The 56,975-nt window shown below is 63.9% G+C and carries 51 protein-coding genes (1 of these 51 running past the window's edge); 17 read left to right on the top strand and 34 right to left on the bottom strand.

Annotated features, from left to right (window positions below):
* The 3 genes from DM807_RS01385 to DM807_RS01375 form a co-directional block, all read left to right on the top strand.
* Positions 1–801, top strand: partial view of a cytochrome C assembly family protein gene (locus tag DM807_RS01385; protein WP_012270757.1) — the 3' portion only. Its footprint begins 9 nt before the window's first position; only the last 801 of its 810 coding nucleotides appear in the window; the start codon falls outside the window, past its left edge; it ends in the stop codon at positions 799–801.
* Between the two features lie 9 nt (positions 802–810).
* Complete coding sequence (locus DM807_RS01380) at positions 811–2,016, top strand: transporter associated domain-containing protein (RefSeq protein ID WP_179026975.1); 1,206 nt, start codon at positions 811–813, stop codon at positions 2,014–2,016.
* Between the two features lie 274 nt (positions 2,017–2,290).
* Complete coding sequence (locus tag DM807_RS01375; RefSeq protein WP_012270755.1) at positions 2,291–3,589, top strand: MFS transporter; 1,299 nt, start codon at positions 2,291–2,293, stop codon at positions 3,587–3,589.
* 32 nt (positions 3,590–3,621) lie between these two features.
* Here DM807_RS01375 and purT read toward each other — a convergent pair whose 3' ends face one another.
* The 5 genes from purT to DM807_RS01350 all read right to left on the bottom strand — a co-directional run bounded on the left by purT (position 3,622) and on the right by DM807_RS01350 (position 6,767).
* Positions 3,622–4,803 carry a formate-dependent phosphoribosylglycinamide formyltransferase gene (gene purT, locus DM807_RS01370; protein ID WP_012270754.1) on the bottom strand — a complete coding sequence of 394 codons (1,182 nt, stop codon included), beginning with the start codon at positions 4,801–4,803 and terminating at the stop codon, positions 3,622–3,624.
* 76 nt (positions 4,804–4,879) lie between these two features.
* Complete coding sequence (locus tag DM807_RS01365) at positions 4,880–5,347, bottom strand: 7-cyano-7-deazaguanine/7-aminomethyl-7-deazaguanine transporter (protein ID WP_060492700.1); 468 nt, start codon at positions 5,345–5,347, stop codon at positions 4,880–4,882.
* A 64-nt stretch (positions 5,348–5,411) separates the two neighbouring features.
* Complete coding sequence (locus tag DM807_RS01360; RefSeq protein ID WP_060515678.1) at positions 5,412–5,609, bottom strand: DUF1289 domain-containing protein; 198 nt, start codon at positions 5,607–5,609, stop codon at positions 5,412–5,414.
* Positions 5,599–6,123: a gamma carbonic anhydrase family protein gene (locus DM807_RS01355; RefSeq protein WP_060515679.1), complete on the bottom strand. Its 525-nt coding sequence runs from the start codon at positions 6,121–6,123 to the stop codon at positions 5,599–5,601. The genes DM807_RS01360 and DM807_RS01355 overlap by 11 nt, the downstream gene beginning before the upstream one ends.
* Positions 6,124–6,167: 44 nt before the next feature.
* Positions 6,168–6,767, bottom strand: a complete 600-nt coding sequence (locus DM807_RS01350) for a CoA pyrophosphatase (protein WP_012270750.1) — start codon at positions 6,765–6,767, stop codon at positions 6,168–6,170.
* A 123-nt stretch (positions 6,768–6,890) separates the two neighbouring features.
* Between DM807_RS01350 and DM807_RS01345 the strand changes: the two genes are divergently transcribed.
* The 4 genes from DM807_RS01345 to DM807_RS01330 all read left to right on the top strand — a co-directional run bounded on the left by DM807_RS01345 (position 6,891) and on the right by DM807_RS01330 (position 14,425).
* On the top strand, positions 6,891–7,448 hold the full coding sequence (locus DM807_RS01345) for an NUDIX hydrolase (protein ID WP_012270749.1): 558 nt from the start codon (positions 6,891–6,893) through the stop codon (positions 7,446–7,448).
* Between the two features lie 25 nt (positions 7,449–7,473).
* A complete protein-coding gene (locus DM807_RS01340; RefSeq protein ID WP_012270748.1) occupies positions 7,474–8,028 on the top strand; it encodes a L,D-transpeptidase family protein in 555 nt (184 codons plus the stop codon).
* Positions 8,029–8,188: 160 nt separating this feature from the next.
* Positions 8,189–9,871, top strand: a complete 1,683-nt coding sequence (locus DM807_RS01335) for a ShlB/FhaC/HecB family hemolysin secretion/activation protein (RefSeq protein WP_179026974.1) — start codon at positions 8,189–8,191, stop codon at positions 9,869–9,871.
* Positions 9,872–9,898: 27 nt separating this feature from the next.
* Positions 9,899–14,425 (top strand): hemagglutinin repeat-containing protein, encoded by a 4,527-nt coding sequence (locus DM807_RS01330; RefSeq protein WP_179026973.1) that lies wholly within the window; start codon positions 9,899–9,901, stop codon positions 14,423–14,425.
* Between the two features lie 70 nt (positions 14,426–14,495).
* Here the strand turns inward: DM807_RS01330 and gspN are convergent, their stop codons facing one another.
* Genes gspN through DM807_RS01270 form a run of 12 tightly spaced genes read right to left on the bottom strand, consistent with a single transcriptional unit; the run spans position 14,496 to position 24,918 of the window.
* Positions 14,496–15,155 (bottom strand): type II secretion system protein N, encoded by a 660-nt coding sequence (gene gspN / locus DM807_RS01325; RefSeq protein ID WP_012270746.1) that lies wholly within the window; start codon positions 15,153–15,155, stop codon positions 14,496–14,498.
* Positions 15,152–15,538, bottom strand: a complete 387-nt coding sequence (gspM, locus tag DM807_RS01320) for a type II secretion system protein GspM (protein ID WP_012270745.1) — start codon at positions 15,536–15,538, stop codon at positions 15,152–15,154. The genes gspN and gspM overlap by 4 nt, the downstream gene beginning before the upstream one ends.
* Complete coding sequence (gspL, locus tag DM807_RS01315) at positions 15,535–16,608, bottom strand: type II secretion system protein GspL (protein WP_244964996.1); 1,074 nt, start codon at positions 16,606–16,608, stop codon at positions 15,535–15,537. Before gspL ends, gspM begins: the two co-directional genes overlap by 4 nt.
* Positions 16,605–17,195 carry a prepilin-type N-terminal cleavage/methylation domain-containing protein gene (locus DM807_RS01310; RefSeq protein WP_012270743.1) on the bottom strand — a complete coding sequence of 197 codons (591 nt, stop codon included), beginning with the start codon at positions 17,193–17,195 and terminating at the stop codon, positions 16,605–16,607. Before DM807_RS01310 ends, gspL begins: the two co-directional genes overlap by 4 nt.
* Positions 17,192–17,560 (bottom strand): type II secretion system protein GspI, encoded by a 369-nt coding sequence (locus DM807_RS01305; RefSeq protein ID WP_060492706.1) that lies wholly within the window; start codon positions 17,558–17,560, stop codon positions 17,192–17,194. The genes DM807_RS01310 and DM807_RS01305 overlap by 4 nt, the downstream gene beginning before the upstream one ends.
* Positions 17,557–17,988, bottom strand: coding sequence for a type II secretion system minor pseudopilin GspH (gspH, locus tag DM807_RS01300; RefSeq protein ID WP_060492707.1), 432 nt, complete (start codon positions 17,986–17,988; stop codon positions 17,557–17,559). The genes DM807_RS01305 and gspH overlap by 4 nt, the downstream gene beginning before the upstream one ends.
* A 3-nt stretch (positions 17,989–17,991) precedes the next feature.
* Complete coding sequence (gene gspG, locus DM807_RS01295; RefSeq protein WP_012270740.1) at positions 17,992–18,426, bottom strand: type II secretion system major pseudopilin GspG; 435 nt, start codon at positions 18,424–18,426, stop codon at positions 17,992–17,994.
* A gap of 17 nt (positions 18,427–18,443) precedes the next feature.
* Positions 18,444–19,646 (bottom strand): type II secretion system inner membrane protein GspF, encoded by a 1,203-nt coding sequence (gspF, locus tag DM807_RS01290; RefSeq protein WP_012270739.1) that lies wholly within the window; start codon positions 19,644–19,646, stop codon positions 18,444–18,446.
* 3 nt (positions 19,647–19,649) lie between these two features.
* A complete protein-coding gene (locus DM807_RS01285) occupies positions 19,650–21,098 on the bottom strand; it encodes a GspE/PulE family protein (RefSeq protein ID WP_060515685.1) in 1,449 nt (482 codons plus the stop codon).
* A complete protein-coding gene (gene gspD, locus DM807_RS01280; protein WP_177335392.1) occupies positions 21,098–22,852 on the bottom strand; it encodes a type II secretion system secretin GspD in 1,755 nt (584 codons plus the stop codon). The genes DM807_RS01285 and gspD overlap by 1 nt, the downstream gene beginning before the upstream one ends.
* Before the next feature lie 3 nt (positions 22,853–22,855).
* Positions 22,856–23,281, bottom strand: coding sequence for a pilus assembly protein PilZ (locus tag DM807_RS01275; protein WP_012270736.1), 426 nt, complete (start codon positions 23,279–23,281; stop codon positions 22,856–22,858).
* Positions 23,278–24,918: a bifunctional UDP-sugar hydrolase/5'-nucleotidase gene (locus DM807_RS01270; RefSeq protein ID WP_179026971.1), complete on the bottom strand. Its 1,641-nt coding sequence runs from the start codon at positions 24,916–24,918 to the stop codon at positions 23,278–23,280. Before DM807_RS01270 ends, DM807_RS01275 begins: the two co-directional genes overlap by 4 nt.
* 224 nt (positions 24,919–25,142) lie before the next feature.
* Here DM807_RS01270 and DM807_RS01265 point away from each other — a divergent pair, with 224 nt between their 5' ends.
* Complete coding sequence (locus DM807_RS01265) at positions 25,143–27,218, top strand: PhoX family protein (RefSeq protein ID WP_179026970.1); 2,076 nt, start codon at positions 25,143–25,145, stop codon at positions 27,216–27,218.
* A gap of 40 nt (positions 27,219–27,258) precedes the next feature.
* Here DM807_RS01265 and gspK read toward each other — a convergent pair whose 3' ends face one another.
* A complete protein-coding gene (gene gspK / locus DM807_RS01260; RefSeq protein WP_012270733.1) occupies positions 27,259–28,224 on the bottom strand; it encodes a type II secretion system minor pseudopilin GspK in 966 nt (321 codons plus the stop codon).
* A gap of 145 nt (positions 28,225–28,369) precedes the next feature.
* On the opposite strand from gspK, the gene tatA reads away from it, so the two are divergent.
* The 3 genes from tatA to tatC are packed head-to-tail and all read left to right on the top strand — an operon-like array spanning position 28,370 to position 29,651.
* Positions 28,370–28,603, top strand: a complete 234-nt coding sequence (gene tatA, locus DM807_RS01255) for a twin-arginine translocase TatA/TatE family subunit (protein ID WP_012270732.1) — start codon at positions 28,370–28,372, stop codon at positions 28,601–28,603.
* On the top strand, positions 28,603–28,893 hold the full coding sequence (gene tatB / locus DM807_RS01250; protein ID WP_012270731.1) for a Sec-independent protein translocase protein TatB: 291 nt from the start codon (positions 28,603–28,605) through the stop codon (positions 28,891–28,893). Before tatA ends, tatB begins: the two co-directional genes overlap by 1 nt.
* Positions 28,890–29,651, top strand: a complete 762-nt coding sequence (gene tatC / locus DM807_RS01245; RefSeq protein WP_012270730.1) for a twin-arginine translocase subunit TatC — start codon at positions 28,890–28,892, stop codon at positions 29,649–29,651. The genes tatB and tatC overlap by 4 nt, the downstream gene beginning before the upstream one ends.
* A gap of 40 nt (positions 29,652–29,691) precedes the next feature.
* Here the strand turns inward: tatC and DM807_RS01240 are convergent, their stop codons facing one another.
* Together DM807_RS01240 and purL are read right to left on the bottom strand one after the other, a co-directional pair.
* The gene (locus DM807_RS01240) at positions 29,692–30,003 is read right to left on the bottom strand and encodes a YqfO family protein (RefSeq protein WP_012270729.1); all 312 of its coding nucleotides are present in this window, start codon (positions 30,001–30,003) and stop codon (positions 29,692–29,694) included.
* Between the two features lie 3 nt (positions 30,004–30,006).
* On the bottom strand, positions 30,007–33,906 hold the full coding sequence (gene purL / locus DM807_RS01235; protein ID WP_012270728.1) for a phosphoribosylformylglycinamidine synthase: 3,900 nt from the start codon (positions 33,904–33,906) through the stop codon (positions 30,007–30,009).
* Between the two features lie 231 nt (positions 33,907–34,137).
* On the opposite strand from purL, the gene mltF reads away from it, so the two are divergent.
* Positions 34,138–35,595, top strand: a complete 1,458-nt coding sequence (gene mltF, locus DM807_RS01230) for a membrane-bound lytic murein transglycosylase MltF (protein ID WP_012270727.1) — start codon at positions 34,138–34,140, stop codon at positions 35,593–35,595.
* Between the two features lie 11 nt (positions 35,596–35,606).
* Here the strand turns inward: mltF and tadA are convergent, their stop codons facing one another.
* The 6 genes from tadA to DM807_RS01200 form a co-directional block, all read right to left on the bottom strand.
* Positions 35,607–36,086 carry a tRNA adenosine(34) deaminase TadA gene (gene tadA, locus DM807_RS01225; RefSeq protein WP_060492714.1) on the bottom strand — a complete coding sequence of 160 codons (480 nt, stop codon included), beginning with the start codon at positions 36,084–36,086 and terminating at the stop codon, positions 35,607–35,609.
* Positions 36,086–37,468 (bottom strand): multicopper oxidase family protein, encoded by a 1,383-nt coding sequence (locus DM807_RS01220; RefSeq protein WP_012270725.1) that lies wholly within the window; start codon positions 37,466–37,468, stop codon positions 36,086–36,088. The genes tadA and DM807_RS01220 overlap by 1 nt, the downstream gene beginning before the upstream one ends.
* A 204-nt stretch (positions 37,469–37,672) precedes the next feature.
* The gene (gene guaA, locus DM807_RS01215) at positions 37,673–39,250 is read right to left on the bottom strand and encodes a glutamine-hydrolyzing GMP synthase (protein ID WP_012270724.1); all 1,578 of its coding nucleotides are present in this window, start codon (positions 39,248–39,250) and stop codon (positions 37,673–37,675) included.
* A 78-nt stretch (positions 39,251–39,328) separates the two neighbouring features.
* Positions 39,329–40,798 carry an IMP dehydrogenase gene (gene guaB / locus DM807_RS01210; protein ID WP_012270723.1) on the bottom strand — a complete coding sequence of 490 codons (1,470 nt, stop codon included), beginning with the start codon at positions 40,796–40,798 and terminating at the stop codon, positions 39,329–39,331.
* 86 nt (positions 40,799–40,884) lie between these two features.
* Entirely contained in the window at positions 40,885–41,442 is a 558-nt protein-coding gene (locus DM807_RS01205; RefSeq protein WP_012270722.1) for a hypothetical protein, read from the bottom strand.
* Positions 41,443–41,489: 47 nt separating this feature from the next.
* Complete coding sequence (locus DM807_RS01200; RefSeq protein ID WP_012270721.1) at positions 41,490–42,245, bottom strand: sulfite exporter TauE/SafE family protein; 756 nt, start codon at positions 42,243–42,245, stop codon at positions 41,490–41,492.
* Between the two features lie 97 nt (positions 42,246–42,342).
* Here DM807_RS01200 and DM807_RS01195 point away from each other — a divergent pair, with 97 nt between their 5' ends.
* From DM807_RS01195 to leuA, 4 genes are all read left to right on the top strand, one after another.
* Positions 42,343–43,221, top strand: coding sequence for a LysR family transcriptional regulator (locus DM807_RS01195; RefSeq protein ID WP_012270720.1), 879 nt, complete (start codon positions 42,343–42,345; stop codon positions 43,219–43,221).
* An 86-nt stretch (positions 43,222–43,307) separates the two neighbouring features.
* A complete protein-coding gene (gene xseA, locus DM807_RS01190; RefSeq protein ID WP_041166388.1) occupies positions 43,308–44,687 on the top strand; it encodes an exodeoxyribonuclease VII large subunit in 1,380 nt (459 codons plus the stop codon).
* 3 nt (positions 44,688–44,690) lie between these two features.
* The gene (locus DM807_RS01185; RefSeq protein ID WP_012270718.1) at positions 44,691–45,518 is read left to right on the top strand and encodes a M23 family metallopeptidase; all 828 of its coding nucleotides are present in this window, start codon (positions 44,691–44,693) and stop codon (positions 45,516–45,518) included.
* A gap of 371 nt (positions 45,519–45,889) precedes the next feature.
* Positions 45,890–47,563 (top strand): 2-isopropylmalate synthase, encoded by a 1,674-nt coding sequence (gene leuA, locus DM807_RS01180; protein WP_012270717.1) that lies wholly within the window; start codon positions 45,890–45,892, stop codon positions 47,561–47,563.
* Positions 47,564–47,717: 154 nt separating this feature from the next.
* On the opposite strand, the gene DM807_RS01175 is transcribed toward leuA, so the two are convergent.
* Genes DM807_RS01175 through zwf form a run of 3 tightly spaced genes read right to left on the bottom strand, consistent with a single transcriptional unit; the run spans position 47,718 to position 50,585 of the window.
* Positions 47,718–48,398 carry a bifunctional 4-hydroxy-2-oxoglutarate aldolase/2-dehydro-3-deoxy-phosphogluconate aldolase gene (locus DM807_RS01175; RefSeq protein ID WP_012270716.1) on the bottom strand — a complete coding sequence of 227 codons (681 nt, stop codon included), beginning with the start codon at positions 48,396–48,398 and terminating at the stop codon, positions 47,718–47,720.
* A gap of 17 nt (positions 48,399–48,415) precedes the next feature.
* On the bottom strand, positions 48,416–49,129 hold the full coding sequence (gene pgl / locus DM807_RS01170; RefSeq protein WP_179026969.1) for a 6-phosphogluconolactonase: 714 nt from the start codon (positions 49,127–49,129) through the stop codon (positions 48,416–48,418).
* Positions 49,116–50,585 (bottom strand): glucose-6-phosphate dehydrogenase, encoded by a 1,470-nt coding sequence (gene zwf / locus DM807_RS01165; RefSeq protein WP_012270714.1) that lies wholly within the window; start codon positions 50,583–50,585, stop codon positions 49,116–49,118. Before zwf ends, pgl begins: the two co-directional genes overlap by 14 nt.
* A gap of 211 nt (positions 50,586–50,796) precedes the next feature.
* On the opposite strand from zwf, the gene hexR reads away from it, so the two are divergent.
* Positions 50,797–51,660 (top strand): DNA-binding transcriptional regulator HexR, encoded by an 864-nt coding sequence (hexR, locus tag DM807_RS01160; RefSeq protein WP_169725179.1) that lies wholly within the window; start codon positions 50,797–50,799, stop codon positions 51,658–51,660.
* Here hexR and DM807_RS01155 read toward each other — a convergent pair.
* The 5 genes from DM807_RS01155 to DM807_RS01135 all read right to left on the bottom strand — a co-directional run bounded on the left by DM807_RS01155 (position 51,653) and on the right by DM807_RS01135 (position 56,914).
* Positions 51,653–52,507: a D-hexose-6-phosphate mutarotase gene (locus DM807_RS01155; RefSeq protein ID WP_060494480.1), complete on the bottom strand. Its 855-nt coding sequence runs from the start codon at positions 52,505–52,507 to the stop codon at positions 51,653–51,655. The two genes, hexR and DM807_RS01155, sit on opposite strands and share 8 nt — an antisense overlap.
* 117 nt (positions 52,508–52,624) lie before the next feature.
* Complete coding sequence (locus DM807_RS01150) at positions 52,625–53,968, bottom strand: carbohydrate porin (protein WP_012270711.1); 1,344 nt, start codon at positions 53,966–53,968, stop codon at positions 52,625–52,627.
* A 41-nt stretch (positions 53,969–54,009) separates the two neighbouring features.
* The gene (locus tag DM807_RS01145) at positions 54,010–55,164 is read right to left on the bottom strand and encodes an ABC transporter ATP-binding protein (protein ID WP_060515672.1); all 1,155 of its coding nucleotides are present in this window, start codon (positions 55,162–55,164) and stop codon (positions 54,010–54,012) included.
* Positions 55,165–55,167: 3 nt separating this feature from the next.
* Complete coding sequence (locus DM807_RS01140) at positions 55,168–56,013, bottom strand: carbohydrate ABC transporter permease (RefSeq protein ID WP_012270709.1); 846 nt, start codon at positions 56,011–56,013, stop codon at positions 55,168–55,170.
* Positions 56,006–56,914: a carbohydrate ABC transporter permease gene (locus DM807_RS01135; protein ID WP_012270708.1), complete on the bottom strand. Its 909-nt coding sequence runs from the start codon at positions 56,912–56,914 to the stop codon at positions 56,006–56,008. The genes DM807_RS01140 and DM807_RS01135 overlap by 8 nt, the downstream gene beginning before the upstream one ends.
* Positions 56,915–56,975: the final 61 nt, after the last annotated feature.

Here is a 56,975-nt window from a genome sequence, read left to right as displayed (position 1 = left end):
TCTCCCAGCCTCATCCCCAACCTGATCGCTGCCGGCCTATATATAGCTGCGGCCATCTACCAGGGCTCGTACCTGGCCCAGGGCCGCAAGGCCGACAAGCGCCTGCTTGGCCTGCTGGGCGCCGTCGCGGTGCTGGCCCAGGCCGGCGCGCTGTTCTTCCAGTTGATCACCCCGCTGGGCCTGAGCCTGGACTTCTTCAGCGCCGCCAGCCTGATCGCCGTGGCCGTCATCACCCTGACCCTGCTGGCCTGCCTGCGCATACCGGTAGAAAACCTGCTGTTGTTGCTGTTCCCGCTGGGCGCGGTGACAGCGTTGCTGGCGCAGTTCGCGCCACCCGGCACGGTGCCACTGATAAACGAAGAACCGGGCATTCTTGCCCATATCCTGTTGTCGATCCTGGCCTATGGGCTGTTCACCATCGCGGTTTTCCAGTCACTGCTGTTGCTGCTGCAGGACCGCCAGTTGAAGAACAAGCACCCGTCCGGGCTTATCCGCAACTTCCCACCGCTGCAAACCATGGAAAGCCTGCTGTTCGGCTTTCTCTGGGCCGGCTGGTGCCTGCTGTCGCTTTCGTTGATCTCCGGCTGGCTGTTCCTCGACAACCTGTTCGCCCAGCACCTGGTGCACAAGACGTTGCTGGCCTGTGTCGCCTGGGTGGTGTTCAGCGTGCTGCTGTGGGGCCGTACCCGCCTGGGCTGGCGGGGCCACAAGGCCATCCGCTGGACGCTGGCCGGTTTCTGCCTGCTGATGCTGGCCTATTTCGGCAGCAAGCTGGTTCGCGAATTCATCTTGCATATCTGACGGCCGCCCATGGACACCCTGCCGTACGCACCGCTATTCGGCACACTGGCACTGGCCCTGTTGTGGTCAGCACTGTTCACCGCCGTGGATGCCGCCCGCTTGCAACTCAATGGCACGCAACGCGCTGGCGAAGATGGCCAGCCCATGCTGCCAGCCCAGGCCCTGGTGCTGTGTGCCAGCCTGGGCAAACTGCTGGTGCTGGGCCTGGCCTGCCTGGTGGGCCAGCGCTACAGTGGCGAGCACGGCTTCTGGCTGGCCGGTCTGGCCGCCACCCTCAGCTTGCTGGTGTTCGCCGAATACCTGCCGCGGCGCCTGGCCCGGCGCAACCCGCAGGCGTTCGTCAGCCTGGGCACCAGCCTGCTGAAAGTCCCCCTCGCCCTGCTGCAGCCGCTGGCCTACCTGCTGGACGGCTTCGCCAAGCTGCTGCTGCGCCCGTTCCGCGTACAGCCCACAGCCGTGGCCTTGCATGCTCAGGAATCGGATGACTTCGACGAAGACGAGGAACACGAACCACCTCGCCACGGCCTGCTCGACGGCCTGCAGTCGCTGGACAAGGTCACCGTCAACGACATCCTGGTGCCACGTAACGAAGTGGACGGCATCAACCTCGACGAGCCGATCGGGCGCATCATCGAGCAGTTGATCGTCAGCCGCCACACCCGCCTGCCGGTCTACCACAACGACATCAACCAAGTCGAAGCCATCCTCAACACCAAGCTGATCAGCCACCTGCTGCCCAAGGCCGAGCTAACCCTGGATGCGCTGCACAGCGCCTGCTACGAACCCTATTTCGTACCCGAAAGCACACCCCTGCAAATGCAACTGCTGAACTTCCACAAACAACAACGCCGTTTGGGCGTGGTGGTGGACGAATACGGCGAGGTACTGGGCATCGTCACCCTGGAAGACATCCTCGAAGAAATCGTCGGCGAGTTCGAGGACGAGCAAAGCCTGGAAAACCCTCACGTGCACCCGCAGCCCGATGGCACCTTCGTCATCGACGGCACGGCTTCGTTACGTGAAATCAACCGCACCTTGGGCTGGCACCTGCCCTGCGACGGCGGGCCGAAAACCCTCAACGGGCTGGTTACCGAAGCGCTGGAAAGCATCCCGGAGAGCGCCGTTTGCCTGAAGATCGGCCGCTATCGCCTGGAAATCCTCGAAACAGAGGACAATTGTGCCAGCAAGGTACTGGTGTGGACCGTGACCCGATAGCTATACTCGGGTCACGCTTACCCAGCCCCGCCGTCACGCCTGCTACCCGCACCCGGCGCTCCACGGCCAGTCCGCTCCACTGACACGCCCCGCGGTCCTGCTTCAACACCCCGAACAGTGCCCGCCCCGCCCCTATCCCCCTTGGGCTATCGTCAGTCGGGCGCGCACAACAACAAAACGCTCCGGCGCCCGCGCAACCGTGCCTGCCCTTTGCATTGCACGCCGACGCTGGCCAAGCCCATGGAGCCGGACCAGACTGTTAGGGACCTACTTAATGACAAGCAGCACCTATGCCCAAGCGCCTGCCGCGCCGGTCAACTCGCCTGCGCGGGTCGCCACCGCCAGCTTCATCGGCACCGCTATCGAGTTCTACGATTTCTACGTCTACGCCACTGCCGCAGCCCTGGTGATCGGCCCGGTGTTCTTCCCGTCCGAGTCAGGCACCGCGCAAATGCTGGCTGCCTTCCTCACCTTCGGTATCGCCTTCCTCGCCCGCCCGCTGGGCTCGGCGTTGTTCGGTCACTTTGGCGACCGCATTGGCCGCAAGTCGACGCTGGTCGCTTCGCTGCTGCTGATGGGCGTTTGCACCACGGCCATCGGCGTACTGCCGGGCTACGACAGCATTGGCATGTGGGCACCGATCATCCTTTGCCTGCTGCGTTTTGGCCAAGGCCTGGGCCTGGGCGGGGAATGGGGCGGCGCGGCCCTGCTGGCTACCGAGAATGCCCCTGAAGGCAAGCGTGCCTGGTTCGGCATGTTCCCGCAGCTAGGCCCTTCGATCGGCTTCTTGGCTGCCAACGGGCTGTTCCTGACCCTGGCCTTGGTGCTCAGTGACGAGCAGTTCCGTGAGTGGGGCTGGCGTATTCCGTTCCTGCTCAGCGCCGCGCTGGTGCTGGTGGGCCTGTATGTACGCCTGAAGCTCGAAGAAAGCCCAGTGTTCGCCAAGGCCGTTGCCCGCCATGAGCGGGTGAAAATGCCGGTGGTCGACCTGTTCTCCAAATACTGGCTGCCAACCTTGCTGGGCGCTGCGGCCATGGTGGTGTGCTACGCGCTGTTCTACATTTCCACGGTGTTCTCGCTGAGCTATGGCGTGACCACGCTGGGCTACAGCCGCGAGACGTTCCTTGGCCTGCTGTGCTTCGCAGTGGTGTTCATGGCCCTGGCCACACCGTTGTCGGCGTGGCTCAGCGACCGCTACGGGCGCAAGCCGGTGCTGATCGTGGGCGGCCTGCTGGCGATCGCTTCGGGCTTTACCATGGAACCACTGCTGACGTCGGGGTCGACCACGGGCGTGGCGCTGTTCCTGGCCATCGAGCTGTTCCTGATGGGCGTGACCTTCGCACCGATGGGGGCACTGCTGCCTGAACTGTTCCCGACTCATGTGCGTTATACCGGGGCTTCGGCGGCGTATAACCTGGGCGGCATCGTCGGCGCCTCGGCGGCACCGTTCTTTGCCCAGAAGCTGGTGAGCATGGGCGGCTTGAGTTGGGTGGGGGGTTATGTGTCGGCAGCGGCGGTGATCAGCCTGATTGCTGTGCTGTGCCTGAAAGAGACTCGCAATACCGAACTGTAAGCAATTGGGGCCGCGTTGCGGCCCCAGTCGAATCAGAACTCTACCTTGACCGCCTGCGAAGCGCGGGTCGCCTTGGCCCGCGCCAGCTCCACCGACTCGTCACGCGCCAGGCACACGCCCATACGGCGGGTACCATTGATTTCCGGCTTGCCAAACAAGCGAATGGCGGTATCGGGCTCGCTCAGCGCCGCCCCCAGGTTGGCGAAGCTGGTCTGCTGCGACTGCCCTTCCGGCAAGATCACTGCCGAGGCCGACGGACCAAACTGACGCACCACTGGAATCGGCAGGCCAAGAATGGCGCGGGCATGCAGGGCGAATTGCGACAGGTCCTGGGAAATCAGGGTTACCAGCCCGGTGTCATGCGGGCGCGGCGACACTTCGCTGAACCACACCTGGTCACCCTTCACGAACAGCTCTACGCCAAACAGGCCGCGACCACCCAAGGCATCGGTGACCGCCTTGGCCACGCGCTGCGACTCAGCCAGCGCCTTGGGGCTCATGGCCTGTGGCTGCCAGGATTCCTGATAGTCGCCCTTCTCCTGACGGTGGCCGACAGGTTCGAGGAAGGTGGTGCCCCCCACGTGGCGCACGGTCAGCAGGGTGATCTCGTATTCGAAGTCGATGAAGCCCTCGACGATCACCCGGCCTTTGCCAGCGCGGCCGCCTTCCTGGGCGTAGTCCCACGACTTCTGCAGGTCGGCATCGCTGCGCAGCAGGCTCTGGCCCTTACCCGACGAGCTCATCACCGGCTTGACCACGCACGGGTAGCCCACGTCGGCAACGGCCTTGGCGTAGTCCTCGAAGGTGTCGGCGAAGTGGTACGGCGAGGTTGGCAGGTCCAGCTCTTCGGCAGCCAGGCGGCGGATGCCTTCGCGGTTCATGGTCAGTTGGGTGGCACGCGCGGTCGGTACTACGTTGAAGCCTTCGTTTTCCAGCTCGACCAGGGTGGCGGTGGCGATGGCTTCGATTTCCGGAACGATGTAGTGCGGTTTCTCGGCCTCGATCACCGCGCGCAGGGCAACGCCATCGAGCATGTTGACCACATGGCTGCGGTGCGCCACCTGCATGGCCGGGGCATTGGCGTAACGGTCGACGGCGATTACTTCGACGCCCAGGCGCTGCAGCTCGATCACCACTTCCTTGCCCAGCTCGCCACAGCCGCAGAGCAGTACACGGGTCGCGGTGGGCGACAATGGGGTTCCGATACGGGTCATTTCAGGTCCTCGAAGGCATCCGGGGCCGCACCAGGCTTGGTGTGGCCCGCTGAAAAAGGACCGCTATTCTACACCATCAACCCGCGACGGCAGCCCGCCGGGCGCGAAATGCCATGGCCAGCCACACGGCGGTGACACCGGCGAACTTCGAGGCCATGGCCGTGCCGACCACCGCCGGGGTCAAGGCCCCGATCATGCCGAAGAAGATGAAGGTGTCCACCGGAATACTCAGTGCCGAGCTCAGCCACAGGCGATCGCGCAGCGGCCGACGGGTGATGCTGAACACCAGCCAGTCGATCAGCTCGGAGATGAAGAACGCAGTGGCACTGGCCAGCGCGATGGCCGGCTCGGAAGTGACATACGACAGCACCAGCGCCACCAGCATGGCGACCAGGGCACCGTGACCGAAGCGGGTCTGCACCATGTCGCGCAGGATGAATACCAGGCCGCCCCAGGCAGACCAGATGATGTCCAGGTGCGGGGCACTGGAGAAGGCGTAGTTGATCAGCACTACGCTGCTGATATAGGCAATCAGATAGAACATGGCGGGTCATCTGTGGGCAAGCCCTACAGAGTACCGCCAGCCCCCTCGACAGGCAACGCCGCGCCTACAGGACGAGCCCGGCTTGTACTGCGCGCTCATGGCACAGCTTCAGCACCGCCCGGCGCTCGTCATTGTCCATCCGCCCCCAGCGGCCGATTTCGGCCACGGTACGCTGGCATCCAGTGCAGATATCCTGCTCGTCCAGCGCGCAAATGCTTACGCACGGTGAAGCCACCGGCCGCTCAACAACTTCACTCATCATCAACCACCAAATCGCGCGCATAACGCTGGGCATTGTGCACGTAATGCGCGGCGCTGGCTTCAAGCATGCGCTTCTGCTGCTCGTTCAGTTCGCGCACCACCTTGCCTGGCGAGCCCATCACCAGAGAACCATCGGGGATTTCCTTGCCCTCGGCAATCAGCGCATTGGCGCCGATGATGCAGTGCTTGCCAATGCGCGCACCATTAAGGATGACGGCATTGATACCCACCAGGCTGTAGTCGCCTACCGTGCAGCCATGCAACATGGCGTTGTGACCAACGGTCACCCCCTTGCCCAAGGTCAGCGGCGAGCCCATGTCGGTGTGCATTACCGTGCCATCTTGCACGTTGCTGCCCTCGCCGATGTCGATCAGCTCGTTATCGCCGCGCAGAACCGCGCCGAACCACACGCTGGCATCGGCTTGCAGGCGCACGTTGCCAATCAGCGTGGCATTGGGGGCAGCCCAACTGGTGGGGTGGGTTTCGACGCGCAGGTTACCCAGGCGGTATTTCATGAACGCTCCTCAGGCTGCAACGCATACGACGGGGTAGGCCCCGTTCAGTTTTTGATGTAACGCTCAGGGGGCTGGTGCAAGCTGATGCCGGCATCGAACAGCACGTTGACCAGCTCGACGATCATGATCGCCGACAACCCCCAGATCTTGTATTCACCGTAGCGATAGCTTGGCACATACCAGCTACGTCCCTGGTAATCGATACGGTGGGTATGGTCACGCGGGTCCTGCCGGAAGAACTCCAGCGGTACGGTGAATACTGCCGCGATTTCGGCGTCGTTGGCGCGGTATTCGACGAAGTCGGGGATAAGCCCGACGAATGGTGTCACTTTCAGGCCATGCAGTGAAATAAGCGGGCTGAGCGGGCCGATCACCTCTACCAGGCCAGGCGGCAGGCCGATCTCTTCCTCGGCTTCACGCAGGGCGGTAAATACCAGGTCTGGGTCTTCCGGGTCACGCCGACCACCGGGAAAGGCGACTTCACCGCCGTGGGTAGACAGCCCCTTGGCGCGCAGGGTCAATACCAGTTCGGGCGCTTCGCTGCGGGTAATGGGCAAGAGAACCGCCGCTTCGGGAAACCGTCGGTCGGTTTCCAGTGATGCGGGGTGATGGTTGCTCATTCGGCGAAGTAGCTCGTCCAGCATTGCGCACGCTCATGTCCAAGGCCTGTCTTGCATGATGCACGAAAGCCGCGAAGCACCCAAGCCCCAGCGCTTGCGGCGGCACGGTGGCCGCGCCAAGATAGCCGTGAACATAAGGATCTACACATGAAATTCTGCAGCGCGTGCGGCCAACCGGTCACTCAACAGATCCCCCAGGGCGACAGCCGCCTGCGGTATGTCTGCGAGTCTTGCCAGACCATCCACTACCAAAACCCCAATATCGTTGCCGGTGTATTGCCGACCTGGGGCAGCCAGGTGCTGCTGTGCCGGCGCGCCATCGAGCCGCGTCGGGGCTTCTGGACCCTGCCCGCCGGTTTCATGGAAAACGGCGAAACCCTCGACCAGGCCGCCCGTCGCGAAACCGTCGAGGAAGCCTGCGCCCGGGTCGGGCCAACGTCGCTGTATCAACTGTTCGATTTGCCGCACATCAACCAGGTGCATGTGTTCTTCCGCGCCGAATTGACGGACCTGGACTTCGCCGTCGGTGTCGAAAGCCTGGAGGTGCGCTTGTTCGAAGAACATGAGATACCGTGGGGCGAGCTGGCTTTCCGCACCGTCACGCGCACACTAGAATGCTACTATCGCGACCGCCTCGGGCAGCATTACCCCATAGGTCATGAATACCTGCCGCCGATGAGCGTCACGACCACCACCTCTACATAGAAGAAGCCTTCAGGGATACCGTTACATGCGCTGGTTGCTTGCCCTTTTCTGCCTTTGCGTTACCTCGGTGTCCCAAGCGGCCTTCACCGAGACCATCATCCGCAAGCCCGTGCCGGCAGCGCAAACGCCCTCGCCTTCGCAGCAGGCCATGCAGCCGTTGATCGACAAGGTGCTGGTAATCAAGTCCGAGCGCCGCCTGCAGTTGATCAGCCGTGGCGAGCCGCTGAAAACCTACCGTATCTCGCTTGGCAAGCAGCCCAAGGGCGCCAAGGAGCGCGAGGGCGACAAGAAAACCCCCGAGGGTTTGTACTGGCTGGACTGGCGCAAGCAGAGCGACCGCTTCAACCTGGCCATGCACATCAACTACCCGAACATCAGCGATGCCGCCCGCGCTACCCGTGAAGGGGTGAGTGCCGGCAGCATGATCATGATCCATGGCACGCCGATCAACGATGAATACCCGGAATGGTACTTCCATACCCTGGACTGGACCGATGGCTGCATTGCCATGCGTAACCGCGACATGCAGGAAGTATGGGAACTGGTACGCGATGGGACGCTGATCGAGATCCGGCCCTGATATAGGGCCTTCCAGCAAAGGTTGTAGGAGTTTTCCCGCAAGTTTGCGAGAACTTGCCTGACAAGCGCTTAGGCAGGGTACTGCATCCAGGCGAATGACTTAATTCTTAGCATCCACGCAGACGAGTACGAAAACCGTACATCATTTGCGGGGTGCTTCAATGCCGTGCCTGATTCACCGCATCGCCCGTTGGCTGCCAGCCTTTTGCCTGTCAGGCGTGCTGTCCATCACCCAGGCGCTGGCCGACGACCCAGCCAGCCAGCAGTTGCGCGACCAACAGCATGGGCTGCGACAGCTGGAGCAACAGCAGCGTCTTGAGCGCTGGCAGCGTATACCCGCCCCAACCGCCCCCAGCGACACCACTGCCCCCCTCCCGCACCACGCTCGCTGCTGGGCCGTCGACGGCGTGCGCGTGGCCGGCAACCAGCAGCTTTCGAACCCAGCGCTGGCGCCAACCATCCGTGCCCTCACCCCTGCCTGCATAGGCATCGCCGACATCAACCGGCTACTGAAAGCCATCACCCAGCGCTACGTGCAGGCCGGCTACCCGACCAGCCGGCCTTACCTGCGGCAACTTCCAGAAGACGGTGCACCGTTGGATATCGTCATTGTCGAAGGCTTTGTCGAGTCCATTGAACTGGCAGGCCCCGACCTGCCCTTGTCCCTCGCCAATGCATTTCCCGGCCTGCTCGGGCAGCCCCTGTACCTGCCGGACCTTGAGCAAGGCCTGGACCAACTCAACCGCCTGCGCGCCTACGAGCTGGGTGCCGCTCTGCTGCCCGGCGAACTGCAGGGCGGTACCCGCGTTGTCGTGCAGCCACACAAAGTGGCTTCACGCTGGCACCTGGACAGCCGCTTCGACAACCGTGGCAGCGAATTGACCGGCCGCCACCGCGTCAACCTCGGCATTGGCCTGGACAGCCCTTTAGGTCTCAATGACGACCTGCGCCTGTCGCTGACCACAACGGTGCTCGAAGCGCCTGGGCAAAGCCAGGGTGTGTCGCTGTACTACAGCATCCCCTACGGCGCCTGGACCGTTGCGCTCAGCGCCAGCCAGCTACGCTACCGGGCGCCACTTCCCCACAGCGACAAGGCGGCCGACGGCAGCAGCAGTTACCAGGGCCTGAGTGTCGAGCGGGTGTTGTGGCGCAACCAGCAAGGCATGCTCAGCGCCAGCATCCGCCTGGACCGCAAGCAACTGATCAACCGCAGCGCTGGCGCGGTCATCGTCCAGCAGAGCCCGACACTGGCCTCGGTAGAGGCCGGTATCAACCTGTTGTGGCTCGAAGAGGGCTTGTGGAATGGCTACTTCGGGGTTGCTCAAGGCATCGACGCCCTGGGCGCTGACCGCTCGCCGCTGGGTGCGCAACGCCTGCGCCCGAACTTTCGCAAGTACCGCGCCAACCTGCTGCATTTGCGTCAGGGCCCGGCCCCTGCCCCGTGGCGCTGGCAGAGCGAGCTGGGTGTGCAGTACAGCCATGACCCCTTGCCTGCCGTCGAACAGTTGCTGGTCAGTGACGACTCGGCTGTGCGCGGCTTTCGCCAGCGCACCTACTCCGGCGCCAGCAGCGCGGTTTGGCGCAACACGCTCAGCCAACCGCTGCCCCTGACCTGGGCCTATCCCATCGAGGTACGCCCCTACATCGGCCTGGACCTGGGCTGGGCCCGCACGGCCGAAGGCAAACCGTCACAGCGCCTGGCCGGGGCCGCCGCGGGGCTGGAACTGAGCCTGCCCGGCAGTCGCCTGCGCCTGGACTATCAACGCGCCTTGTACACCAGCGACCTGCCCCGCCCACTGCTGGAGCCCGGCTTCTGGGTAATGGACTGGACCCTGAACATCTGATTCACCCACAACAAAGAGAACGAGAAAATGCAAACACTCTCGCAGTTACCACCTATCCGCCCAAATATCTTGCGCTGGTCCATCTTCCTCACGTTGCTGGGCCCCAGCGCCGCTCTGGCCCAGAACGGCCTGGATGCAACAGCCGGCCCGGCAGGCACCCCGATCATCCACAACGGCCATGGGGTACCGGTCATCGACATCGTGCCGCCCAACGCCAGCGGGCTGTCGCACAACCAGTTCATCGACTACAACGTTGGCACCCCTGGCTTGGTGTTGAACAACGCCACCGAGGCCGGGCGGTCGCAGCTGGCCGGTGCCCTGGCGGCCAACCCGCAGTTTCAGGGCCAGGCCGCCTCGACCATCCTCAACGAAGTGGTCAGCCGCAACGCCTCGTTGATCGAAGGGCCACAAGAAATCTTCGGGCGCCCAGCCGACTACATCCTGGCCAACCCCAATGGCATCACCCTCAATGGCGGCAGCTTCATCAACACCACCCGTGCTGGCTTCGTGGTGGGAACCCCGGCTTTCGAAGAGCAGCAGCTCAAATACCTGGACACACTCACGGCCAGCGGCACCCTGCAGGTACTGGAAAATGGCCAGAGCAATGCCAGTGGCGCGCTCGAGCTGATTGCACCGCGCGTGGACAGCAAAGGCCTGCTCACGGCCGGCGGAGCGCTCAACATCACGGTTGGTCGCAACCGTGTGGACAGTCGCAGTGGCGATGTTGTGGAACACCTGCCCAGCCCCTCTTCGAGCATTGATGCCAGCCTGTTCGGTGCAATGCGCGCTGGGCGTATCCGTGTGGTGAGCACTGCCGAAGGCGCGGGAGTGCGCATGGGGGCATCACAGGTCATGGGCACCGAGGGCGTCGACATCCAATCGGCAGGCGGTTTGCATATCAGCGGCAACGTCGACAACCCCACCGAGCTACGTAGCGAGCGCGGTACACTGAAACTCACCGCTGCCGATGACCTGATACTTGATGCGGTCAACGGCCAGGCCGCAAGCATCGAAGCCCGCGCCGGCAAGAAGCTCACACTGGACGCCCAGACCCGCAAGCACATCGAGCACAACAGCGACAGCTGGAACAAGAAGTTCTTGTTCATCACCCGCGAAACCTACAGCCGCAAAACCACCACCACTCACCAACAGCAGCAGGGCAGTCAATTGCAGGGCAGCGACAGCGTGCTGTTGCAGTCTGGCGAGGACATGCGCCTGGCTGCAGCAAAGGTGGACGCAGGCAACGAGCTGACCGTCGACAGTGGCGCCGGCCTGGACATCGTGGCCGGCATCGATAGCCAGCGCACTGAAGAGCAGGTGCGCCACCGCAAGGATTTATGGCGCGGTGACAGCGATACCGACCAGCTCAAGGAAACCGCAAAGGGCAGTACGCTCGGCGCCAAGCACATGGCGATCAAGGCAAGCGGCAAGCTCGATGTGCAAGGCAGCAGCCTGCACAGCCGCGGCGATTTGGCCATCCAGGCAAAACAGGCAGACATCGGCACCACCACATTGCAGGAACGCGGAACCAAACGCGACTATCGCGGCGACCTGGTATCGGGCACCTTCTTTGGTGATCGCCAAGGCAAGGACACCGAGGGCAAGGCCGTTGCAGGCAGCACGGTCGCCAGCGAGGGCAAGCTCACCGTGGCTGCCGAGCAGGTCGCTATCACCGGCAGCAGCGTGCACGGCAAGCAGGACGCCGTGCTCTACAGCGAAAAAGGTTCGCTGGCCATCGAGGCAGACCACGCCAGCAGCACCTCCACCAACCGCTCCAGCGACAGCAAACTGTTCGGCCTGATTGGCAGCGAACACGAAGGTACAGACCGCAAACAGCAGGTGCTGGTCAGCGACGTCAGCTCGGCCAGCAACCTGCGCCTGGCCAGTGCCGAAGAATTGCGCATTCAGGGCGCCAAGGTCGAAGCGGGCAAACACCTGCAAGTGGAGGCCAAAGGCGACCTGCTGATTGGCAGTGCACAATCGGTCGATGAACGCGAAACCCGCGACCAGCAACGCGGCTTCACGGCCAGCGCCAGGCAAACCCAGGAAGCCGAGGATGGCAAGCCAGAATCCCGCCAGTACGCGGCTGGCGTGGCATATGAGGTCGCCAACAGCACCAGCAAGCAGCGCACCACCCACCAGGTTGCCAGTGAGCTCAAGGGCGCCTCGGTGGGCATGAACAGTGGCGCGCACCTGCAGGTCAAGGGCAGCAAGGTCCAGGCCACTGCCGGCGACCTCGACGTACAGGCTCAGGAAGTGACGCTGGGTGCGGCCCGTAATGAGCGTGACGCGACCACCACTACCACCCATAGCGGTGGCGGGTTGACGGTAACCGGCGGCATCGACCGCTTGGGCAGTTTGTTCGAAGGCCATCACAACCGTGAGGTGCAGACCGAGCGCGAGAGCAAGGTGCAGCGCAGCGCGTTGCAGGCCAGCGGCGATCTGAAATTGCGCATTGATGCACTGCTCACCGAGGCCGCGCACGTCGAGGTCGGCAACTCCCTGCAGGTGACCGCCGAACGCATCGATAACCGCGCGCTGCAAGATACCCAGGAATATGAGCAAAGCCGTGACAACTGGTCTGCCAGCCTGGGCGCCAGTGTCGAGTACCGCGACCTTACCCGCCCCATCGAACGCCTGGTGCTGGGTGAGGAAGCCGCACGCTTCCAGCAAGCCTCGCCCGAAGATGCCATGGCGCCACCCAGCATCGGTGCCGACATGACCGTCGAACACCTCAAGCGCCTGGAAAACCAGCGTCGCAGCTTGGCTCGGGTGAGCGAGTTTTCCGGGGCCAAGGTCGAGGTCAAGGCCGACACCCTCGCAGACCAGGGAACAGCTTGGCAGGCCAACGCCGGCGCGCTGCAGATCGAGGCGCAGCAGCACCAGATGCACGCGGCCGAGAACACCCAGGAAGTGACCGTGCAACGCCTGGCCTATGGCGGCGACGTGCGCCTGGACACCAGCACCGGCGAGGACCTGAACGTACGCGCCGCTGGCCAGGGAGGGTCGCTGGAAAGCAAGGATATCGCCAGCACCGCCGTGCCCGGCAGCCTGTACGGGCAACAGGGTATCCAGGTACAGCTGGGCAGCGATGGCCGCTACGAAGGGGCCCGCATCGATGGCGGCGAAGGTAGCGTGGTCATGCACAGTGCTGGCTCGCTAACCTTGTCACAGGCGACCGACCAGGCCGAACAACAGTCACGCCAGCTCGATGGCAATGCCTGGGCCAAAGTTGGCAACCGTCCAGGCAGCACCGGCGTCAATGGCCGTGGCTATCTCGACCACAGTCAAACGCTGAGCACGCAGAGCACGGCTCAAGTGGCACAAGTCGACGCCAAGGGCGAGGTGCGACTGACCAGCGGTGCCGACCTGCTGCTCGAAGGTACCCGCATTGGCAGCCGCGAGGCCAAGGTTGGCGACATCCTGGTGCAGAGCGGCGGCCAACTGCGGGTCAAGGCCGCCAGCGATACCCAGCAAGCCACGGGTGCCAAGCTGGGCGGCGGCCTGGAGCTGGCGGTCAAGGCAGGCACGACCAAGGGGGGAGCATTGGGTGGCCACTTCAGCCACGGCAAACAGGAAGAAAATGCACACCAGGCGATTGATGCCCAGTTTGCCAGCAACGGCGCACTGACCCTGAGCAGCAACGCCCGCGAGGATATCGCCCTGCACCTGCAAGGCCTTCAGGCCTCGGCCGAACGAATGACCCTCGACGCTTCGAACGGCGGCATGCTGGTGGAAGCCTCTTCCAACCAGGAGCGACGCGACAACCTCGACATCACCGCCGGCGCCGGTTTCGACATGGCCAAGGGCGCGCTGGATACCCGCGGCCTGCATGGCCGCCTCAAGGTAGAGTTCGACAAGCGCGACAACCTCACCTGGAATGCCAATGACCTGCGCGCCGAGCGCATCGACCTGCAAAGCCGCGGCGATACCCGCATCGAAGGCGCCACCCTGGTAGCGGGGCATATTGGCGGCGTGATCGACGGTGACCTGCGTATCGCCAGCCGCAAGGACCGCGTCGACACCCTGAGCGTCAAAGGGGATGCCAGGCTGAGCCAGGAGAAAAACCCACAGGGCTATGTCAACGCGGCCACTTCGGTGGCCGGGCCTCTGGGGGGCAAGGTCGAGAAAAAAGCCGGCTCCGCCTTGAGCAAGGCAGACCCAGGGCTCTCGCCGACCCTAAGCCTCGACGTTTCGCACGTGCAGCGTGACAGCGTGGCCCATCAGGCCACGCTCAAAGGCAGCGATGGTATCGACCTGCAAGTGGGTGGCAACGCTCATCTGGTGGGGGCACGTTTGCAGTCGGCCAGGGGCGCCGTGGGGCTCGACGCCGACTCGATCACTCAAGAAACGCTGAGCGGTAATGACTATCGCCGGGACGTATCGATCGATGCGTCCAACTCACCGGTGGACCTGGGCACGGCAATCGCCGATATGGCCAAGGGCAAAGGGGCAGCGGATGGCGAGAATGCGCTGGACCTTGGGTTGTTGAGAACCAGTGGGCATAGCCGCAGCGAGCAATGGGCTTCGAGTGTGCAGGGCAAGAAGCAATAGCCACAAGCGCGCCCCTACGCAAGGTTGCTTCCGCATCGACAGTGTCGCCATGCAGTAGCAACCTTGTCGCCTACCAGCGAAGGTCTCGCTGCCCCACCAGTGCCTGTGGCCCAAGCCATTGGGCGCCCCGCAACAATGGGGTCAACGCCGCCTCTGGCTGCAGCTCGAACAGCACCTGTGCCCGGCCCCCGGGCAGGTCGGCATCCACGCTCAATTGGTGCTGCCCCGGCTGCGCCAACTGCCCGCGCAGGTGCCAGCCGCTGCGGCAATCCATTTCCAGCCAACCCTGCCCCAAGCCCAGCGACCATGGCTCGCTCAGGGCAAGATCAGCCACTGTCAGCCGGCCTTCGCTGGCTTGACACTCGCTGCCCGCCCCCTGCATACGCAGCGTGCCCTGCCACTGCCCGGCCAACCGATAATCCATGTGTACAGTTGCCTGGGGGCCCATGGCTGCTGCTTCCAGCCGCCAACGCCACGGCCAACCTTCGCCGCGCAGGTGCCAGCCTTGGCCCTGCAAGCCCAACTGTGCGTTTGCCTGCAGGCGCCAAGGCTGTACTGTCCAGCGCAACGGCCCGAGTGGCCCCAACTGCTGCGCCTGGCCTTGCCACAGGCTGCCACTGACATCACGCGCGGGCAGGCCAAGCCCGCGCGCCAACCAATCGGCAGGCAGTTCCACGAGCAATGTCAGTGCGAAAACCAAACACATCCACACCACGCTGCCGCGCCTCATGGCTGCACCACCACGTCGAACTGCAACCCCTTGCCATGCTGCTCCAGCCCCCATTGCAAGGTCTGAACGCCTTCTGCACGCAAGCTCTGCAACCACCCTTGCAGCGCTTGCTCATCGGCCACCTCGCCGCGCAACTGCCAGGCGTTGCCTTGGGCATCGACGTCGGCCAGCTCGATCTGCCGCGCATGGGCCGACTGGCGCAGCCGCTCCAAGCTCAACCCCGGCCCGCCGTGCAGGCCGGCGGCCTGTTCGGCCAGCCCGCGCCACAGGCTGAGCTCGCGCCACTGCTCGGCGCCTGCGCGCAGGGCCAGGAAGGCCAGCAACAGGGCAATCAATGCCCAGGCAAACGTCATGCGATGACGCTGCAGCCAGTCCCGGTTCATGAGGCCGCTCCCAGGTCGAAGATCACTTGGTCGCCTTGAATCTGCACCGTGGCGCCAGCGGCAGCGGCCATGTCGCTCCATGGCGGCGTACTGCCCTCGCCTGCCAGACTCAGGTGCCAGCGTTGGCCATCGAAACGCACAGCCTGCAGGCGCCAACCGGGGTTTTCACGCATCCAGGCCTGCAAACGTACTTGCAGGTCGTCCAGCTGACGGGTGCGCAGTTGCTGTTGCAGCGCACGCTCGCGCAGGCCCTTGAGTGCCTGTGCGGCATGCCGGGGGCTGGCTTGCTCGCCAGTCACGGCAATGACCTGGCTGCGCCAGAGTTGCGCCTGGCGCCATTGCTGGCTCAACCAAAGCCCCGCCCAAACCGCTGCCAGCACCAGGCAAGCCGCAAGCAGCCGCTGTTGCTGGCGGGACGGCACCGGCAAAGCGCGCGCCTTGCGGTCGCGATCGAACAGGCCAGGCAGTGAGTCGAGCGATGCAAACGCAGTTGGCCAGTTACCGCTCAGCGATGTCTTGTGCAACTCGTCCCACGGGTGCGACGGCGCGTTACCCAAGGCATCTGGCCAAGCCAGCCAGTGTTCCTGCCCGTCTTCGCTCAGCCCTTTGTACAAGGACATGCCGGGGGTGCGTTGCCATAACCAGGCGCACCCTGCCTCGGGCAATGGCAGTAACTGCAACTCGGCCCAGCAACGCTCCACCTGCAAACCCCATTCAGCACATTGCCCGCGCCAGTCGTCCAATTGCTGACGCGCCACGACCAACAGGCGAAGGTGCCCGGGCTCACGGGCCAGGCAGGCACAGGCCACCTCATCCGTGGCCTGTAGCAGGCGGTCTTCGAGCAGCAACGGCCATTCTTCGCGCTTGAGGCCGGGCGGGGCCGGCACGCGGAAATGGCTGCAGGCCTCGGCAGGCAGGACCAACGCAATACGCGCCTGCAGGTTTGCCGGCGGCTCACCCTGCCCATCACATTGCACGATACCGCCCTTGACCAGTGCCCACTGCCAGACCCCGCCCGGCCGCAGCAATAGCCATGGCTGGGCCGACGGCCGCCGCCATTCACGTTTCATGAGCGCCCCCATGGGAGGGCGAAGGTGCAGACATAAGGGGCTCCATCACGCTGCAGTTCCAGGCGCACACCACGGCCGGGGTGCGCCGGTTGATCGGAAGGCCAGGCCAGCCAGCGGCCGCCCTGGTAGTACAGAACATTCATTGCACTGACCCGGTCGAGCCGTTCACGCTGTATCCATCGAGGGGCAGCGGCGGCGTAAAGGTCGGCCGAACTTTCCAGCAGCAGGCGCTGCTCACGGGCCTCGAAGCGCAGGCGCTGGCGTTGCAGGCGCGATCCGCCTTCGGCTGCGGGTAGGCCGGTGCTGGCGACCCACAGCAACTGGTGGCTGGCGGGCTGCCAGTCCAGCCAGCGGCTGGCAAGGGGTAGGCGCTGGTCGTAGACCCGGCGCAGTACCGGGCTGTCGAACCGCCGCTCCAGGGCCAGGCAGAACTCCAGCACCGAGCTTTCCTGCGTGGTCACCAGCAGGCGTTCGCGCACCTTGAGCCAGCCATTGACCAAGGCGGCGAGCATGATGCCAAGCAAGGCGGTCAGGGCCAGGGCGACCATCAGTTCGATCAGGGTCAGGCCCGCCTGGTAGCGTTTCATGGGCGCTCCAGAAACACGGTGTACTGGCCCAACGGCAGGCGCTGGTCGCGGTCGGCGAAAAGCCGCAGTTCACCACGGCGTAAGTCGCGCACCCCGGTACGGCGCAGTTGCAGTTGCCAATGACATGGCAAGCCGCCCTGGCTCAGCTCGCCATTCACCTGATTGGCAGCAGGCCAATACTGTTCGACGGCAAAGCGGGTTTGCAGCTCGCGCGCGCACAGCAGGCCAAGGCGGTGCTGCTGCAGGTTTTCCTGCACCGCCAGGCGCTGGCGCAGAACCTGGCTGGTGATGACGGCCAGCACGGCAGCAATCGCCAAGGCCACGGTCACTTCCAGCAAGGTGAAGCCACACTGGCGCGGCTTCATGGCGCCACCTGCAAACGACCATCGCGGTCCCACGCCCAGCGCTGGCCGCCATCAGCCCAGCGCCAACGCACGCTGCCCGGCTGAGCCCAGCCATGGGGGGTGAACATCAGGCGGGGCTGTGGGCTGACGGGCCAGTCCGGGTGCAGGCCCTTGGGCCAGTCGCCGAGCGCGACCGCTTCAACCACCCAGGCATTGCCCTCGCGCCGGACGAACTCCGGGCGCTGGCCATTCCAGCGCAGCCCGCGCAATTGCCCGGCATGCCTGGCCAGCGCGGCCTGGCTGCGGGTCTCAGCCACCAGCCGTTGCAGAGCCTGCTCGACACCGACCTGGCCACTGCCGAACCCGGCTACTGCCAGCCCGGTCATCAGCCCGGCTATGGCCAACACCACCAGCAACTCGATCAGGCTGAAACCCCGCTGACCACGCACCGGTTACAGCGCCCAGTTGCCCAGGTCGGCGTCCTGACCTTCGCCGCCCGGTTGGCCATCGGCGCCCAGCGAGTACACATCGACCCGGCCATGCTCGCCCGGCATACGGTACTGGTAAGGGGTGCCCCACGGGTCTTGCGGCAGGCGGCGTACATAGCCGTCACTGCGCCAGGCCCGTGGCAGCGGCTCCTGGGCCGGCTTTTTCACCAGCGCGGCCAGGCCCTGTTCACTGCTGGGAAAGCGCAGGTTGTCCAGCCGGTACATGTCCAGCGCTTGCTCCAGGGTAGCCAGGTCGGCCATCACCTTCTGCTTCATGGCCTTGTCCTGGTTGCCCAGCACGCTGGGTGCAACCACGGCAATCAACAGGCCGATGATGAAGATCACCACCATGATCTCCATGAGGGTAAAACCGCGTTGGCGATTACGTCGATGCTGCATGGCAATACTCCTAGTCGTCACAGTTGCAGGCCCTGGTTGAGTTGCATGATCGGCAGCAGCACCGCCAGCACGATGAACAGCACCACGGCGCCCATCACCAGAATCATCAGGGGTTCGAACAGCGCCATGGCGGTATCCACCTGGCGGGCAAAGCCGCGCTCCTGGTCGTCGGCCACACGCTCGAGCATGTCGGCCAGGGTGCCGCTGGCCTCGCCGCTGCCGACCATGTTCACCAGCAGCGGCGGGAATTGCTGGCAGGCATCCAACGCGCGGTGCAGGCTGGTGCCGCCCTGCACTTGCTGGCGTACCTGCTCCATGGCCAGGCGGATACGCCGGTTGCCGATGGTGTCGGTGGCAACGTGCAAGGCTTCGAGCAGGGCCACGCCGCTGCCACTGAGAATCGCCAGGCTGCGTGCCAGGCGTGCGCTTTCCAGCACCTGCACCAGGCCGCCGATGCGCGGCAGGCGCAACAGCAGTTGGTCGCGGCGCAGACACCAATGCGGCTTGCGCAGCAACCAGCCACCCAGCACGGCGAGCATCAGCGCCAGCCCTACCATCCACGGCCCTGCCAGCACCAAGCCCTGGCTCAGGCCAATCAGCAACGAGGTGATCAGTGGCAGGCTCTGCCCGGCATGGGCAAATTGTTCGGTGAGTTTGGGCACGACGAATGTCATCAGGCCGATGACCACGGCAAGCGACACCCCCATCAGTACCGTGGGGTAGATCAGCGCAGTGCGGGCCTTGTGCTGCTGCCGTTGCACCTGTTCCAAATGATCGGCCAAGCGGGTCAGCACCTGGGCCAGGCGCCCGGAACGTTCGCCAGCCTCGACCAGCGCGCAGTACAGGCCAGTGAAAGGTGCGCCCTGCCGGGCCAGGCTGCGAGCCAGGCCCAGGCCTTCGGCAAGCGAGCCGCGCAGGGCCACCAGCACACTGTGCAAGGCGGGCTGGCGCAGTTGCCGTTCCAGGGTGGCCAGGGCATCGACCAAGGGGATGCCGGCCCCGATCAAGGTGGCCAGTTGACGGGTCAATTCACACAGCTGGGCGCGGCTAAGCCGCTGGCGCCGGGGTCGCTGGACACCGGCTTCGTGGCGCTGCAACTGGCGGGCAAACAGGCCCTGCTCGCGCAACAGCTGGCGGGCGTGGCGCTCATTGTCAGCCTGCAGGCTGGCCTTGTGCGATTTGCCCGCGAGGTCCACGGCCTGGTAGCGATAGGTCGGCATGCCTTAGCCCTGCACCGCGCGCAGCACTTCGGCCAGGCTGGTCTCGCCACGGGCCAGGCACTCGCTGGCCATCGCCACCAGGCTTTGCCGGCGCTCACCGAGGTAGGCCTGCATGGCCAGTTCGCTGGCGCCGTCATACAACAGGCCGATCAGCCCGGCGTCCAGTTCGATGAATTCGTACAGGCCCAGGCGGCCGATGTATCCGCTGCCCTGGCACTGCTCGCAGCCGACCGCGTGGTAACTGCTGCCCAGTGCAGCCAGCTCTGGCCACAGGTCACGCTCGGCCGGTTGCAATGGGTGCGCCACGGCACAACTGCACAAGCGCCGCACCAGGCGCTGGGCCAGTACACCGCGCAGACACGAGGCGATCAGGAACGGCTCGATACCCATGTCACGTAGCCGGGTCACCGCGCCCACGGCACTGTTGGTGTGCAGGGTAGAGAGCACCAGATGGCCGGTGAGGCTGGCCTGCACGGCGATCTGTGCGGTCTCCTGGTCGCGGATTTCGCCGAGCATGATCACGTCCGGGTCCTGACGCAGGATGGCGCGCAGGCCACTGGCGAACGTCAGCCCGGCACGCGGGTTGATGGCGGTCTGGCCAATGCCTGCGATGGCATACTCCACCGGGTCCTCAACGGTGAGGATGTTGCGGCTGCCGTCGTTGAGGCTGTTGAGGCTGGCGTACAGGGTGGTGGTCTTGCCCGAACCGGTTGGCCCAGTGGACAACACGATACCGTTGGGCCGCGCCAGGCAGCTGCGCAGGCCCTGCAACACCGCCGCCGGCATGCCCAGGTTTTCCAGCGCCAACAGGCTGGCCTGCTTGTCGAGTACCCGCATCACCACCCGCTCGCCATGGATGCCGGGCAAGGTCGAGACCCGCACGTCCACTTCGCGTCCCGCCGCGCGCAAAGTGATGCGCCCATCCTGGGGCTGGCGTTTTTCTGCGATGTCCAGGCGGGCCATGACCTTGATCCGTGACACCAGCATCGCCGACAACGCTCGCGGCGGGCGCAGCACTTCGCGCAGGTGGCCATCGACCCTCAGGCGCACCACCAGGCTTTGTTCGAACGTCTCGATATGAATGTCCGAGGCACGCAGGCGCAGCGCCTGGCCGAACAGGCCGTTGATCAAGCGGATTACCGGGGCTTCGTCGTCGCTTTCCAGCAAGTCTTCGATGCGCGGCATCTCGCTCATCAGGCTGTCCAGGTCGACCTGGTCGCCAATCCCTTCGATCAGCGCTGCAGTGGCCGCATCGCCGGCCTGGTACAGCTGGCCCAAGCGCTCATCGAATACTGCGGGCTCCAGGTATTCAAGCGCGCAGGGTTGGCCATGCACGCGCAACAGCTCCTGCAACTGCGCGCTGTCGGCGTCGGGCCTTAGCCACAACTGCCAACCCTGCTCCGTCGCAGCCATGGCCACCCCGCTCAGCCGTGCCTGGCGATAGGGCAGCATCACCAGTCACCGCCTTCCAGGCGCGCGCGGCTGGAGGGAAATACCTGCAACAGTGGCGTGCCCTGTGCAAGGTCTGGCAATTGCAGCGGTGTGGTCTGCTGCAAGGTGCGGTATTTGTCTTCGCTGAGCCCCGCCAGGCTGGGCCCATCGCGCAGGATGCGCGGGCGGATGAACACCATCAGGTTCTGCTTGGTGTTCTTGCTGGCATCGGAGCGGAACAACCGGCCCAGATAAGGGATGTCGCCAAGCAGCGGCACACGCTGGTTGCTGGTGCTCAGTTCGTCGCTGATCAGGCCGCCGAGAATCACCAGGCCGTTGTCCTCGACCATGACCTTGGTCTTGATCTCGCGCTTGTTGGTGATCACGTCACTGGCCGCGCTGGAGTCGGCAATCGACGACACTTCCTGGACGATGTCCAGGCGCACGCTGTTGTCGATGTTGATCTGCGGCTTGATGCGCAGCTTCACCCCGACTTCCTTGCGTTCGATGGTCTGGTACGGGTTGGCGTTGTTCTGCGTCACCGAGCCGGTGACGAAAGGCACTTCCTGGCCGACTAGGATCGACGCTTCGGCGTTGTCCAGGGTCAGCAAGGTGGGCGTGGACAGCAGGTTGAAGCCGCTTTTGCCCTTCAGCGCGTTGACCAGCATGGCGAAGTTGAAGCCGCCGCCGAAATGGCCGATGCCCGCCGTGGCACCCGCCGTGGTGGACAGCAAGTCGCCGAGGGCCTCGTTGTCACCACTGGCGGCGGCCCCGGCGATGTTGGCGATATTCACGCCATTGCTGCCGAAGTTGACGATACCGGCACCGAACTTTTCGTCGGCGAACAGCCATTGCACACCCAGCTCCTGAGCGCTGCTGTCCGATACCTCGGCGATGATCGCCTCGACCACCACCTGGGCGCGACGAATGTCCAGTTGCTCGACAATGGCACGATACGCCGCCAGCTCGCTGTCGGGGCCGACCATGACCACGGCGTTGGTGCCCTCTTCGTACTCCAAGCGGATACTTGGGCCTGCGGAGGCGGCCATCACCGGCCTGTCCTTGCTTTCTCCTTCTCCGGGCGCTTCAGCTGGCACCGCACCTTCCTGGCTGAGCCCGCGCAGCACCTTGACCACTTCACCGGCATTGGCATGGCGCAGGTAGATCACCTGGGTACTGCCGCTGCCTTGTGCCTCCTCTGGGCGGTCGAGCTGGCGCAGCAGGCTGGCGATGCGTTCCAGGTTGCTGCGCCAGTCGGTCACCACCAGCTGATGCGCCGCCGGATACGGTGTAATCACCCCAACCCGTGGGTCGATCAGCGGCTTGAGAATGCCCAGGACTTGTTCACTGGCGGCGTTACGCACGTTGAATACCCGAGTGGCCACGCTGTCGCTGCCCTCGCCCTGCTGCCCGCCCGCCTCCACCGGCACCGGCTCCAGACGTGCGGCCTGGTCGGGGACGATCTTCACGCTGCCGTTGGGCAGGTCGACGGTGGCATAACCCTGGGCGCGCAGTTGGGCCAGGAAGATGTCATAGATGGCATCGGCGTCGTGCAGGTCGACGGTGCGCACGGTGACCTTGCCCTTGACCCTGGGGTCGACGATGAAGGTGGTGCCGGTGATGCGCGACACACTGTCGATGAACTCGCCAAGCTCGGTATCGACGAAGTTCACTTCGTACATCGGCGTGCCGTTGTCATCGAACACCGGTTCTTCAGCGCAGGCCATGGACAAGGCCACGCTCAGCGCGGCCGCCACGCAGTATCTAACAGGCATCGTTCATCCTTGCCGCTTGAAGCCGGTCACGGCAGGGCGTGGCGGCCAGGGCAGGCGTTCGCGCCGCCCCTGGTTGTTGAAAATCAGGCCATCGCTGTCGATGTCCTGCAGCACGATCCCAGGTGCCAGGCGCTGGCCACGGGCTAGAGTGCGTACTTGCTCGCCGTAGCGCAGCACCACCACACTGGATGCCAATGGCTGCGCCTTGAGGCCGCCGAGGTATTGCAGTGGCAAGCGAGTAAGGGCAATGGCACCGTCGTCGATGGGCGCTTGCCAGTGGCCAACCATCAGCCCGGGCAGCGGGCTGTCGACCGCCGCAGGCGCCGTGGCGGGTTGCGGCTGGCGGCTCAGTTGCAGCACACACTGTGCAGCGAGCCAGCCAGCCAAGGTCAGGCCAGCGCCCGTGAACACGCGCGAGGCGAGGGTCACGAGGCCAACTGCCGTGGATGCCACCCCGGGTGCCCCTGCACGTAACGCACTTCGGGCAATTGCAGCGGCACCAGTTGCCAGTCGGCACCTTGCCGGGCCAGCCAGGCTTCGACCCGCTGCCACAGGGGCTCGCCGGCTTGACTGTCGAATTGCAGGCCAAAGGTGCGGCACAGGCCCTGCACGGGCTCCAGGCCAGTGATGCGCTTGCCTTGCGGGCTGTAGCTGACGCGCCAGGCCTGGCCCTGCCAGCGCGGCAGGTCCTGGCTGTTGTCCAGCAGCAACGGGTCGCCGAACAATTGTTCTGCAGCGTTCTCCAGCACTTGCTCGACCTGCCGAGCCGGCGCTTCGACCACCGGCGCCGGGTAACCGCCGGTAAGGCTGATCAAGTGTTCGCGGGTGATGGACGCACCCGCCGGCAGCGGGTAGTCATAACGCAGGCCCGGCAACAGCACGGGCATGCTGCTGTCGTCAGCCAGGGCTTGATGCAGCAGGCGGTCCCAGCTGCCGCCTCGGGTATCGCGGCGCCACAAGGCCTGGGGTGCACGGGCCAACGGCTGATCGAGCCAGGCCGCGTGGCCGGCACGTTGCTGGCGCAGTTGTGCCTGAAACTGCGCGACGCGCAGCTGCGCGGCAGGCGCCAGTTGTTGTTCAAAGGCCGGGAAGAAGCGCCCGTCGAACTGCCACAGCCCGGCCACACGTTGGCAGCGCAGGCGGAACGCACCGCTGCCCCGGCAGCCGGCGAACAACACCGGCACGCGGCGGCCGCTGGCCTGGGTTACTTCGACCGGCGCCGGCCACAAGTCCTGGCCACGGGCGCACAGCAGCACATCGATTTGCGGCAACCGTTCAGCCAGCCACAGGCCGGGGCCTGTGCCCACATCGGCCATGGCCACCACCAGGTCCGCCTCGCGCCGGGCCTGTTCGAATACCGGCTGCAGTGACTGGTACCACTGTTTGAGCGAAGCTTTCTGGTCCTGGGCATAAGGGTCGGTCACGCCAACCACTGCAATGCGCGCACCGCCGCGCTCGAAGACGTGCAAGGCTTCCAGGCCCAATGCCTGGCGTTGCGCGTCTGCCAGCCCGGCAGCCAAGGTAAGGGGGCTTGCCTGGCGATAGAGCCCTGGGCTGCGCTGTGGCCACAGTACCCGTTCGTCGCTGCTGACCCGCGCTTCGACGCCCAGCAGTTGGCTGCCTTGCACTCCACTTTCGCCCTGGGTCAGGTAAGCCAGGCCACTGCCATTCCAGCCTTGGCCGTTTTCCAGGGTGAGGCTGTTGCCGGCACCGGCCTCGCCGCGCAGCTGCTCCAGCAACGCCGCCAGCACCGCATAGCCGCCCAACTGGGCAGCCCCAGCCTGATTCGCATCGAGCAGCGGCGCCAGTTGCGGGTAGTCGATGCTGGCGCTGCTGCCGGTCATCCATGGCGCGCGGCCCAGGTGGCTGACCGGTCCCAGCCGGGTAGCCGGCACCACGGCCAGGCCAGGTTGGCGGGCATCGAGGGTATCGGCTACATAGAGCAAGTCGAGGTGGGCGTTACCGCCCTGCTGCCCTGGGAAGGCAGTGCAGGCGCCGAGCAGCGGTGCCAAGGCACCGATACCCATCCAGCCGATCACTTCGCGCCTGTGCACACTGCTCGCCATCGCACCCGCCATCCTTTTCCGCGTTCATTCAGGGCCCCGGATGTTGCGGCGTTGGCATTACAGTTTGATGGCAGAAATCCGACAGACATTCCAAATTGATCTGTCAGAAGCTTTTCTAAGAGCGAGTCGTTTTAAAAACCCCTTAACATTTCTGCCAATGAATCATCATATTTTCCCCCTAAAGTCGCGGGTTCTTCTAACTCAGCCAATATAAGGACACCCTGATGAGTCGAGATACCGGCGACAACCTGGACCGGAACCAAAGCGGCAACCTGCCGATGGCCAACGTCATGGACGCCTACCTGAGCCGTCGCAGCGTGATGCGCGGTAGCCTGGGCGCCGCCATCGCCATGATCGCCGGTACCGGCCTGACAGGCTGCTTCGACGGTGGCGGCTCCGATCACGATGACCCCGTCACCGAGCCACCGGTGACCGAGCCGCCAGTCACCGAACCGGAAGTACCGAAACTGGCGTTGGGCTTCCAGTCCATCCCAGGTTCGCGCACCGACGCCTGTGTCGTCGCCGCTGGCTATAGCGCCTACGTGCTGGCGCCCTGGGGTACGCCGCTGAACAGCAACGGCAACCCGTGGAAGTCCGACGGCAGCAACACCTCGACCGACCAGGCCAACGCCATGGGCATGCACCATGACGGCATGCACTTCTTCCCCATCAACGGCAGCTCGGAAGACGGCCTGCTGGCGATCAACTTCGAATACATCGACACCGCGGCCCTGCACCCGGCCGGCCCGACCACCGATGTGAACGGCAAGCGCCCGGCCGAAGAAGTGCGCAAGGAAATCAACGCCCACGGTGCCGGCGTGGTACGCCTGCAGAAAATCAACGGACGTTGGCAGGTGGTCGACAACGACCCGCTGAACCGCCGCTTCACCACTGCCTCGCGCATGGAAATCACCGGGCCGCTGCGCGGCACCGACCACGTCAAGACCAAGTACTCCACCGCCGGCACTCACTGCCGTGGCACCAACAACAACTGCGGCAACGGCTATACCCCGTGGGGCACCTACCTGACCTGCGAAGAGAACTGGCCGGGCATCTTCGTCAACAAAGGCACCCGCCCCGAGGACCAGCGCCGTATTGGCGTGGGCACCTCCAGTGGCCAGTACAAGTGGGAAAGCGCTGCCGGTGACAGCACCGAGGTGGCCGACGAATTCGCCCGCTTCGACGTGACCATCAAGGGCGCCAGCGCCAGCGACGACTACCGCAACGAAGCCAGCACCTACGGCTACATCGTCGAGATCGACCCCTACAACAGCAGTACCCTGGCCACCAAGCGTACCGCGCTGGGCCGTTTCCGCCACGAGGGCTGCGCCCCAGGCCTTCCCGTCGCGGGCAAGCCGCTGGTGTGGTACATGGGTGACGACTCGAACAACGAGTACCTGTACAAGTGGGTGTCCACCGCCGTGTGGGACGCCGCCGACGCCAACCCGGCCGACCGCCTGGCCACCGGCGCCAAGTACCTCGACCAGGGCAAGCTCTACGTGGCCCGCTTCAATGCCGATGGCACCGGCGTATGGCTGCTGCTGGACGTGGGCACCGCCACCAAGGCCGGCAGCACCCTGGGTGCACTGTATGGTGACCTGCCAGGCATCATCCTCAACACCCGTGGTGCCGGCGATGCCGTGGGCGCAACGCCGATGGACCGCCCGGAATGGACCACGGTCAACCCACTGAACGGCGACGTGTACCTGACCCTGACCAACAACAGCGCACGCACCCCGGAAAAGGTCGATGCAGCCAACCCACGTGGCCCGAACCGTCACGGCCACATCATTCGCTGGCACGACAGTGACGACCAGCTGAGCTTTACCTGGGACATCTTCGTGTTCGGCGCCAACGCTGCCGGCACTGCCGACATCAATCGTTCTGGCCTGACCGAGCTCAACCAGTTCGCCAGCCCCGACGGCATGAGTTTCGATAGCCGTGGCATTCTGTGGTTCGAAACCGACAACGGCGAAACCACCTTGACCGACTATACCAACGACCAACTGCTGGCGGTGATCCCCACCGACCTGGTGGATGCCAGCAGCAAGCAGGTACCGGTGAACGCACAGAACCAGGTGGCCCTGCGCCGCTTCTTTGTCGGGCCGAATGATTGCGAGGTGACCGGGATTTCCTTTACCCCGGACAACAAGACCTTGTTCGTCAACATTCAGCATCCGGGGAACTGGCCTTATACCGACAAGGCCACCGATGCTACGCCGGCTGGGGCGACTGTAAGGCCACGGGCTTCGACGGTGGTGATTCAGCGCAATGATGGCGGGGAGATCGGCACCGCCTGATCGATCTGGGGCCGCTCTGCGGCCCCAGTACTCTCAAGCTTTACCAGGCCATGGGCTCCCGGCTACGCACCCGCACCTGCTGTGCTGGCACCCGCGCATGCCATTGCACCACCCCAAGCGCCTCTACCTGAAACTCGCTGCGCATCATCCTGCCCTCCTCTTCGAACGACAGCTGCAACAGGAAGTACCCACTGTTGAGCAGCAAGCCTTCACTCAGTCGTTCGAACGTCTCGTCATCCACCGCCCCCAGCGCCTGGCGCAACGCGGCCGCATCCGCATACCCCGACGCCGGTCGCCCGGTGATGATGCGGCTGAGCAAAGAGCGCGAATAGCGCCCCTCGTACAGCGCTTCCAGCAACGGTAGGTGCTCCAGCCCCAGCGCATTGGCATTCAGGCGCCAGCCGGTGACCTGGGGCAAGGCGCACAGCATCGGATAACGAGCCTGGCGAGCGGCATCCGGCTCCAGCAACAGGTTCAGCTCGCTGGTGTCGAGCATCGGCTGATTGGCCGCCAGCCGTGCGGGTTGCTGACGCAGGTACTGGGCACTCTCGGCGCCCTGCAGACGGGTATCACTGTCGGCGTCGAGCCAGTCGGCCAGTGCATCGACCAGGCGCTCGGCAGCCATGTCGTCGCCCAGCAGATAACGCAATTGGTGCTCGGCACGTTCGCCATCGGCACCCAGCAACGCATTGACGTTGAAGCATGTGTGCTGGTCGCGCACCCGCAATTGCGCCTGGCCCGTGCCAAAATCGTAGTTCAGTGGCTGCCCGCGCAAGGCTTGCCAGAACAATGGGCTAAGCCGCCAGGCGGGGTCCCGCAGAGCCTGCTCGGCATAGGCAAGGCCCGCCTGCTCCATGGCGCGCACCTGCACCCGCTGCTGCAACAGACGCACCTCATCCACCTGGCGCCGACCATCTTCCACCAACCAAGCCATGCCCGCCGCCAGCATCGCCAGCACCACCATCACCATCAACAGGGCCGCCCCCTGCTGTTGCCTGCCACCCATCCGTGCGTGCCTCGCTCGCGAAGTAAAAACGCCAGTCAACACGCCGCTTGTTGCAGGTAGATGGCAATGCCCGTTCGTCATGCGCATGTCATCTAGGCGATGCAGGATTGCCCTTCCTTTTCATGGCCTTACAGGAGTGGTCGCAATGGGTGGCATTGGAATCTGGCAACTGGTGATCGTACTGCTGATCGTATTTCTGCTGTTTGGGACCAAGCGCCTCAAGGGCCTGGGCAGCGATGTGGGCGAGGCGATCCAGGGTTTTCGCAAGTCCATGGGCGGTGACAATGACGCCAGCACACCCGGCCAGGCGCAGATGCAGCAACAGGCCCCGCTGACCGGCCAGGCCACGCAGCAACCGCAAGCGGACCGTCAGGCCTGATGTTCGAGGTAGGCTTCAGCGAGTTGCTGCTGGTCGGCGTCGTCGCCCTGCTGGTGCTGGGCCCGGAGCGCCTGCCAGTGGCGGCACGCACCCTTGGGCGTGGCCTGGGCCAGGCGCGCCGGGCCATGCACGCCTTGCGTACGCAGGTGGAGCGCGAAATCGAGCTGCCCCACCTCGACAGCGCACCCTTGCAGCGCCTGGAACAGGAGATCCGTCAGGGCATCAGCCTGAATACAGAGCCGGCCAATGATGCGGCTACAGTCACGCTACCCAAGGAAAACGCCTCATGAGCAGTGCCATGGACCCGACGGCCAGCATGCCGTTGACTGAACACCTGCGCGACCTGCGCAAACGCCTGGTGCGTTGTCTGGGGTTGGTGGCATTGGTGTTCGCCGGCCTGTTCCCCTTCGCCCAAACGCTGTACACGCTCATCTCCGAGCCGCTTCGGCGCTTTTTGCCGGAAGGCGCGAGCATGATCGCCACCAGCGTCACCTCGCCTTTTCTGACGCCGTTCAAGCTGACCGCGATGTGCGCACTGTTCGTGGCCATGCCGCTGCTGCTGCACCAGGCCTGGGGCTTTCTGGCACCGGGGTTGTACCGCCGTGAACGGCGCATTGCCCTGCCGCTGCTGGTGTCGAGCATCGTGCTGTTCTATGCCGGCATGGCGTTCGCGTTCTTCCTGGTGTTTCCGATGATGTTCGGCTTTTTTGCCAGCGTGACACCGGACGGTGTGGCGATGATGACTGACATCAGCCAGTACCTGGACTTTATCCTGGCGCTGTTTTTGGCATTCGGGCTGGCATTCGAGATCCCGGTGGCGACCTTCATCGTGGTCTGGGTGGGGTTGGCCGATGTGGCCACATTACGGCGCAGCAGGCCCTACGTGATCGTCGGGTGCTTTGTGGTGGGGATGATCCTGACGCCGCCGGATGTGTTTTCGCAGACGATGCTAGCGGTGCCGATGTGGATACTGTTCGAGGTGGGATTGCTGGCTTGTGCCTGGTTGAAGCGGCCTGAGCCCGGCAAGGAGATTGTGGCCGGCTTATAGAGCCCTTTCGCGGGCTTGCCCGCGAAGGCCTTGATGCAGTCTAGAACTGGGCGAGCTGCCAGACTTCGTAGGCTGGCGTCTCGTAGGGGTGGTTCTGCTTCAGGGCAGCGACGACCTGGGCTACCAGACCGTCAGCCACCACAAGCTCCACCTTCCACTCTTCCACCACCTCGACCTGGCCGGTTTGCCCGAGGAACGGCTGGCTGCCGTCCAACGGGCGGAACTGGCCCTGGCCCAGGGTTTGCCAGGCGCAGTGGTCATAGTCACCGATGCGCCCGCCACCAGCAGCGAACACAGCGGCCTTGACCACTTCGACGTGGCTGGCGGGGACGAAGAAGGCGAGCTTGTACACGCCTTAGTTCACCCACACCCGCGCGTTGCGGAACATACGCATCAGCGCAGCATCTTCCTGCCACTCGTCTGGGCGCCAGGAGTTCTGCACGGCGCGGAATACGCGCTCCGGGTGCGGCATCATGATGGTCACACGGCCATCGCGGCTGGTCAGGCCGGTGATACCACGCGGCGAGCCGTTCGGGTTGGCCGGGTAGGCTTCGGTGACCTTGCCGTGGTTGTCGACGTAGCGCAGGGCCACGCAACCGGACAGATCGGCTTCCAGCAATGCCGCTTCGTTGGCGAATTCGGCATGGCCTTCACCGTGGGCGATGGCGATCGGCATGCGCGAACCGGCCATGCCCTGCAGGAAGATCGAGTTGGACTTCTGCACCTCGACCATGGCCACGCGTGCCTCGAACTGCTCCGAGCGGTTACGCACGAAATGCGGCCAGTACTCGGTGCCCGGGATCAGCTCGTGCAGGTTGGACATCATCTGGCAACCGTTGCACACGCCCAGGGCGAAGCTGTCGGTACGCTCGAAGAAGGCCTGGAAGGCATCACGGGCACGGGCGTTGAACAGCGCCGACTTGGCCCAGCCTTCACCCGCGCCCAGCACGTCGCCGTAGGAGAAGCCACCGCAGGCGACCAGGCCCTTGAAGGCCTCGAAGTCGACACGGCCAGCGAGGATGTCGCTCATGTGCACGTCGATGGCAGCGAAGCCTGCGCGGTCGAAGGCAGCGGCCATCTCGACCTGGCCGTTGACGCCCTGCTCGCGCAGGATGGCCACTTGCGGGCGCACGCCCTTCTTGATGTACGGCGCGGCGATGTCATCGTTGACGTCGAAGCCCAGCTTGACCGACAGGCCCGGGTTGTCTTCCTCGAGCAGCAGGTCGAATTCCTGGTCGGCGCAGTCGGCGTTGTCGCGCAGGCGCTGGATTTGGTAGCTGGTCTCGGCCCACTGGCGCTGCAGCATGCGACGGTCATCGTCGAACAGCACCTCGCCGTTCAGGCTGATGGACACTTCACCGTTGTTGACCGGCTTGCCGATCACTGCCACGCAACCTTCACCCAGGCCGGCTGCGCTGAACTGTGCCAGCACGTCCGGGGTGGCATCCTGGCGAACCTGGATGACCGCGCCCAGCTCTTCGTTGAAGAGGATGGCTGGCACGTCGCCTTTGCTGTCGGTCAGCGGGTCGAGCTGCAGGTCGAGGCCGCAGTGGCCGGCGAAGGCCATTTCCAGCACGGTGGTGAGCAGGCCGCCGTCGGAGCGGTCGTGGTAGGCCAGCAGATGGCCGTCGGCGTTCAGGCCCTGGATCACGGCGAAGAAGGCCTTGAGGTCTTCGGCGTCGTCGACGTCCGGTGCCTGGGCCGCGATCTTGCCGTAGGTCTGGGCCAGGATCGAGGCGCCCATGCGGTTCTTGCCACGGCCCAGGTCGATCAGGATCAGGTCGGTCTCGCCCTTGTCCATGCGCAGTTGCGGGGTGAGGGTCTTGCGGATGTCGGTGACCGGGGCGAAGCCGGTGATGATCAGCGACATTGGCGAGGTGACGCTCTTCTCCACGCCCTCCTCGCTCCACTTGGTCTTCATCGACATCGAGTCTTTGCCGACCGGAATGGTAATGCCCAGTTCCGGGCACAGCTCCATGCCGACGGCCTTGACGGTGTCGTACAGGCGGGCGTCTTCACCTGGGTGGCCAGCGGCGGACATCCAGTTGGCCGACAGCTTGATGTCAGACAGCTTCTCGATACGCGAAGCGGCCAGGTTGGTGATGGTCTCGCCGATGGCCATGCGGCCGGAAGCCGGGGCATCCAGCAGCGCCAGCGGGGTACGCTCGCCCATGGCCATGGCTTCACCGGTGTACACATCGAAGCTGGTGGCGGTGACGGCGCAGTCGGCTACCGGAACCTGCCACGGGCCGACCATCTGGTCGCGGGCAACCAGGCCAGTGATGGTGCGGTCGCCGATGGTGATCAGGAAGCTCTTGCTGGCCACGGCCGGGTGGTTCAGCACGCGCTGCACGGCGTTGTCCAGGTCCAACTTGCTCGGGTCGAAGTCATCGCCCAGCTCGGCTTCGCGGGTAACCGAACGGTGCATGCGCGGTGGCTTGCCCAGCAGCACGTCCAGCGGCATGTCCACCGGGGTGTTGCCGAAGTGGCTGTCGCTCACGGTCAGGTGCGGCTCTTCAGTCGCTTCGCCGACCACGGCAAACGGGCAACGCTCACGCTCGCAGATGGCCTGGAAACGCTCGAAGTCGACCGCGCTGACAGCCAGCACGTAACGCTCTTGCGATTCGTTGCTCCAGATTTCGTGCGGGGCCATGCCCGGCTCGTCGTTGGGCACGTTGCGCAGCTCGAAGCGGCCGCCACGGCCACCGTCGTTGACCAGCTCCGGGAAGGCGTTGGAGATACCACCCGCGCCCACGTCGTGGATGAAGGCGATCGGGTTGTCGTCACCCAGCTGCCAGCAGCGGTCGATGACCTCCTGGCAGCGGCGCTCCATTTCCGGGTTTTCGCGCTGTACCGAAGCGAAGTCCAGGTCAGCCGAGCTGGCACCGGTCGCCACCGACGAAGCGGCGCCGCCGCCCAGGCCGATCAGCATGGCCGGGCCACCGAGCACGATCAGCTTGGCGCCGACGGTGATCTCGCCCTTCTGCACGTGGTCTTCACGGATGTTGCCCATGCCACCGGCGAGCATGATTGGCTTGTGGTAACCGCGTACTTCTTCACCGTGCGGGGTGTTGATGGCCTGCTCGAAGGTACGGAAGTAACCGGTCAGGGCCGGGCGACCGAATTCGTTGTTGAACGCGGCGCCGCCCAGAGGGCCTTCGATCATGATGTCGAGGGCGTCGACGATACGCTCAGGCTTGCCGTAGGCCTGCTCCCAAGGCTGTTCGAAGCCTGGGATGCGCAGGTTGGACACGGTGAAGCCGGTCAGGCCCGCTTTGGGCTTGGCGCCACGGCCGGTTGCACCTTCGTCGCGGATTTCACCGCCGGAGCCAGTCGATGCACCGGAGAACGGGGCGATGGCGGTCGGGTGGTTGTGGGTTTCCACCTTCATCAGGATGTGCACCGGCTCCTGCACCGCGCCGTACTGGCGGGTTTCAGGGTTCGGGAAGAAACGGCCAGCCACGTTACCGACGATGACCGAGGCGTTGTCCTTGTATGCGGACAGCACGCCTTCGTTGTGCATCTGGTAGGTGTTCTTGATCATGCCGAACAGGCTTTTTTCCTGAGCCTGGCCGTCGATGTCCCAACTGGCGTTGAAGATCTTGTGGCGGCAGTGCTCGGAGTTGGCCTGGGCGAACATCATCAGTTCGATGTCGTTCGGGTTGCGCTTGAGCCCCTGGAAGGCAGCGACCAGGTAGTCGATCTCGTCTTCGGCCAGGGCCAGGCCCAGGTCGATGTTGGCCTGGGCCAGGGCGTCACGGCCGCCGGCCAGGATGTCCACCGAGGTCATCGGCTTGGGCTGGGCGTGGCTGAACAGGTCGGCCGCCTGCTCCAGCTGAGCCAGCACACGCTGGGTCATGCGGTCGTGCAGTTCGGCGGCGATCAGTGCAGCGTCAGCGTCGCTCAGGGTGCCGGCAACGTAGTAGGCGATGCCGCGCTCCAGGCGCTGGATCGACTGCAGGCCGCAGTTGTGGGCGATGTCGCTGGCCTTGCTGGCCCACGGCGAAATGGTGCCCAGGCGCGGCACGACCAGGAACAGGCGGCCGGTCGGCTCCTGTACCGGCACGCTCGGGCCGTACTTGAGCAGACGGCCCAGCACCTGCTGCTGGTCGGCGGTCAGCTCGCCGTCAACATCGGCGAAGTGGGCGAATTCGGCATACAAACCAGTAACAGCGGGGACTTTCTGGCTCAGTTGCTCGAGTAATTTACCGTGGCGAAAGGCAGAAAGGGCAGGAGCGCCGCGCAGGATCAACATCGTCGGGACAGCCTCAGGAAGGGGTGTGCTTAGAGGCCGTGCATTCTAGCCTAATTCGATGGCTTTCGGCACCTGCTCTAAGCCACGGCTGCCGGGCGGCGGAACCGGACTTTCGGGTCAAAAAAAGCAGTACGCATGCAATCAATGCGGGAACAGCACATAACGCGCTACCAGACAACCTAACCGTTGTCGAGATATGGTTGGGCCAGTCCTTTGCGTATACTGCAACCTATGTTCGCCCACACTGCTTTGCGCCAGCGTTGCGCCAAATGGCTTTTCGCAACCGGACTCTTTCTGCTGCTCGGTGCCTGCGTTGAAAAACCCAGCACCCTCGAGCGCGTGAAGGAGGATGGCGTGCTGCGCGTGATCACCCGCAACAGCCCGGCCACCTACTTCCAGGACCGCAACGGCGAAACCGGCTTCGAATACGAGCTAGTCCAGCATTTCGCCGAAGATCTCGGCGTGAAGCTGCAGATCGAGACCGCCGACAACCTCGACGAGCTGTACGACGCCCTAGGCAAACCCTCCGGCCCGGTACTGGCCGCAGCCGGCCTGGTCAGCAGCGAGCGGCGCAAGGCCCAGGTGAAATACTCGCACCCGTACCTGGAAGTGACGCCACAGGTCATCTACCGCAACGGCCGCCCACGCCCGACCAACGCCAAGGGCCTGGTCGGCAAGAAAATCATGGTGCTCAAGGGCAGCAGCCATGCCGACCTGCTGGCTGAGCTGAAAAAGCAGAACCCTGGCCTGGAATATGAAGAGTCCGACGCCGTCGAGGTGGTCGACCTGCTGCGCATGGTCGATGAAGGGCAGATCGACCTGACCCTGGTCGACTCCAACGAACTGGCGATGAACCAGGTGTACTTCCCTAACGTGCGAGTCGCCTTCGACGTGGGTGATACCCGCGACCAGCGCTGGGCCGTGGCGGCAGGCGAAGACAACAGCCTGCTCAACGAGATCAACGAGTTTCTCGACAAGGCGCAAAAGAACGGCACGCTGCAGCGCCTGAAAGACCGCTACTACGGCCATGTCGATGTATTGGGCTATGTCGGTGCCTACACCTTCGCCCAGCACCTGCAACAACGCCTGCCCAAGTACGAAAAACACTTCAAGAGCTACGCCAAGGTCGAGCAGGTCGACTGGCGCCTGCTGGCCGCAATCGGCTACCAGGAGTCGATGTGGCAGCCGGAAGTCACCTCCAAGACCGGCGTGCGCGGCCTGATGATGCTGACCCAACGCACCGCCCAGGCGATGGGTGTGTCCAACCGACTGGACCCCAAGCAGAGCATTCAGGGCGGCGCCAAGTATTTCATGAAGATCAAGGAAGAGCTCGACGACAGCATTCAGGAGCCGGACCGCACCTGGTTCGCCCTGGCGGCCTATAACGTGGGTACCGGCCACCTGGAAGACGCCCGGACCCTGGCCAAGCGCGAAAAGCTCAACCCGAACAAGTGGCTGGACGTCAAGAAGATGCTGCCACGCCTGTCACAGAAGCAGTGGTACCGGCAGACCAAGTACGGTTATGCCCGTGGCGGCGAGCCGGTGCACTTCGTGGCCAACATCCGTCGTTACTACGACATCCTTACCTGGGTGACCCAACCGCAGCTCGAAGGCCAGGTGGCCGAGGGCAACCTGCATGTGCCTGGGGTGAACAAGGACAAGCCGGCGGATCAGTCGCCGCCGATGTAAGCCAATACAGGTCAGCCTTTGGCCCGGCGGGCCTTGAAGAACTCGCTGAGGATCTGCCCGCACGCCTCCGCCAGCACTCCACCCTCCACCATCACCCGGTGGTTCAGAAACCCTTGGCCGAAGAACTGCCCCTGGCTCTGTACGATCCCCGCCTTGGGCTCCAGCGCGCCAAACACCACCCGCATCACCCGCGAATGCACGATCAGCCCTGCACACATGCTGCACGGCTCCAGGGTCACGTACAGGGTGCTGCCGGGCAGCCGGTAGTTGCTGGCCGCTTTCGCCGCTGCGCGGATGGCCACCATTTCAGCATGCGCACTCGGGTCGCTGTCGATGATCGGCCGGTTGAAGCCCTGGCCAATCACCTGCCCATGCTGCACCAATACCGCACCCACCGGCACCTCGCCCAACGCCGCGCCCTCGGCAGCCAGCGCCAGGGCCAGGCGCATGAACTCCTGATCGCGGCTGCGATCGATGATCTGCGGACGCATCAGACCACCGCGATCGCGGCCATCAGGCCGGTTTCCATGTGGTCGATGACGTGGCAATGGAACATCCAGGTACCTGGGTTATCCGCCACCAGTGCAACCTGGGCGCGCTCGTTCTTGCCCAGCAGGTAGGTGTCGGTAAACCACGGCTCCTTGATGTCGTGGCGATTGGAGCCGATCACCTTGAAGCTCATGCCATGCAGGTGGATCGGGTGCTGGTACTGGGTCATGTTCTTCAGCTCGAAAATGTAGCTCTTGCCCTTCTGCAACGTGGCGATGGGGCGGTCGGCGCAGGTCTTGTCGGTGATGTCCCAGGCCTGGCCGTTGATCTGCCACATGCTGGACGGTTTGTCGGGGTCAGGGGTAACCGTGACGCTCGCCGCCCACTCGAAATTGAAGTTGAGCTTTTCGGCATTCTCCAGGTCTGGCTCGGCGATCGGGTTGGGTGGCAGCGCTGGTGGCCAGTCGCTTGGCGCGTCATTGCTGGCCACTGAACGCAGGGTGCCCAAGCGCACGAAACCGTCGCGCAGGGAGATTTCCTCACCCGCTTGGGGAATACGGATAGCCAGGCAGATACGCATGCCGGGGCCAAGCCAGTAGTCGTCTTCCAATGGCCGTGGGGTCACTGGGTTGCCGTCCAGGGCATAGATTTTCGCCTCGCAGTTGCCCTTGAGATTGAGGCGGTAGGTCCAGGTGTTGTCCAGGTTCAGCAGACGCACCCGCACCACCTGGCCGGCTGGCAGCTCGGTGACCGAGTCGGCCTGGCCATTGATGGTGATCAAGCGCCCGGCGGTGCCGTTGCGCGCGGCCTCACGCGGGATGCTGAAGGGCAGCCAGGCGCCTTGCTCGTCTACATGCCAGTTCTTCAGGCTCAGCGTGCGCTCATGAAGGAAGCCAGTCGGTTCGCGCTCTTCGACGATCAGCGGCCCAACCAGGCCACGGCCCAGCTCTTCGGAGCTGCTGACATGCGGGTGATACCAGTAGCTGCCGGCGTCTGGTACGCGGAACTTGTAATCGAAATACTCGCCCGGCTTGACTGGCAGTTGCGAGACATAGGGCACGCCGTCCATTTCCAGCGGCAGGCGGATGCCGTGCCAATGGATGGTGGTCTCGACCGGCAGGTGGTTGATGAAGCGTACCCGCAACCAGGTGCCCTGGCGCACGCGCAGCTCGGTACCCGGTGCCGACGGGCCGAATGCCCAGGCCTCGGTCTTGAAGCCCGGCACCAATTCGACGTCCAGGGGCGCTGCAATCAGCTCATAATCGTGGCCGGCGTTGTCATCTTCGACCTTGCCCAGCCAGTAACGCGCCGCGCCACCGGCGCCCAGGCCAACCACAACCAGGCCAGTGAGGCCCTTGAGCATTTGTCGACGGGTGAAGGACATCGGTGCGGGTACCTCGTGTTCTGCGCAATCAAGCTGCCAGCATTGGCTGGCGATGAAGGGCGAATACGATACACCTGCAAATGGGAAAGATTAAGTGAAGTCTTGTATCGGCCTGTGCTGGCCCCTTCACGGTTTTACCCGCGAAGGGGCCGGCACAGGAAACAGATACGACAAGGGCGCCTTACGGCGCCCTTGTGGCTCAACTTATTCCCACTCGATAGTGGCAGGCGGCTTGCTCGACACGTCGTAGGTAACGCGCGAGATACCGTCGATTTCGTTGATGATACGGCCGCTGACGGTTTCCAGCAGCTCGTACGGCAGGTGCGCCCAACGCGCGGTCATGAAGTCCACGGTCTCGACGGCACGCAGGGCCACGACCCAGGCGTAGCGACGGCCGTCGCCAACGACGCCAACCGACTTGACCGGCTGGAACACCACGAACGCCTGGCTGGTCTTGTGGTACCAATCGGCCTTGCGCAGTTCTTCGATGAAGATGTGGTCGGCGCGACGCAGGATGTCGGCGTATTCCTTCTTCACTTCACCGAGGATACGCACGCCCAGGCCCGGGCCTGGGAACGGGTGGCGGTAGACCATGTCGTACGGCAGGCCCAGCTCCAGGCCGATCTTGCGCACTTCGTCCTTGAACAGTTCACGCAGCGGCTCGACCAGCTTGAGGTTCATTTCCTCTGGCAGGCCACCCACGTTGTGGTGCGACTTGATCACATGGGCCTTGCCGCTCTTGGCACCCGCCGACTCGATCACGTCCGGGTAGATGGTGCCTTGGGCGAGGAACTGGATGTTTTCCAGCTTGCTGGCTTCGGCATCGAAGATGTCGATGAAGGTGCGGCCGATGATCTTGCGCTTCTTCTCTGGGTCGGCTTCGCCTTCCAGGTTGTCGAGGAACTGCTTTTCAGCATCGGCACGGATCACCTTGACGCCCATGTTCTCTTTGAACATGGCCATCACCTGGTCTCCTTCGTGCAGGCGCAGCAGGCCGTTGTCGACGAATACGCAGGTCAGCTGGTCGCCGATGGCACGGTGCAGCAGCGCGGCAACCACCGAGCTGTCAACACCGCCGGACAGGCCCAGCAGGACGTTGGCCGAACCTACTTGTGCACGCACCTGGGCGATGGCGTCTTCGACGATGTTGGACGCGGTCCACAGGGCTTCACAGCCGCAGATGTCCTGCACGAAGCGGGACAGGATGCGACCGCCCTGCTTGGTGTGGGTCACTTCCGGGTGGAATTGCACGCCGTAGTAGCCGCGGGCATCGTCGTACATGCCGGCGATCGGGCAGCTTGGGGTGCTGGCCAGGATGTTGAAGTTGCCCGGCATCTGGGTGACCTTGTCGCCGTGGCTCATCCACACGTCCAGGCCCAGCACGCCGTCGTCGTCAACGTGGTCTTCGATGCCGTCGAGCAGGCGGCTCTTGCCGACCACGTCCACGCGGGCATAACCGAACTCACGCAGGTCGGAACCTTCGACCTTGCCGCCCATTTGCTCGGCCATGGTCTGCATGCCGTAGCAGATGCCCAGCACGGGTACGTTCAGGTCGAACACGGCCTGCGGCGCACGCGGGCTGTTGGCTTCGTGAACCGACTCGGGGCCGCCGGCGAGGATGATGCCGCGCGGGTTGAATTCGCGGATCGCTTCATCGTCCATGTCGAACGGGTGCAGTTCGCAGTACACGCCGATTTCGCGCACACGGCGGGCGATCAGCTGGGTGTACTGGGAACCGAAATCGAGGATCAGGATGCGGTGAGCGTGAATGTCGAGGGCCATGACTCAATCTCGTCAGTGGAAATCGGAAACGACGCGGGGCTGTCGTGACAGCCCCGCTTTAGGTTGTAGCTGGAAGCCTCAGCCTACGCGGTAGTTAGGGGCTTCTTTGGTGATTTGCACGTCATGCACGTGCGACTCGGCCATGCCGGCACCGGTGATGCGCACGAATTCCGGCTTGGTGCGCATCTCTTCGATGGTTGCGCTGCCGGTGTAGCCCATGGACGAACGCAGGCCGCCCATCAGCTGGTGGATGATCGCGGCCAGGGCGCCTTTGTAAGGAACGCGGCCTTCGATCCCCTCAGGAACAAGCTTCTCGGCGCCGGCCGAGGAGTCCTGGAAGTAACGGTCGGACGACCCTTGCGCCTGTGCCATGGCACCCAGCGAGCCCATGCCGCGGTAGGCCTTGTAGGAACGGCCCTGGAACAGTTCGACTTCGCCTGGTGCCTCTTCGGTACCGGCGAACATCGAACCCATCATCACGCAGGAAGCACCGGCAACGATGGCCTTGGACAGGTCACCGGAGAAGCGGATGCCGCCGTCGGCGATCAATGGCACGCCAGTGCCTTCCAGTGCGGCTGCGACGTTGGCGATGGCGCTGATTTGCGGCACGCCGACACCGGCAACGATACGGGTGGTGCAGATGGAGCCCGGGCCGATACCGACCTTGACGGCATCAGCGCCCGCTTCGGCCAGGGCCTTGGCAGCAGCGCCAGTGGCGATGTTGCCGCCGATCACCTGCACTTGCGGGTAGGTTTCTTTCACCCAGCGCACGCGGTCGATCACGCCTTTGGAGTGGCCGTGGGCGGTGTCGACCACCACCACGTCAACGCCTGCGGCTACCAGGGCAGCAACACGCTCGCCGGTGTCCTTGCCGGTGCCGACGGCGGCGCCGACACGCAGGCGACCTTGGTCGTCCTTGCTGGCCAGCGGGTAGGCCTTGGCCTTTTCGATGTCCTTGACGGTCATCATGCCTTTGAGGTTGAACTTGTCGTCAACGATCAGGACTTTTTCCAGACGGTGCTTGTGCAGCAGCTCACGGACTTCGTTCTTGTCGGCGCCTTCGCGGACAGTGACCAGACGCTCTTTGGGCGTCATCACGTCGCGGACCTTGGCGTCCAGGCGGGTTTCGAAGCGTACGTCACGGGAGGTGACGATGCCGACCAGGTCGCCATTCGCCAGTACCGGAACGCCGGAGATGTTGTTCAGGCGGGTCAGGTCGAACAGGTCGCGCACGGTGGCGTCGGCCTCGATGGTGATCGGGTCCTTGACCACGCCAGCCTCGAACTTCTTGACCTTGCGTACTTCGCCGGCCTGCTGTTCGATGGTCATGTTCTTGTGGATGATGCCGATGCCGCCTTCCTGGGCCATGGCAATGGCCAGACGCGCTTCGGTCACGGTATCCATGGCGGCGGAAACCAGCGGAATGTTCAGCTCGATGCCACGGGTCAAACGGGTCTTGAGACTGACTTCATTAGGCAGTACCTCGGAATAGCCAGGTACAAGGAGGATATCGTCGAAGGTCAGGGCTTCTTGGCTGATACGCAGCATCGCGGGGGCTCCCGGGCGGGAAAAATGGAAGCGCGCCATTATACTCATGCACGGCGCGCCGCTCAATGCAAAATAAGGGCCTTCGGTCAGCCTTGTGGCAGTTTTACCTGTACCACGGCCACCGGCTGGTCGAGCCAGTCGGCGAAGCTGTCGAGAAAGGCCTGGGTGAACCCGGCCTCGCCCCAGTTGTTGAAGATGAACCCCAGGTTGGAAAAGGCACATGGCTGCAGGTAAATGAAGCCATTGATGTCATCTTCGAAGCCGCACAGCGGGCACGTGAAGTTATCGCTCACTCCCGGCATCCACTCTTCCAGGCTTTCGAACAGCGGCTCGCCCACCTCGCGCCGGCACTCCGGGCAACCGGCTTCTTCGAGGAAGCCCTCGGTGGGGGTATAGATGCAGCGCTTGAGCATCACTTCCAGGCCGTTGGCCTGCGCGCCGAAAGGCAGTTTTTCCGGGTGCAGGGCCACCTTGCGCGCCCCTGCCGCCAGGGCATGGCCCATGCGGTTGCCGGTGCGGCCACAGGTGGTCAGCTGTTCCTCGACCACCTTTTCGCGCACCAGCCAACGCAGGATGGCGCGGGCACGGGCTTCGTGCACCGGGACGGTAGACAGTTTGGGAACGATGATGCTCTGGGTGTTCATGAACGGGTCAAGCCTGAAAGACTGCGGTAATGGCGCAATTCTACCGCTCAGGCGCTCAGGTAGCGACCGATCAACGCCAGGCCGCTGGCTAGCACCAACCAGGTGACCAGGCGCACGAAAGCTTCACGGGACAGCCGGTTGGTCAACCTGCGCCCCACCCAGAGCCCGACGAACATCACTGGCAGCAAGCAGGCGGCGAGCAGCAGCAGGCTTTGGTCAGCATAAACGCCGGCAATCAGGAACAGCGTCAGGCGCACTACCGTGCTGCAACTGATGAGCGCGCTTTGGGTGGCACGCACCTGCTCTTTGACTTCCAGCCGCGCGCTCAGGTAAAGGGCGTAAAGAAACCCGCCGCTACCGAACAAGGCCCCGAACAACCCGCCTGCCGTCCCCATCGGCACCGCCCACAAGCCCGACAGACTGGCCGGCCGCACTTTGACTGCCAGCCCGTACAGCGCATAGGCGGTCACGAACACCCCCATCAACAGCAGCAAGAGGTCGGACTTCAACTGCAGCAGGAACACCACGCCCAACGTGCAACCCAGGGCCATGAACGGCAGCAGCCGCAGCAACTCGCCGCGCACTACATCCCGGCGCGACGGCAGCAGGTTGCCGAAGGCGGCGACGAAGTCCAGCAACACCAGCAGCGGGATGATGCGAGACAAAGGCATGAAGTGGATCAACACCGGGCCGGCCACCAGCGCGGTGCCAAAGCCGGCGATACCGAAGACGATGTAGGCAACGCCGACACCCAGCAGAATGGGTAGCCAATCAAGGCCGGAAAACGACAATTGAGCAAGCATGGCGGCAGTTCCTGGGAAGACAGGCAAAGGTTAGCCAGCGATGAGTCATGCCGACTAATATGCCTTTATCGCCACAGCCATCTCGAAAAGGCATGACATGACGTCGATCCGCCAGTTGCGTTACTTCGTGGAAATCGCCGAATGCGGCAGCTTCAGCGGTGCCGCCGAGCGGTTGTACATCGCCCAGTCGGCATTGAGCCGGCAGATCACGGCGTTGGAACAGCAACTGGGCACGCCGCTGTTCGAGCGCACCGCGCGCCTGCCACGCCTGACACTGGCCGGGCAGGCATTTCTGGAGCGGGCCCGCCGCTTGCTGGCCGACCTGGCACAGGCCGAGCGGGTTACCCGCGACATCGGCGACGGGCTGAAAGGCAGCCTGCGCCTGAACCATTCCAGCACCGTACCGGTGACAGGCCCGTTGCTGGGTCGCCTGGGCAACTACCTGAAGGACAACCCCGGGGTTTCACTGGAGATTGCACAGCAATCGTCGGAGGCACAGCTGGAAGATATTGCTGGCGGGCGGTTGGATATCGGCCTGCTGCGTTTGCCGGTGCTGCGCCAGCATGAAGGTGTGGTGCTGCATGAACTGTTCCGCGAGCCCTTGCTGCTGGCGGTCGCCGCTGGGCATCCCTTGGCCAACGCCCAGCAAGTTCAGTTGGAGCGACTGCGGGAAGAACGCTTCATTTCCATCCCGCACCGAGATCGCGGCGGCTTGAGCTATCTGTCGGCCTCGTTGTGCATGGACGCTGGCTTCTTCCCGCAGGCGGCGCAGGTGTTGTCACGCAAGACGACGCAGTTGCAGCTGATTCAAGCGGGGTTTGGGGTGGCGCTGTTGCCAGCGTGCATGCGCGAAATCGCGCCGGCGTCGGTCAGCTTCGTGGCGCTGGAGGGTGACTGCCAGAGCACCGTGGCGCTGGCCTGTCGACGCGATGCGGGGCAGATGGTGCGGCAGTTCGTAACGACGATGCAGGCTTGAAGCTGCGACCGCGACAGGTCCGACCACAGATGCGGTGACAGGGCCGGGACAGACAACCGGGGCTGATGTCCTTTATGATGCCTGCCATGATCAAAGACCCCTTCGAACGACTCGGCCTGGACCGCGAGGTCCTTACCGTCAGCCAACTCAATGGCCGCGCCCGCGTGCTGCTGGAAGACGTGTTCCGCAGCGTCTGGGTGGAAGGCGAAATCTCCAACCTCGCCCGCCCGGCGTCCGGCCACATGTACTTCACCCTCAAGGACAGTGGCGCCCAGGTGCGTTGTGCGTTGTTCCGACAGAACGCCACACGGGTGCGCCAAGCCCTGCGCGACGGCCTGGCGGTGCGGGTGCGCGGTAAGGTTTCGCTGTTCGAGGGGCGTGGCGACTACCAGCTGATTCTCGACACCGTCGAGCCGGCCGGCGATGGTGCCCTGCGGCTGGCCTTCGAGGCGCTGAAGGAAAAGCTCGGTGCCGAGGGGCTGTTCAGCACCGAACGCAAGAAGCCGCTGCCAGCCCACCCGCAACGCATCGGCATCATCACCTCGCCCACGGGCGCTGTGATCCGCGACATCATCAGCGTGTTCGGCCGCCGTGCCCCGCAGGTGGAACTGAACCTGATTCCTACGGCAGTACAAGGCCGCGAAGCCATCGCGCAGATCGTGCGCGCCATTCGCCTGGCCGACAGCCTTGGCTTCGATGCACTGATCCTGGCCCGTGGTGGCGGCTCGCTGGAGGACCTGTGGTGCTTCAACGAAGAAGCCGTGGCGCGTGCCGTGGCCGCCTGCGTCACCCCGATAGTCAGCGCCGTGGGCCATGAAACCGACGTATCGATCAGCGACTTCGTCGCCGACATGCGCGCGCCCACCCCGTCTGCCGCCGCCGAGCTGCTGGCCCCCGACAACAGCGGCCTGCAGCAACGCCTGGATGGCCTGCAGCGGCGCCTGCTGCTGCGCATGCAGAACCGCCTGACCCACGACCGCCTGCGCCTGGAGTCACTGACCCGGCGCCTGCGCCACCCAGGCGAGCGCTTGCGTCAGCAGGCCCAGCGCCTGGACGACCTGGACATGCGCCTGCGTCGCGCCTTCATGCTCAACCTCAACCAGCGCCGCGAACGCCTGGCGCGCCTGGACACCCGCCTGGCCGCGCAGCACCCGGGGCGTAACCTGAAGCTGTTGAAACAACGCCTGGACAGCCTGGCCGAGCGCCTGCCACGGGCCATGCGCGATGTGTTGAAAGACCGTCGCCAACGCTTCCAGGCCCAACTGCAAACCCTGCAGGTGGTCAGCCCGCTGGCCACCCTCGCCCGCGGCTACAGCATCCTGCTGGACGACCAGGGCCAGGCCATTCGCAGCGCCGAACAAACCCGCAATGGCCAGCGCCTCACCGCCCGCCTGAACGAAGGCGAGCTGCTGGTGCGGGTCGAAGACAACCACCAGACCCCGGTCACCCTCTCACTACTGGACTGACACATGCCCCGCCTGTTCGCGCCCCTGCTTGCCCTTTCCCTGCTGCTGCTGGCTGGCGGCGCCCAGGCCAGCTACATCACCCGCACCCTGAACAAACCGGTCCCGGGCGGCGTGGCAGTGGTCGACCTGGGCCCCGCCGCCAGCGCGCCCAGTGCCCGTTTCGACGGCAAGCCGGTGCTGGTGGTGAAGGAACAGGACAACTGGCTGGCCATCGTCGGCATCCCGCTGACCCAGAAGCCCGGCACCGCAATGCTGAACCAAGGCGGGCGCTCCCTGCCTTTCAGCGTCGGCAGTAAAAAGTACCCTGAGCAGCGCATTACCCTGAAGAACACCCGCCAGGTCAACCCGAACCCGGCCGACCTCAAGCGCATCGACCGCGAGCTGGCCGAGCAGATCAAGGCCTACCGCAGCTTCAGCCCGAGCCTGCCGAGTAACCTGATCCTCGACAAGCCGGTCAACGGCCCGCTGTCGAGCAAGTTCGGCGTGCGCCGTTTCTTCAACGGTGAAGAACGCAACCCGCATGCCGGGCTGGACTTCGCGGTGCCTGCGGGCACGCCGATCAAGACCCCGGCCAATGGCAAGGTGATCCTGGTGGGGGATTACTTCTTCAATGGCCGCACGGTATTCGTCGACCATGGGCAGGGCTTTATCAGCATGTTCTGCCACATGTCGAAGATCGACGTGCAGGTGGGGCAGCAACTGCGCCGGGGCGAGGTGGTCGGGCGCGTAGGTTCGACCGGGCGGGCAACCGGGCCGCACATGCACTGGAACGTCAGCCTGAATGATGCGCGGGTGGACCCGGCGATTTTCATTGGCGCGTTCCAACCCTGAGACCTGTGCCAGCCCTATCGCGGGTTTACCCGCGATAGGGCTGGCACGGTCTGCAGCAAAACCTCTGTGTTGCGCCTTCGAAAAATACTACGCAAGCATCCAGAAGCACCTAACAAAATCCAGCTATAAAATCTCGCCAAGCAGCTTTTTTTAAGCATTTCTCTCAATTTTCCCCGAACACTTGCCATCCCCCACCCCACTGGTTAAGTTTGAAGGCATGAAAACCTTCAGCACCCTCATCCTGCTCCGACAACATCGCAGCCTCTGCCTGGTCAGCGCCCGACTACCAGGCTGAATCGCGTCGCCTCGCCTCCTCATCTCGTTATTGCTCGGCAGGCCCGATCTCGGCCGCACACAAAAGGATTGCTTCCATGACCATGCTCAAAGACCCTTCGAAGAAGTACCGCGCTTTCCCGACCATCGACCTGCCTGACCGCACCTGGCCGTCGAAGACCATCACCGAAGCACCTATCTGGTGCAGCTCCGACCTGCGTGATGGCAACCAGTCGCTGATCGAGCCGATGGATTCGGAGAAGAAACTGCGCTTCTGGAAGACCTTGGTGCAGGTGGGCGTGAAGGAAATCGAAGCCTCGTTCCCGTCTGCCTCGCAGACCGATTTCGACTTCGTGCGCACCCTGATCCAGGACGGCCACATCCCGGACGACACCACCATCCAGGTGCTCACCCAAGCCCGTGAAGACCTGATCGCCCGCACCTTCGAGTCGCTGCGCGGTGCCAAGAAAGCCATCGTCCACCTGTACAACGCCACCAGCCCGTCGTTCCGCCGCATCGTCTTCAATCAGGACAAACAAGGCGTGAAGGACATCGCGGTGAACGCGGCCAAGCTGTTCGTCAAATACGCTGCCCAGCAGCCAGAAACCCACTGGACCTTCCAGTACTCGCCAGAAACCTTCAGCGCCACCGAAATGGAATTCGCCAAGGAAGTCTGCGACGCGGTCATCGAGGTGTGGAACCCAACACCTGAACACAAGATCATCCTCAACCTGCCGGCCACCGTGGAAGTGTCCACGCCAAACATCTACGCCGACCAGATCGAGTGGTTCTGCCGCAACGTCAGCCGCCGCGACAGCGTGATCATCAGCCTGCACTGCCACAACGACCGTGGCACCGGCATCGCAGCCACCGAGCTGGGCCTGATGGCCGGTGCCGACCGCGCCGAAGGCTGCCTGTTCGGCAACGGCGAGCGTACCGGTAACGTCGACCTGGTGACCTTGGCACTGAACCTCTACACCCAGGGCATCGACCCGCAGCTGGACTTCTCCGACATCGACGGCGTGCGCAAGGTGGTCGAAGAGTGCAACCAGCTGCCAGTGCACCCTCGCCACCCGTATGTTGGCGACCTGGTCCACACCGCGTTCTCCGGCTCGCACCAGGATGCCATCCGCAAGGGCTTCGCCAAGCAGCAGGAAGGCGAACGGTGGGAAGTGCCGTACCTGCCGATCGACCCGGCCGACATCGGCCGCAGCTACGAGGCGGTGATCCGCGTCAACAGCCAGTCGGGCAAAGGCGGCATCACCTACCTGCTCGAACAGGAATATGGCATCAGCCTGCCGCGCCGCATGCAAATCGAGTTCAGCCAAGTGGTGCAAGGTGAAACCGACCGCCTTGGCCTGGAAATGACCGCCCAGCAAATCTACAGCCTGCTGCACAAGGAATATCTCCAGGCCAACGCGCCATACGCATTGGTCAGCCATCGCCTGCAGGAAGAAAACGGCCACAGCGCCGTGGAAGTGGAAGTGGCCGGTGAAGGCGAAACCACCCTGCACTGGCGCGGCAAGGGCAATGGCGCCCTGGAAGCACTGGTGGCTGGCTTGCCGATTGCCGTGGAGATCATGGACTACAACGAGCACGCCATTGGTGCGGGCACCAATGCCAAGGCAGCGGCCTACATTGAACTGCGCGTGGCCGGTGGCCGCCCGGTACATGGCGTAGGCATCGATGAAAACATCACCACCGCCAGCTTCAAGGCACTGTTCAGCGCGCTGAACCGCTCGCTGAGCCAGCAGGAGGCCAAGGCGGCCTGAGCCCTACGGCAAGCATGAGAAAGCCCGCATCGTTTGATGCGGGCTTTTTTATTGCCTGTGCCCGCGATAGGGCCAGCACAGGCACTGCAAAAAAACCGGACAAAAAAAGGGGCGCCGACCAAGCGCCCCATAAGCCGTAAAGCACACAACAAATTCAGTTGGCGTCCAGCAGCGCCATCGCCTCCGCACTGCACGCCTCAATCCGCGCCCAGTCGCCGTTCTTGATCCAGCTGCTGTCGAGCATCCAGGTGCCACCCACGCACATCACATTGGGCAGTGCCATGTAGTTGCGCACATTGGCCGGGTTCACGCCGCCCGTGGGGCAGAAGCGAATATCACCGAACGGGCCGCCAAAGGCCTTGATTGCCGCCACACCGCCGCTGATTTCCGCCGGGAACAACTTGAAGCGACGGTAGCCCAGGGCGTAACCCATCATGATTTCGGATGGCGTGCTGATGCCTGGCAGCAGCGGAATTTCACTGTCCACGCCCGCTTGCAGAATGTCCTGGGTAATGCCCGGTGTAACGACGAACTGCGCGCCGGCAGCCTCGACGGCGGCGAACATACTGCGATCAAGCACGGTGCCGGCGCCTACGCACAACTCCGGGCGCTGTTCACGCAGCACCTGGATGGCCTTCAGGCCATGCTGCGAGCGCAGGGTCACTTCCAGGGTACGGATGCCGCCAGCGGCCAGGGCATCAGCCAGCGGCAGGATGTCTTCCTCACGGGCGATGGTGATGACCGGCAGGATGCGCGCCTTTTCGCAAATGGCGTCGATCCGCGCGGCTTTATCAGCCATCGAGAGCTTGGGCTGTGGGCGTTCGAGGGTGGTCATGACTGTGGATCCTTGGCTCATGGGCACCAGTAGATGTCCAGGGGGTCGTGAAGAAAAGCGCGAATCGGCATTTCAGTAAGGTCGTTGCCAGCCAGCGCGGCGCGCAGGGTAGCGAGTTTGCCCTGGCCTTGCACGGACAGCGCGATAAAGCCAGCACTGGCCAGCAGCGAGCGGGTCATCGACAGGCGCTGGTGCGGCACGCTCGGCGCCAGCAAGGGCAGGCAGCGGCGCGGGCTGGCCAAGTCCAGGCCTGCCTCCAGGTTGGGGCTGGCCGGAAACAGCGAGGCGGTATGGCCATCGTCACCCATGCCCAGCACCAGCACGTCGATTGGCGGTAGCGCGACCAAGCCCTGGTCGGCCTTGAGCGCAGCGGCATCGAGGTTTTCCGCCTGCTGGTACAGGCCAACGAAGCGGGCCTTGGCCGCCGCGCCCTTCAACAGGTGGCGGGCCAACAGGCCAGCATTGCTGTCAGCATGCTCCACCGGCACCCAGCGCTCGTCGGCCAGGCTGACGGTGACCTTGGCCCAGTCCAGGTTTTCGCTGGCCAGCTTCTCCAGGAACGGCACCGGGCTGCGGCCACCGGACAGCACCACGCAGGCTTGGCCCTTGGCGGCAATGGCCGCGCGCAGCCGTTCGGCCACGTCGTGCGCCAGGGTTGCAGCCAGTGCCTTGGCGTCCGCCAGGCTATGTGCCTTCACGGCCGCTGGCAGTTTCAGTTCAGATATCCCCATACCACGCCCTCCCATCGCGTGTGATCAGTGCAATCGAGCTCATCGGCCCCCAGGAGCCCGCAGCGTAAGGCTTGGGCGCATCGCCCGCGTTACGCCAGCCGGCGATCAACTGGTCGCACCACTTCCAGGCATACTCGATTTCGTCCTTGCGCACGAACAGGTTCTGGTTGCCGCGCATCACTTCGAGCAAAAGCCGCTCGTAGGCATCCGGAATTCTTGCGCTGCGCCAGGTGTCGGAAAAATTCAATTGCAAAGGGCCACTGCGCAGTTGCATGCCCTTGTCCAGGCCTTGCTCCTTGGTCATCACCCGTAAAGAAATGCCTTCGTCCGGTTGCAGGCGGATGATCAGCTTGTTACCGATCTGCAAACGCTGCTCCGGGGCGAAGATGTAGTGCGGCGTTTCCTTGAAGTGGATGACGATCTGCGACAGCTTCTGCGGCATGCGCTTGCCGGTTCGCAGGTAGAACGGCACACCCGACCAGCGCCAGTTACGGATGTCGGCGCGCAGGGCAACGAACGTTTCGGTGTCGCTCTGGGCGTTGGCGTTGTCTTCTTCCAGGTAACCAGGCACCGGTTTGCCTTCGCTGTAGCCGGCAATGTACTGGCCGCGCACCACACGGGTGCTCAGGCCGTCGCCGGTGATCGGTGCCAGGGCCTTGAGCACTTTCACCTTTTCGTCGCGAATGGCATCGGCGGACAGCTCGCTGGGCGGGTCCATGGCGATCAGGCACAGCAGCTGCAGCAGGTGGTTCTGAATCATGTCGCGCAGCTGGCCGGCCTTGTCGAAATAACCCCAACGGCCTTCGATACCGACCTTTTCCGCGACGGTTATCTCCACGTGGGAGATGGAATTCTGGTTCCACTGGGTTTCGAACAGGCTGTTGGCGAAGCGCAGGGCAATGAGGTTTTGCACGGTCTCTTTGCCCAGGTAGTGGTCGATGCGGTAGACCCGGTTTTCAGGGAAGAAGCGCGCCACGGCATCGTTGACCCGGCGCGACGACTCAAGGTCGTGGCCGATGGGCTTTTCCAGTACCACGCGCGTGCGCGGGGCCAGCCCGACCTTGTCGAGGTTTTCGCAAATGGCCCCGTACACCACTGCCGCGGTGGCGAAGTAAGCGATCAACGGCTGCTCGCCGGGCAGTTGCTCGGCCAGGGCCTGGTAGCCCTCGGGCTGAAGGAAGTCCAGGTGCTGATAGCTCAGCCGGGCAAGGAAGCGCCCCAGCGAAGCAGGCTCGATATCGGCTTCGGGCACATGCCGGCGCAAGTGCGCCTCGATGGTGTCCAGATGCACCTGCGCACTGCCGGCCTCGCGGGCCAAGGCCAGCAGGCGGGTGTCCGGATGCAGCAAGTTGGCCCGGTCGAGCTGGTAGAGCGCAGGAAACAGCTTGCGCAATGCCAGGTCGCCGAGGGCGCCAAACAGGGCAAAGGTGCAAGGTTCGACACTGATCGCAGCCATGATGTTGGTTCTTTCCTAAAGTTGGTCTAGAAATACCGCTTTCACATACGGTTTTCAAGGGATAATGTAGTAAAAACCACAACATTACACACAAGTGTTACAGACAAGTGGTACGCCAACCGCACCGACAGTACGATAGACGACCGTGCAAAAAGCCTGCTGCTTGCGCAGCCGGCTGTCTTCCCGACCCAAGGACACACCCATGGACCGCGTGCGAAACCTCCTGGAACAGATCCAGGGACGCCTCGACGAGCTGAACAAGGCCGAACGCAAAGTCGCCGAAGTCATCTTGCTCAACCCGCAACAAGCCACTCGTTTCAGCATCGCTGCTCTGGCCCAGGCGGCCAAGGTCAGCGAACCGACCGTCAACCGCTTCTGCCGCTCGTTTGGCGTCAGCGGCTACCCGGAACTCAAGCTGCAACTGGCGCAGAGCCTGGCCAGCGGCGCCGCCTATGTCAGCCGCGCGGTAGAAGCCGACGATGACCCGGCAGCCTACACCCAGAAGATCTTCGCCAGTGCCATCGCCTCGCTCGACGGCGCTTGCCAGCAACTGGACCCGCAGCAGGTCAGCCGTGCGGTGGACATGATGATCCAGGCCCGACAGATCCACTTCTTCGGCCTAGGCGCCTCGGCCCCGGTGGCCCTGGATGCGCAGCACAAGTTCTTCCGCTTCAACCTGGCGGTGTCAGCCCATGCCGACGTGCTGATGCAGCGCATGCTGGCCTCGGTGGCGCACACCGGCGACCTGTTCGTGATCATTTCCTACACCGGGCGCACCCGCGAACTGGTCGAAGTGGCGCGCCTGGCACGCGAAAACGGCGCCTCGGTGCTGGGCCTGACCGCCGCAGGCTCGCCACTGGCCAATGCCTGCAGCCTGAGCCTGCACATCCCACTGCCGGAAGACACCGACATCTACATGCCGATGACCTCGCGGATCATCCAGCTGACCGTGCTCGATGTGCTGGCCACCGGCATGACCCTGCGCCGCGGCGTGGACTTCCAGCCGCACCTGCGCAAGATCAAGGAAAGCCTCAACGCCAGCCGCTACCCGATCGAGGACGACGAACTCAACTGAGCCGGTGCGCCTGCAAGCGCAAGTGCGCACGCTGGCCCGGCGCCAGGCTCAGGCCCTCGCCGCTGCCGCTGGCGGCCTCGACACAAACGAAACGCTGGCTCTCGCGCCCACTCACGCCCATCAGCGGGCGGTTGCCGGGGTGCCAGACCACGGTGTCGTCGCTGTCACCCGTGTCGATGCACAGCTCGCGCTGCCACGCCGGGTCCTGCAGCTGCACCCGAGGCGTGCTCGGGTAGACTTTCTGGCAGCCGCCCTTGAGCTTCAGCGCACCCTCCTCACGGCAGGCCTGGCGGTTGAGGCGGTCGTAGCCTTCGATATCCTCTAGCCCAGACAGCGCTATCTCGGACACGTCACTGATGCGCCAATAGGCCAGCAGCGCATGGCTCAACTGACACGGTTCGCTGTCTTGATGCTCGGTGCTCAGGCTCAGTTCCATGCGGCTGCCCAGGCGAGCATGCAGGTCGACCTGCCAGTCGCACAGGTCCAGCCGCCATTTCAGGCTCACGCCTTCCTCGTCCTCGCGGCTGTCCACCAGCTTCCAATCCAGCAGGCGTGCCCAACCGTGGGCCGGCCACAGGTCTTCGCTGGGGTGGCGGCCATACCACGGCCAGCACACCGGCACCCCACCCCGAATCGCCCCTACCTGCGGCCACTGCTCGGCGCACCACAGCCACGGCCGCTCACCGGCCGGTTGAAAGTGCAGCAACTGCGCACCCTGGCGGCTGAATACCGCCTGGCAACGGGGATGATCGATGATCAGCACATCGCGCTGCTGGTAACGCTCCCACTCGAATGTCGGCCTTGGCCGCTGCGAGGAAAAGAAGCGATGGAGCGGATGTTCGGGCATGGTTCAGAGCTCTTGTTGTTTGAGATAGCGCTGTCTCGGCCTATTCCCGACAACCACTGCAGGCCAGTGGGTGCCGGGAACCGAAAATGGATTGGCGTAAATTTACAACAAATGCCCTCAGAATGACGACTGAATCTTCAAACCTGCGACCAGCGCGTTGTCCACCTGGTCTACCCCGCCGGGGCTTTTGATGTACTGCAGGTTGGGCCGCACGGTGAGCCAGTTGGTGACGTGGAAGCCGTAATAGAGCTCGGCGTTGTACTCGGTGCGCTGCAGCGGCACGAAGCCTGGGTTGTCGTAATCGTTGATGCCACTCTGGGCGTTCAGCAGTTCAGCGCGCTTTTTCACGTCGTCATTTACATGAATACGCGCCACGCCAAAGCCGATGTCATCCTTGGGCCGGGCGTCGAAGGCGCCTTTGTAGACCAGCCCCACCTGCTGGTAGTTGTCGACCACGTTGGTGGCCTTGTCGTGCACGGTGAAGTTGGCGAACAGGCTCAGGCCACGGTTGACGTCGCCACCGTGAGCGGTGACTTGCTGCTGCGCCACCACCCACCAGCCGTGCTTGCTGGAATGCGACTTGAAGGCCTCGCCGCTGAGCGCCTGCGGGTTGCCGTTGACGTCGTCAAACACATCGTCGGCCTTGGCCGTGCTGTAGTAGTAGCCCAGGCGGTACTCACCAGGCAGGCCGTTGACCTTGGGTGACCACACCGCTTCCACCGGCAAGATCGCCCCCTTGGTACCACTGCCGCTGAGCTTGAAGCCGTTGCCGGTTTCCAGGTTGGAAGGGTTCTGCTCGAAAGCGCCGACCTGCACGAAGAATTCCGGGGTGATGTTGTATTTCACCCGCAGCGCCCACTGGCTGACCGGCCAGTTGTACCAGATGCCGCCGACCCAGTTGCCCACCTGCGAGCCACAGAAGGCCAGGTTCTGGAAATCGCAAGGGAAGCTGTTGAAGTCCTCGCCCTCGCCGAAGCGGCCGAATTTGACGTCCAGTGCGCCGTCGAAGTACTTCTGCTTGACCCACATCTGCGTCAAGCGCCAGGTCTGACCACGACCCCACACCTCCTGCACCGAGCTGAACTGCCCAGCGCGTGGGTCGCTGATGCGGTCATTGGACAGGTTGCGGCCGCTGCGCTCGGTGATCGCCAGCTTGAACTCGGCATCGTGCCAGCCAAGTATTTTCTGCAAGTCCAGGTGCGCGCCGAGGGCGAACTGGTCGCTGTAGCGGGCGGTCTTGTCGTCGTTGTAGCCGCCGTGCAGGTTGCCGGCTACCTCGCCGACATAGTCGAGGGTGAAGTCGTAGCCCTTTTCCAGCAGCTCGGTACGGGTGCCGCCCCAGTCGCCAGTCATCCATTTCGACTCACTGGAAAAAGCCTCGGCAGCCTGCACGCCGCCGCTGCCGACAACGGCGAGCAAGGCCAGCGAGCCCAATGTGCTGATGCGTTTGCGCTGTTCCATCCCTTTGCGTCCTCTTTTTTCTTATTGATGGTGTAGACGATTCAACGGCCTTTGAAGTGAGCCACGTTGTCCTTTGCGGTTGCCCCAGTGCTGGCCAGGTGCACGCGTTCGCCGCTTTCGGCGTCGAACAGCAGCACCCGAGCCGGGTCGAATTGCAGGTTCAGGGTGTCACCCACCCGGCACGCCACATCCGGCGCCAGGCGGCAGCACACCTTGGTCTGGTTGAGGGTGACGAACACCAACAGGTCCGGCCCGGTGGGCTCGGTAACCTGCACCTCGGCGCGAATGCCCGGCAGGCCATTGCCCTCTGCGGTGCCCAGGGCGATCTGCTCAGGGCGGATACCCAGAATGATCTCGCGACCGTCCAGCTCGTCGGCAGCCAACCCCAACGGCAGCTCGCAACGTGCCTGGCCACTGTCGAGCAGCGCCAGCACGCGGCCATCCTGCTTGGCCAGGCGCACCGGTATGAAGTTCATTGGCGGCGAACCAATGAAGCTGGCGACGAACTGGTTGGCCGGGTCGTTGTAGATCTGCTGCGGGGTACCGAACTGCTGGATGATGCCGTCCTTCATCACCGCCACCTTGTCGCCCAGGGTCATGGCCTCGATCTGGTCATGGGTGACGTAGACGGTCGTGGTCTTCAGGCGCTGGTGCATCAGCTTCATTTCGGTGCGCATCTCGACCCGCAGCTTGGCGTCGAGGTTGGACAAAGGTTCATCGAACAGGTAGATCTTCGGCCGCCGCGCCAGCGCCCGCCCCATGGCCACACGCTGCTGCTGGCCACCGGACAACTGCGCCGGCTTGCGCGCCAGCAGGTGCTCGATCTGCAGCAGCTTGGCCACCCGCGCCACTTCCTCGTCGATGGCGGCCTGGGGCAGCTTGCGGATTTTCAGACCAAACTCGATGTTCTCGCGCACGCTCATGGTCGGGTACAGCGCATAGGACTGGAACACCATGGCGATGTCGCGGTCCTTGGGGCTCATGCCACTGACGTCCTGCTCGTCGATGAGGATCGCGCCACCGGTGATCTGCTCAAGGCCGGCGATGCAGTTCATCAAGGTGGACTTGCCGCAGCCCGAAGGGCCGACCAGGATCAGGAATTCGCCGTCCCTGATCGACAGCTGGATGTCCTTGAGGGTGTCCGGCAGGCCGCTGCCGTAAGTCTTGTTCACATTGCGAAGTTCGAGCGTTGCCATGGCTTACCCCTTGACCGCGCCGGCTGTCAGCCCGCGCACGAAATATTTGCCTGCCACCACGTAGACCAGCAGGGTTGGCAGGCCGGCGATCATCGCTGCCGCCATGTCTACGTTGTATTCCTTGGCCCCGGTGCTGGTGTTGACCAGGTTGTTCAGGGCCACGGTGATCGGTTGCGAGTCGCCACTGGAGAACACCACGCCGAACAGGAAGTCGTTCCAGATCTGGGTGAACTGCCAGATCAAGCAAACCATGATGATCGGCGTCGACATGGGCAGGATGATGCGGCGGAAGATGGTGAAGAACCCAGCACCGTCCAAGCGCGCGGCCTTGACCAGCGCATCGGGAATGCTCACGTAGAAGTTGCGAAAGAACAGCGTGGTGAAGGCCAGGCCGTAGACCACGTGCACCAACACCAGGCCGCTGGTGGTGCTGGCCAGGCCGAGCTTGCCGAGGGTGAACGAGGCTGGCAGCAGCACGGTCTGGAACGGCAGGAAGCAGCCGAACAGCAGCAGGCCGAAAAACAGCTGCGAGCCACGAAAACGCCACATCGACAGCACATAGCCGTTCAGCGCACCGATGATGGTGGAGATCAGCACCGCTGGCACGGTGATCATGATCGAATTCCAGAAGTAACCGCTGACCGTGCCCCAGGCCTTGACCCAGCCAATGCCGGTAATCACCGCGGGCCAACTCAGCAGGTTGCCGGTACTGATGTCTTCGGGGGTCTTGAAGCTGGTCAGCAGCATCACCACCAGCGGCACCAGGTACAGCACCACAGCGATCAGCAACACCGCGTGTATGGCAATGCGGCTCAGGCTGAGCGCTGGTTTGTCGACAGGGCTATGCATGGCGTTTGCTCCGCAGCTCCGAATACAGGTAAGGCACGAGGATCGCCAGGATCGCCCCGAGCATCAGGATGGCGCTGGCCGACCCCATGCCCATCTGGCCGCGGCTGAAGGTGAACGAGTACATGAACATCGCCGGCAGGTCGGACGAGTAACCCGGGCCACCGGCCGTCATTGCCGCCACCAAGTCGAAACTCTTGATGGCAATGTGCGAAAGGATCATCAGTGCACTGAAAAACACCGGGCGCAGGCTAGGCAGCACCACGGTCCAGTAGATGCGCGGCAGGCTGGCGCCATCCATTTGCGCTGCGCGGATGATCGACGGGTCGACCCCGCGCAGGCCGGCAAGGAACATCGCCATGATGAAGCCCGAGGCCTGCCACACGGCCGCGATCACCAGGCAGTACACCACCCGGTCAGGGTCGATCAGCCAGTCCAGGCGAAAGCCCTCCCAGCCCCAGTCGCGCAGTAGCTTGTCCAGGCCCATGCCGGGGTTGAGCAACCACTTCCAGGCGGTGCCAGTCACGATCATGGACAGTGCCATGGGGTACAGGTAAAGGGTGCGGATAAAACCCTCGCGGCGTATGCGCTGGTCCAGCAGCACCGCCAGCAGCACGCCGATAACCAAGCTGATGGCAATGAACAGGCCGCCAAACACCAGCAGGTTCTTGCTTGCCACCCACCAGCGGTCGTTGTCGAACAGCCGGGCGTATTGGGCAAGGCCTGCCCATTTGTAGGTGGGCAGGAAGGTCGAGGTGGTGAAGGACAGCACGAACGTCCAGAGGATGTAGCCGTAGAAGCCCACCAGGACGATGAACATGCTGGGCGCCAGCACCAGCTTGGGCAGCCAGCGCTGAAGCGCGTCCAGGGGCGAGGCCCGCAGTTGGGCGGTAGTTGTTGTCATGGTTCACCTCAAAGGCGCCGCACTCCCTGTAGGAGCGGCCTTGCGTCGCGATAGGGCTGCG

This window comes from Pseudomonas hunanensis (assembly GCF_013393325.1).
In the GTDB taxonomy this organism is placed as follows: Bacteria; Pseudomonadota; Gammaproteobacteria; order Pseudomonadales; family Pseudomonadaceae; genus Aquipseudomonas; species Aquipseudomonas putida_P.
The sequence above is the reverse complement of the archived record's forward strand: the minus strand, read 5'-3'. Positions and strand labels throughout refer to the sequence as shown.

Excerpts from the sequence above, each read along its gene's own strand:
- DM807_RS01380 (WP_179026975.1), top strand. The coding sequence starts at position 811 with ATGGACACCCTGCCGTACGCACCGCTATTCGGCACACTGGCACTGGCC.
- DM807_RS01375 (WP_012270755.1), top strand. The coding sequence starts at position 2,291 with ATGACAAGCAGCACCTATGCCCAAGCGCCTGCCGCGCCGGTCAACTCG.
- purT (WP_012270754.1), bottom strand. The coding sequence starts at position 4,803 with ATGACCCGTATCGGAACCCCATTGTCGCCCACCGCGACCCGTGTACTG.
- DM807_RS01365 (WP_060492700.1), bottom strand. The coding sequence starts at position 5,347 with ATGTTCTATCTGATTGCCTATATCAGCAGCGTAGTGCTGATCAACTAC.
- DM807_RS01360 (WP_060515678.1), bottom strand. The coding sequence starts at position 5,609 with ATGATGAGTGAAGTTGTTGAGCGGCCGGTGGCTTCACCGTGCGTAAGC.
- DM807_RS01355 (WP_060515679.1), bottom strand. The coding sequence starts at position 6,123 with ATGAAATACCGCCTGGGTAACCTGCGCGTCGAAACCCACCCCACCAGT.
- DM807_RS01350 (WP_012270750.1), bottom strand. The coding sequence starts at position 6,767 with ATGCTGGACGAGCTACTTCGCCGAATGAGCAACCATCACCCCGCATCA.
- DM807_RS01345 (WP_012270749.1), top strand. The coding sequence starts at position 6,891 with ATGAAATTCTGCAGCGCGTGCGGCCAACCGGTCACTCAACAGATCCCC.
- DM807_RS01340 (WP_012270748.1), top strand. The coding sequence starts at position 7,474 with ATGCGCTGGTTGCTTGCCCTTTTCTGCCTTTGCGTTACCTCGGTGTCC.
- DM807_RS01335 (WP_179026974.1), top strand. The coding sequence starts at position 8,189 with ATGCCGTGCCTGATTCACCGCATCGCCCGTTGGCTGCCAGCCTTTTGC.
- DM807_RS01330 (WP_179026973.1), top strand. The coding sequence starts at position 9,899 with ATGCAAACACTCTCGCAGTTACCACCTATCCGCCCAAATATCTTGCGC.
- gspN (WP_012270746.1), bottom strand. The coding sequence starts at position 15,155 with ATGAGGCGCGGCAGCGTGGTGTGGATGTGTTTGGTTTTCGCACTGACA.
- gspM (WP_012270745.1), bottom strand. The coding sequence starts at position 15,538 with ATGAACCGGGACTGGCTGCAGCGTCATCGCATGACGTTTGCCTGGGCA.
- gspL (WP_244964996.1), bottom strand. The coding sequence starts at position 16,608 with ATGAAACGTGAATGGCGGCGGCCGTCGGCCCAGCCATGGCTATTGCTG.
- DM807_RS01310 (WP_012270743.1), bottom strand. The coding sequence starts at position 17,195 with ATGAAACGCTACCAGGCGGGCCTGACCCTGATCGAACTGATGGTCGCC.
- DM807_RS01305 (WP_060492706.1), bottom strand. The coding sequence starts at position 17,560 with ATGAAGCCGCGCCAGTGTGGCTTCACCTTGCTGGAAGTGACCGTGGCC.
- gspG (WP_012270740.1), bottom strand. The coding sequence starts at position 18,426 with ATGCAGCATCGACGTAATCGCCAACGCGGTTTTACCCTCATGGAGATC.
- gspF (WP_012270739.1), bottom strand. The coding sequence starts at position 19,646 with ATGCCGACCTATCGCTACCAGGCCGTGGACCTCGCGGGCAAATCGCAC.
- DM807_RS01285 (WP_060515685.1), bottom strand. The coding sequence starts at position 21,098 with ATGCTGCCCTATCGCCAGGCACGGCTGAGCGGGGTGGCCATGGCTGCG.
- gspD (WP_177335392.1), bottom strand. The coding sequence starts at position 22,852 with ATGCCTGTTAGATACTGCGTGGCGGCCGCGCTGAGCGTGGCCTTGTCC.
- DM807_RS01270 (WP_179026971.1), bottom strand. The coding sequence starts at position 24,918 with ATGGCGAGCAGTGTGCACAGGCGCGAAGTGATCGGCTGGATGGGTATC.
- DM807_RS01265 (WP_179026970.1), top strand. The coding sequence starts at position 25,143 with ATGAGTCGAGATACCGGCGACAACCTGGACCGGAACCAAAGCGGCAAC.
- gspK (WP_012270733.1), bottom strand. The coding sequence starts at position 28,224 with ATGGGTGGCAGGCAACAGCAGGGGGCGGCCCTGTTGATGGTGATGGTG.
- tatA (WP_012270732.1), top strand. The coding sequence starts at position 28,370 with ATGGGTGGCATTGGAATCTGGCAACTGGTGATCGTACTGCTGATCGTA.
- tatB (WP_012270731.1), top strand. The coding sequence starts at position 28,603 with ATGTTCGAGGTAGGCTTCAGCGAGTTGCTGCTGGTCGGCGTCGTCGCC.
- tatC (WP_012270730.1), top strand. The coding sequence starts at position 28,890 with ATGAGCAGTGCCATGGACCCGACGGCCAGCATGCCGTTGACTGAACAC.
- purL (WP_012270728.1), bottom strand. The coding sequence starts at position 33,906 with ATGTTGATCCTGCGCGGCGCTCCTGCCCTTTCTGCCTTTCGCCACGGT.
- mltF (WP_012270727.1), top strand. The coding sequence starts at position 34,138 with ATGTTCGCCCACACTGCTTTGCGCCAGCGTTGCGCCAAATGGCTTTTC.
- tadA (WP_060492714.1), bottom strand. The coding sequence starts at position 36,086 with ATGCGTCCGCAGATCATCGATCGCAGCCGCGATCAGGAGTTCATGCGC.
- DM807_RS01220 (WP_012270725.1), bottom strand. The coding sequence starts at position 37,468 with ATGTCCTTCACCCGTCGACAAATGCTCAAGGGCCTCACTGGCCTGGTT.
- guaA (WP_012270724.1), bottom strand. The coding sequence starts at position 39,250 with ATGGCCCTCGACATTCACGCTCACCGCATCCTGATCCTCGATTTCGGT.
- guaB (WP_012270723.1), bottom strand. The coding sequence starts at position 40,798 with ATGCTGCGTATCAGCCAAGAAGCCCTGACCTTCGACGATATCCTCCTT.
- DM807_RS01205 (WP_012270722.1), bottom strand. The coding sequence starts at position 41,442 with ATGAACACCCAGAGCATCATCGTTCCCAAACTGTCTACCGTCCCGGTG.
- DM807_RS01200 (WP_012270721.1), bottom strand. The coding sequence starts at position 42,245 with ATGCTTGCTCAATTGTCGTTTTCCGGCCTTGATTGGCTACCCATTCTG.
- DM807_RS01195 (WP_012270720.1), top strand. The coding sequence starts at position 42,343 with ATGACGTCGATCCGCCAGTTGCGTTACTTCGTGGAAATCGCCGAATGC.
- xseA (WP_041166388.1), top strand. The coding sequence starts at position 43,308 with ATGATCAAAGACCCCTTCGAACGACTCGGCCTGGACCGCGAGGTCCTT.
- DM807_RS01185 (WP_012270718.1), top strand. The coding sequence starts at position 44,691 with ATGCCCCGCCTGTTCGCGCCCCTGCTTGCCCTTTCCCTGCTGCTGCTG.
- leuA (WP_012270717.1), top strand. The coding sequence starts at position 45,890 with ATGACCATGCTCAAAGACCCTTCGAAGAAGTACCGCGCTTTCCCGACC.
- DM807_RS01175 (WP_012270716.1), bottom strand. The coding sequence starts at position 48,398 with ATGACCACCCTCGAACGCCCACAGCCCAAGCTCTCGATGGCTGATAAA.
- pgl (WP_179026969.1), bottom strand. The coding sequence starts at position 49,129 with ATGGGGATATCTGAACTGAAACTGCCAGCGGCCGTGAAGGCACATAGC.
- zwf (WP_012270714.1), bottom strand. The coding sequence starts at position 50,585 with ATGGCTGCGATCAGTGTCGAACCTTGCACCTTTGCCCTGTTTGGCGCC.
- DM807_RS01155 (WP_060494480.1), bottom strand. The coding sequence starts at position 52,507 with ATGCCCGAACATCCGCTCCATCGCTTCTTTTCCTCGCAGCGGCCAAGG.
- DM807_RS01150 (WP_012270711.1), bottom strand. The coding sequence starts at position 53,968 with ATGGAACAGCGCAAACGCATCAGCACATTGGGCTCGCTGGCCTTGCTC.
- DM807_RS01145 (WP_060515672.1), bottom strand. The coding sequence starts at position 55,164 with ATGGCAACGCTCGAACTTCGCAATGTGAACAAGACTTACGGCAGCGGC.
- DM807_RS01140 (WP_012270709.1), bottom strand. The coding sequence starts at position 56,013 with ATGCATAGCCCTGTCGACAAACCAGCGCTCAGCCTGAGCCGCATTGCC.
- DM807_RS01135 (WP_012270708.1), bottom strand. The coding sequence starts at position 56,914 with ATGACAACAACTACCGCCCAACTGCGGGCCTCGCCCCTGGACGCGCTT.